Below are 57,671 nucleotides of genomic sequence, written 5' to 3'. Positions count from 1 at the left end.
TCTGTTGGCTACATCTAGTCCTGTAGTAGGTTCGTCAAATATTGTTATTTCTGCATTTGATGCAAGAGCTGCTGTAACTGTTACAGCCGATTTTTGTCCTCTTGAAAGCTTTCCGTATGCTTTTTTAGTATTTATGCCAAATCTTTTAACTAGTCTTTCTTCAGTTTCTTTGTCGTAATTTTCAAAGAAATAGCTATATGTTTTGAATATATCTTTGACCTTAGTATCTGCAGAAAAAACATCGGCTTCTTTTACATGGCATATTCTTTTTAACTGCTCTGGATTCCCTGATATTTTTTCTCCATCCAATGTAACCTCTCCATTATCTGCAAATAGTTTATCTGTTATTATATTGCAAATAGTTGTTTTTCCTGTGCCATTTCTACCAAGTATTCCATATATATGTCCAGGCTCTATTTCTAAATTTATGTTATCTAGTACTACTTGTTTGCCGAATTTCTTGCTCAATCCCTGTATTTTAAGAGTTGCACTCATAATGATTCCTCCTTTTCATTTATATTGTTTACAATTTTTCTTTATTTACACTCTCTTATTTATGTTTTTTATTTTCTACTCTTTTATTTATATTTATTGTATATACCTCATTATTTTCTGTATCTAATTTTTTCTAAATATTGTTCTTTTCTATTCTACATATTATTCTTTTCTAATTATGTCTATTAATTCTTCTCTGCTTATTCCTAATTTTTTAGCTTCTTCCATAAAAGATACTAGCGATTCATTTATAAACTTTTCTTTTCTAGCTTTTTTTATTATTTCTTTTGCTCCTTCTGCCACGAACATTCCCCTACCTCTTTTTTTGTATAGTATTTCTTGATCTACCAATATATTCATTCCCTTTAATACTGTAGCTGGATTTATCTCATACGTCTTTGAAATCTCGGTTGTAGAGGGTACTTGTTCATTTTCTCCTATTCCGTCTATGAGTATTTCATCCTCTATCGCCCTAGCTATCTGTATAAATATAGGTTCTTCTCCGTTTAAAACAAATTTCATAGGAGCCTCCTTTCTCAAATAATTATTTTTATTTGATTGAATTCAATTCTTTGTTTATTAGTTAGTTAGTTAAGTAACTAACTCCTTAACTAGAATATATACTATATTCCTATCTGTGTCAATAAATTTAAAAAAATTATTTTTTGTTTTTATATATATTTACTAGTTATCCCTTTTGTACTAATATTAAAGTATAAGGTGAATTTTTTAACACCTATATAATATGTTTATTCTATGATATTTAAATTAATATTTATTGTAGATATAATACGGAGGCGATTTTTTTGAAAAATTTAATATCAGCAACTGATTTAATAAAAAAATTAGAAAATAATGAGGATATGGTTCTTATCGACTGTAGATTTAATCTACTTGATAGAGAATACGGCGCTAGAGCTTACAAAGAAGGTCATATTAAAGGAGCTTATATATTAGATGTGGATAAAGATTTATCCGCTCCAATAACTGAACATGGTGGGTTCAACCCACTTGCAGACCCAAAAGAACTTGCTGCTAAATTAGAAAAAATGGGAATAGATAACAATACATACATCGTTACTTATGATGAAGGTGATTTAAATGGGCCTTCAAAACTTATGTATCAGCTTATGTATATGGGAATTAAAAACGTAGATGTTTTAGATGGAGGTATTCCATCATTTTTACATGCAGGAGGAAAATTAGAATCTGAAATACCTGAGGCTAATCATACAGATAAGAAAATAACTTTAGATTTAGATGAAAATATGATAGTAGATATGGAATATGTTAAGGCGAGATTATACGATCCTAATACTATAATAATAGATTCTCGTTCAAATGAGAGATACCAAGGAATAGTTGAACCTGCTTATTCTAAAGCTGGACATATTCCAAGTGCTAAGAACTATTTCTTCAATGATATTTTAAACGATAATTTTGAAAATGGTTCATATAAAGATTGTGAATTTTTAAAGGAACATTTTAAAGATTTAATCGGTACTGATAAGGAGATAATTTTATCTTGTGGTTCTGGCATAGCTGCTTGTGTCAACAGTTTAGCACTAAGACAGTTTGATGTACCACATAAAATATATCCGGGAAGTTTTTCTGACTGGATTACTTATGAAGGAAATGAAATAAAAACAGGAAACGAATAAAATAACTTTACAATTAAAAAGGACAAGAGTTATATTGCTATTTGCTCCAGGCTTCAGCGCCCCATCCTATTTTTTAACACATTTATAGGTATGGGGCGCTTGCAGTATTGTCGCTTTATAGCAATTATAACTCTTGTCCATATTTTTTATTTTGATATAAGTTATTTTTCTCGTTTCCTGTTATTTTATTTCATTTACTTCATTGCATTGAGATAGAAAATTTATTTATATCTTCCACATTTCTCCGTTTGGCATTCTAAAAATACTTCCCTTCTCTACTCTCTTAATCTCTCCACTTTCATAATCTCTAACAACTATAAAATCTTCATATTCTGGATTTTCATCCCAACTAGCAAAATACATATCATCTCCATTTCTAAAATCAAACCCTTCTCTAGCTTCAATATTATATTTTTTCTTTTCAGGATAAATAATTTCAAAATATCCCTCATTTCCACATCGTGTAATCATAACTGGAGCAATTTTAAGCATTAAATTATAACAATCCTCTACCTCTGATAAACTAATTTCAGTTTCAACATGCTTTATATCTTCAATACTTATGTTACAAGATTTATCTTCATCATTTTCATTATAATCTTTAAAATTTTCCCTTAGCAGCTCTTCACTGTCTATATAAATTAATCTCATAATTTTTTTATCAAAATCAACTTCTAGGAAATAAATCTTCCCATCTAAAAAAACTGGCTTTTCTACATAAATATTCTCTCTAACCTCAAAAGGCCTAAATACTTTTCCATCTGGATAATGAATCAGAACACAACTCATCCCAACAAAAGTATATCCATCATTCACAATCTCCTCGGCCTCATATAAATCACAAAATGACTTACTTGAAACATGAGAATAATACCACTCAGAAGTACCCTCAATATTTTCAAAATATCCATTTTCCAAACCTTTAATCTCTCTAATAACCATAACCTACCTCCATAAAATACTTTTTAACAGTATAACCAAAACTAAAATATCTATCAACATACTTTTAAAATAATTCAATTAAAATTCTATTCCTTAACAAACAACATATTTTTAAATTAATAAAATCATATTAATAAAAATTCATTTAAAATGAGCATTATATCTCAATTATTCTATATCCCTCAAAACAGAAACTTTATAAAAATAAGCTGTTTCAAACTTTTGCCAAGTCTACTTACTTTTTGATTAAGCTCGCAAATAAATTTCCACCGACAATCTGCAAGCGACTCGCAACTTATAAATGTGTTACATAAAAGTGCGAGTCGCTGAAGCCTGGAGGGGAAATTATTTGCAAACTTAATCCCCAAAAGAAAAAGACTGTCACAAAGTTTGCAACAGCCTCTCATTTTTATAAAGTTTCTATCTCTTTAACTAACTCATCTATTAAATTTTCAGCAGGTATTTTTCTTATTATCTCACCTTTTTTAAATAATAGCCCTTCTCCTTTTCCACCAGCGATTCCAATATCGGCTTCTCTAGCTTCTCCAGGACCATTAACAACACAACCCATTATCGCAACAGTTATGTCCTTATCAAGATTTCCTATTCTTTCCTCAGCTTCATTAACCATATCAATTAAATTTATCTGAGTTCTACCGCAAGTTGGGCAAGAAATTATCTTTATTTTATCATTTAAAAGTCCAAGACTTCTAAGTATATCCTTACCTACTTTTACTTCTTCAACAGGATCTCCAGTTAAAGAAATTCTCATAGTATCTCCTATACCTTTCATTAAAAGACTTCCAACACCTATTGAAGATTTTATAGTTCCTCTTTTAATACTTCCAGACTCAGTTATACCTATGTGTAGTGGATAATCAACCTTTTCAGACATAAGCTCATAAGCTTCGACAGTTCTGAATATATCTGAATTTTTTAATGATATAACTATATCGTGGAAATCTAAATCTTCAAGAATTTTTATATGTCCCATTGCACTTTCAACCATAGCTTCTGCACATGGTTCACCGTATTTTTCTAAAAGATTTTTTTCAAGAGATCCTCCATTTACACCGATTCTTATTCCTATATTATTTGCTTTACAAGCTTCGACAACTTCTCTAACTCTTTCCTTATCTCCTATATTTCCTGGATTTATTCTAACTCCATCAATTCCTTGTTCTATAGCTTTAAGTGCAAGTCTGTAGTCAAAGTGAATATCTGCTATTAGAGGAATATTTATCCCAGCTTTTATTTCTGCTATTTTTTCTGCAGCTTCCATATCAGGGACAGCAACCCTTACTAATTCACAACCAGCTTCTTCTAATCTTTTTATCTGTGCTATTGTGGCTTTTGCATCTCTAGTATCAGTATTTGCCATAGACTGAACTGATATTGGATTATCTCCACCTATTTTTACATTTCCACAAGTAACGACTCTTGTTTTCTTTCTCTGATAACTCAAAATTATCCCTCCCAAATTATCTAATTAATTTTAAAATATCGTTGTAAGTGATAAATACGATAAACGCCATCAATGCAGCAAATCCTATCATATTCACAAATCCTTCTTTTTCTGGATCTAGCTTCTTTCCACCTCTCAAGAATTCTATAAGAAGCATTAATAATCTAAATCCGTCTAATGCTGGGAATGGAACAAGGTTAAGTATACCTAAGTTTAAACTTATTACAGCCATTACGTATATAAGATTTAAAACCCCTACTTTACTTGCTTCATTTACCACAGAAACAACTGCAACTGGTCCACCAACAGCATCAGTTAATTTCATAGGAAGATTTCCTGTAAATAACTGAACTACAAATGTAACCATCTGAACACTCATTTCCCAAGTAGATACTACAGCATTTTTAATTGCTACAAAAGGATTTCTGCTCATCTTAGCTTCTATTCCAAGTATATATCTATTGTCCTTTGATTTTTCTGGAGTTATTTCAAATGTTTTCTCTTTTCCATCTCTGTCTACTATTATCTCTGTTTTTTTATTTCCTGATTTATCTACAGCAGCTGAAACATCTGCCCAATTTTTTATTTCCATTCCACCTATTTCAACTATTTTATCCCCAGGTTCTATCCCTGCTTCATAGGCTGGTGTTCCTTTAACAACATTTGCAAGCTCTGTCTGAGGAGTTCCCATATATGTAAATACCCCAGATAAAAGTATTACTGTAAGTATTATGTTGAATATTGGCCCTGCTGCTATGGTCTGAACTCTCTGCCATATTGTTTTATCTCCAAATGAATCCATATTAGTTTCTTCTGGATCATTTTCTGCTCCGTCTTCTCCTGCCATAGCCACGAATCCTCCTATTGGTATAAGTCTTAAAGAATACTCTGTTTCACCTTTTTTAGTACTCCAAACTTTTGGTCCCATACCAACTGCAAATTCTAAAATACCTATTCCACTTCTTTTGGCAAATATAAAATGCCCTAATTCATGGAATAATACTATAAAGCTAAATAGCAATACTATAAAAACTATTTTTAAAATACTCATAGATTTCCCCCTTTATCTTTCTAGTTTAATTCTTTTATTTTATTATCTGTTGTACTTTTTATTATAAATTATATCTTTTGTTTTCTATTATACTTTTTTAATTTAATTATTATCTATTAAATTTTTTACATATTCTCTTGTATCTAAATCTATTTTTAATATCTGTTCAAGCGTTGCATTTTCTATGCTTTCATGTGCATCAAGCGCCATTTTTATGTATTTAGGTATATCGTAGAATCCTATTCTATCCTCTAAAAATTCATTTACAACTATTTCATTAGCCGCATTCAGCACAGCACAGTATGTTCCACCAGCTTTTAAACATTCATACGCAAGTTTTAAGCATGGGAATGTTTCTAAATCCGGTTCTTCAAAAGTAAGCTGTGATGCTTTTCTAAAATCTAGTCTTTCAAAGTCAGTTTCCATTCTATCCGGATAAGTAAGTGCATACTGAATAGGAAGTCTCATATCTGGGCAACCTAGCTGAGCTATTACAGAACTATCTCTATACTGAACCATTGAATGAACTATACTCTGTGGATGAACTACAACATCTATATCCTCAGCTTCTACTCCAAATAGCCATTTTGCTTCTATTACCTCAAGCCCTTTGTTCATTAAAGTAGATGAGTCTATACTTATCTTTCTACCCATATCCCAGTTAGGATGTTTTAAAGCTTCATTTTTAGTTATATTTATTAAATCTTCTTTTTTCTTACCTCTAAATGGACCTCCAGATGCAGTTAATATTATTTTTTCCACATCTCTATTATTTTCTCCATTTAAACTCTGAAATACCGCACTGTGTTCACTATCTACAGGAAGTATTTTTACACCATTTTCCTTAGCTGCCTTCATAACTAATTCTCCAGCAGTTACTAGTGTTTCCTTATTTGCAAGTGCTATATCTTTCTTGCTTTCTATTGCACACATTGTAGGAACAAGCCCTATCATACCTACAACAGCAGTAAGTACAACGTCTATCTCATCTAATGAAGATATTTTTTTAAGCCCTTCCATTCCTGATAATACCTCTGTTGTACATTCTTTTGGAAGTAAGTTTTTTAACTCTTCTGCTTTTGATTCTTCATACATTACAGCGTATTTAGGTTTAAATTCTTCTATCTGTTCAAGTATCTTTTTTACATTGCTATTTGCTGATATTGCAACTGTCTCAAAATCGCTTGGATTCTTTCTTATTACGTCTAATGTCTGTGTTCCTATCGAACCTGTTGATCCTAATATAGATATTTTTTTCAAAATAATATCTCCTTTCCAATTCATAACTTTATATATTATTCTTAATTTATAATATCTCAATTTTATAATATTATATTTACCTTTACTTTTGCTTTACTAAAAATTACAACATTTTATAGTCTCTTCAAAATATTATACCATTTTAAATTAGATTTTACCTAATTTTTTATGTTTTGTATTTTTTTAGTAAACAATTTAAGTATATTTATACTATTTTGTAGCCAAATTATATTTTATTGATATTTATTTTGCAAATAAAAAAGAGGTTATTGCATGATTACAACAACCTCTTGTGACTATATTCCAAATAATTTTATTATATTGTAAACAAATGGAGCAACTAGTATAACACTATCAAATCTATCTAGTATTCCTCCATGCCCTGGTATAAGCTTACCATAGTCTTTTATTCCAACATATCTCTTAATAGATGATGCAAAAAGATCACCAAACTGAGCTATTACACTACCGATAACCCCTATGATTACCATATGTAGCATTTCCATTCCAAAGAAATGTCCTAAAATCATACATCCAACTGTACTTCCTAGAATACCACCGATACTTCCCTCGATAGTTTTTTTAGGACTTACTGAAGGTATTAATTTATGTTTTCCAAAGAAATATCCTGAGAAATAAGCAAATACATCTGTACAGAATGATATTATAAATATCAACCATACATATATATTACCTTTTTCGAATCCATTTTTAGTTAATACTACAAAATCGAAAAATACAGCTACATAGAATATCCCAGAAAAAGTGATTGAAACATCTATTATATTTTTCTTTCCTCTAAGCATATATATGATACAAACTAAAAATAGTCCAAATATCATAGCATATGTATACATAAGAGGCAGACTAAACATATTCTTTATTGCTAAATAAGCAGCAAATATATACCCTACTACAAATACAGGTTCAATTTCTTTAGCTTCAAAAGCTTTATAGAATTCATGTAGTGCTATTCCAACAACTATGAATTCAGCAATATAAAGAGGAATCCCTCCATATACTATTAAAAGTAATAAAGGTAAAAGTATAAGTCCTGATATTATTCTTGTTTTCATCCTACTTTACTCCACCAAATCTTCTGTCCCTTTTCTGATATGCGTATATAGCTTTTTCAAGTGCTTCTCCATCAAAATCAGGCCAGTGTATATCAGTATAGTAAAATTCTGAATATGCAACATCCCAAAGTAGGAAATTACTTAATCTCTGTTCTCCGCTAGTTCTTATAACTAAATCAGGATCAGGTATTTCTCCAGTACTTAGATGTTTCTTTATATTCTCTTCAGTTATATCTTCTAAACTTATCTTTCCTTCTTTATATTCTTTAGCTAATTCTACTACTGCTTCTCTTATATCATTTCTTCCTCCATAGTTAAGAGCAAGATTTAGATGTACCCCAGTATTGTCTTTTGTTTTATCCATAGCAGAGTGTAGTTCTCTTACACATGCTTCTGGTAATTTTTCAAAATCCCCTACTGCTGTCAATTTAACATTATTTTTATGAAGTTCATCTATTTCATTTTTTAGATAAGTGACAAGTAGGTTCATAAGAGCATCTACCTCTAATTTAGGTCTTTTCCAGTTTTCAGTAGAAAAGGCATATAGAGTTAAATACTTTATTCCTAATCTGTCAGCTTCTTTTACTACTTTTCTAATTGTCTCTACTCCGGCTTTATGGCCAGCAGTTCTTGGAAGAAATCTTGATTTAGCCCATCTTCCGTTACCATCCATAATTATAGCGATGTGGGTAGGCATTTTCTCTAAATCTATATCATATTTTAGATTGTTCATAATTTCCCTCCATATTAATTCTGACTCCTTATAATAAGGAGTCAGAGAAGTATGTCGCTGTTATTTCTACACTATCAGCTATTTCAGATATTCTTATTGCTCTTGGATTAGTAAGTCTTTCCTTATCTTTTCCGCCTTCAATATATATTGTGTGGTGTTTTATATTTTTATCGTCAAAATATTTTTCAACTTCCTCCACACTCAATCCTAATAGATTATAATATTTATTCAATATTATACCTCCATTATATCTTTTTCTTTTTTAGCGTATAGTGAGTCTATTTCTTTTATGTATTTGTCAGTTATTTTCTGAACTTCTTCAGTTGCTTTCTTTAATTCGTCTTCTGTTATTTCTCCAGCTTTTTCGATTTTTTTAAGTTTATCGTTAGCATCTCTTCTTTCATTTCTTATTCTTACTTTGAAATCTTCTGATGCTTTGTGAGCTTTTTTAGCTAATTCTTTTCTTCTTTCTTCAGTTAATGCTGGTACTGATAATCTTATTACAGAACCGTCATTTGAAGGAGTTAATCCTACATCTGAGTTAGCTATAGCTTTTTCTATTTCATGCATAGCTGATTTATCCCATGGAGTTATCATAAGAGTTCTTGGTTCTGGAACTGATATAGCTGCCATCTGGTTGATTGGAGTTAATGTTCCGTAGTAGTCTACTCTTACTTTGTCAAGCATTGCTGCATTTGCTCTACCTGCTCTTATTGTTCCGAATTCAAATTTTAAAGCTTCGATAGTAGCATCCATTTTCTGTTCTAACTGTTCGTGTACTTCAAGTCTCATAAATTGCGCCTCCTTGCATCTTCATTTTTTAATATTACTTAACTATATTTTATCATTTTCTAAATTATTTTTATAGATATATTATTGTTTTTATAGATATATTTAAATATTATTCTACAGTTGTACCTATGTTAGCACCTTTTACAGCGTTTATTATGTTTTCTGTTGATAATTCGAAAACTTTTATAGGTATATTATTATCTTTACATAAAGATGTAGCTGTTGAGTCCATTACTTTTAACTCTTTCTGTATAACTTCCATATAGCTTAATTTTTCAAATTTCTGAGCATCTGGATATACTTTTGGATCTTTGTCGTATACAGCATCTACATTTTTAGCAAGTAGTATTACTTCCGCTTCCATTTCAAGAGCTCTAAGTGCTGCTGCTGTATCAGTTGAGAAATAAGGGTTTCCTGTTCCCGCACCAAATATTACAACTCTACCTTTTTCAAGGTGTCTAACAGCTCTTCTTCTTATATATGGTTCTGCAACCTGTCTCATTTCTATACCAGTCTGAACTCTTGTTGCAACATCTATATTTTCAAGAGCATCCTGAAGTGCCATAGCATTCATTACAGTAGCAAGCATTCCTATATAGTCAGCTGTAGTTCTGTCCATACCATCGCTTGTTCTACCTCTCCAGAAGTTTCCACCTCCAACAACAACGGCTACTTCTACACCTAATTCGTTAATTTCTTTTATAGCAACTGCTATCTGATTAACTATGTCGTTGTTTATTCCGCGTTTCTGTTCTCCTGCTAGTGCTTCTCCACTTAATTTTAATAATACTCTTTTGTAAACTGGTTTATCCATTTTCAATCCGCCCCCTAAAATTTCACTTTGTAAAAATTGTTATTTTTAAAAAAGAGAACACTGACGTGCTCTCTTCTTAGTCAACTATTTAAAAATTACTGCATCTGTTTTGCAACTTCTTCAGCAAAGTTTTCTTCTTTCTTTTCTATACCTTCTCCAACTTCGAATCTAACAACGTTTACAACTTTTATTTCAGTTCCAACTTCTTTAGCTACTGATTCAACTAATTTTTTAACAGTGAAGTCTGGATCTTTAACGAAAGGCTGTTCTAATAAGCAAACTTCTTTAAGTTCTTTTTCTAATCTACCTTTAACCATTTTTTCAACTATGTTAGCAGGTTTTCCTTCGTTTAATGCCTGCTGAGTTAATACTTCTGTTTCGTGAGCTATGTATTCAGCATCAACATCTTCTCTTGAAACGTATTTAGGGTTCATAGCTGCAACCTGCATAGCTACGTCTTTACCTAATGTAAGTATTCTTTCGTCTCTTCCTTCAGTTTCCATTTCAACTAAAACTGCTATTTTACCAGCTCCGTGGATGTATCCAGCTACCTGTCCGTTAGTAGATACTTTAGCGAATCTTCTGAAGTCAAGTTTTTCACCTATTTTAGCAACTTTGTTGTTTAATACAGTCTGTAAGTCGTTTCCTTCTTCAGCTTCTTCAGTTAATAATTCTTCAACTGTAGTTTTTTCTGTATTTAAAGCCATTTTAGATACTAATCTTACGAAATCTTTGAAGTCTTCGTTTTTAGCAACGAAGTCAGTTTCTGAGTTTACTTCTACAACAGAAGCAACTGTGTTGTCTTCGTTCATTTCTATAGCAACAAGCCCTTCAGCAGCTATTCTATCAGCTTTTTTAGCAGCTTTAGCTAGACCTTTTTCTCTTAATACGTCTACAGCTTTTTCCATATTTCCATCAGTTTCTGTTAAAGCTTTTTTGCAGTCCATCATACCTGCACCTGTAGCTTCTCTTAACTCTTTTACCATTGCAGCAGTTATAGCCATTTTGTGTTCCTCCTAAGTGTATAAATATTATTACTTTGATATTATAAATGGTAAGGGAATCCCTTACCATTTAATTTTCATATTAGTTTTCTTCTGATACTTCTACTTCTTCAGCTTCTTCTATTTCTTCTTCAGCACCCTGTCTTCCTTCTATAACAGCAGTAGCCATAGCACCAGTTATTAATTTAACGGCTCTTATAGCGTCGTCATTTCCTGGTATTGGGAAGTCTAATTCTTCTGGATCGCAGTTAGTATCAACTATACCAACAACTGGTATACCTAATCTGTGAGCTTCCTGTATAGCTATATTTTCTTTTCTTGGGTCAACTACGAACATAGCACCTGGTAATTCAGGCATTTCTTTTATTCCGCCTAAGTTCTTTTCTAGTTTTTCTTTTTCAGCTCTTAATTTTATAACTTCTTTTTTAGGAAGTACGTCGAAAGTACCGTCTTCTTCCATTCTTTCTAATTCTCTTAATTTGTTTATTCTAGTTTTTATAGTTTTGTAGTTAGTTAACATACCACCTAACCATCTTTCGTTAACGTAGAACATTCCGCATCTTTCAGCTTCTTCTTTTATAGCTTCCTGAGCCTGTTTTTTAGTACCTACGAATAATATTGGTTTTCCAGTTTCAGAAACTTCTTTAACGAATTTGTAAGCTTCTTCTACTTTTTTAACTGTTTTCTGTAGGTCTATTATATATATTCCATTTCTTTCTGTGAATATATATTTACCCATTTTAGGGTTCCATCTTCTTGTCTGATGTCCGAAATGTACACCAGCTTCTAATAACTGTTTCATTGATATTACTGACATTTTTTGTCCTCCTTGGTTTTTTCTTCCTCCAGATTGTTCATCTCCCTAAAAAACCTTATAGGCACCTTTTAAGGATCGCAATTCTGTGTGTGATTATTCATTTTTTCACCTATAAAAGTATAACATAGTAATTTTATGATTTCAATATATTTTTGTTTATTTTATATATTTTTTAATTCTGCTAAATTTTTGCTAAATATAATGTGCAACTAAACCTACTATAAACATTGATATTAGTACTATTACGATAAATTTTCTAAATAAAGAATTTTTCTTTCTACTATTTTCTCTTTCTATTTTTTCAAGATTTAGCTTTTGAGTTTGCATCAATTTTTCATCTATAGCATTTACTTCCTCTGTGGGATTTATTTTTACTTCGGCAGTATGATACATAATACCTGTCATAGCCATTATTACTTCATTAAAACTTTTAAACTTATCTTTTCTGCTTAATAATTTTTTATCTATTTTTACAAGATCCTCATATTCCTTACTTACAACAACATTATTGTAGTTTGGCCCTCTGTCAATTCTCTTTAACATATCACTTTCACAGTAGGCACTTCCAAAAGGTCTCTTTTTAAATATCATTTCATAAAGTATAATTCCAAATGCAAATAAATCGCTTTCGTAATCAGTATAATCTATACATAGCTGATACGGCGACATATACTGATAATTCCCTTTTGCCCTTATATTTGTCCCTCTATTTGCAGCAGTTATTCCAAAATCGGCTATTTTTATATTATAATCTTTATCTACTATAATATCCTGCATCTTTAATGAGCCATGGTAGTTTATATCGTGAATCCCATCGCTATAAACACCCTTATTTATTAAATTTACACTTTCTAATGCCTTTAAAATCTCAACAGATATATTTATCATAGCCTCTGGATGTAAATAATTTCCTTTGATAAGTTCTGAAAGCTCTACTCCTTCAATATATTCATAAGATATAAAGTAGAAATGCTTATCCTCATTATATCTCATACCTATATCTTTTATCTTTAATATATACTTAGAATTTATATCGTTTATAGCTGTTGAGACATCTATAAGATTCTGTATAAAATCTTTATTTATATATTTGTTATGATAAAATATCTTCAAAAGAACTTTTTCATCTGTAAACGTGTCCCTCGCAACGTATAATCTATTTTCCTCCATTACGCCATCTACTTCGACCGCGTATCTATTTCCTATCATTAAAACCCCACCTATTTAATTTATTATAATTTTTTTATTTTATTATTTATCACTCTTTTATTATATCAAAATCTTATCATAAAAAAATCCCTAGATTTAATTATCTAGAGATTTTATTTCATTAATGTTTAATTTTTCTATACACTCCACCAGAAATATACTCTTTCTTAGTTTGTTTTCCGCTAGAATCTTTGTATATTCTGTATGTTTTAAATTCTATTGCACCCTCTTCATCTTTTTTGGCTGTATTTTCAACATTTATATCTATATTCTTTTTATCTGAAGAGTTTCCATATATTGTACAAGTAAGTCTTTTATTATTTACTGTATTTTTTATATATACTGGATGGTCAAATGTATTTTTAAATTTAAAATCTAATCCGCTATCGTTTACAGTTGCATCTCTTCCTAAAGGAACATAAGTAAGCGATGCTGAGTGGTTAGTAACACTTACAATATCCATTCCAGATAATAATGCTGTATTGAATATTGTAGATGATGTCTGACAAACTCCTCCACCTGCTGATTTTTCCAATTTACCATTTATAATTATCGGAGCTTCTTGGTATCCATTTTTAGAGTTTGTTTTCCCTGTATGTGCGTTATAAGAGAATACCTCGCCAGGCATCAAAAGTATATCGCTTGTTATTTTAGCTGATTTTTCTACGTTATGAGATCTTTGGCTATCTGATTTTTCAAATGATGTTGTATAATCTGCTAATTTTGTATTTACAGATTCAACATCTTTAGTTTTTATTTTAGCTTCCTTCTTTTCCATTACTAGAGGTATAGTCTCTTTTTTCTTATTATCTATACTAGATGTTAAGTTTGAAAGTGTTTTTGAAATATTTAGCTTTACACCATCACTAGATTTAGTTGTTTTTATACTTCCGTCTATTTTTATAGTGGCATCTTTAGGGTCTTTGTCCAAAGTTTTAGCTATTTTTTCTATTTCTTTCTTCATCTTATCAGAATCATAAACAACCTCTATATTCTTTTTAAGGCTTTTATTTTTTAATGAAAAATAATTGTATAAATCTTTGTAATAACTTCCTTCTCTTGTATATCCGTAAGCCTCATCAACTATCTGATCAATATTATACTTTAATCCAACTGTTTCTGGCTTTATTACATATTCTTTGTCGTTATACTCAAATTTTATATTATCTACTTTATACTTTTTATTTAGCTCTTCCTTTACATCATCTGGTTTCATACCAGAAACACTCATACCTTCAATATATATGTTTCTAGCTATTCTCCCGTTATATACATAAGTAAAGTTAAATGCCATTATTGCAACTGTAACTACAACAAATATCGCTATAATACTAAATACAATCTTTTCTTTTTTCTTCTGTTTTTTCTTTTTCCGAGTAGTTCTCTTCTTTTTTCTTTTGTTTATATTTTTTGCTATATCATCAGAACTTTTTAAAGCTTTTTTTCTTTCTTCCAATTTCTTTTTTTCATTAGTTGCTTTTAATGATTTTTTTTCTGTGGTATTTTTTATTTCATTTTTATTTTTTTCAGCCATTTAGTTATCACCTCTTCTCCTTATGACTTCTAAGCTGATTTTTTTCACATCTCATTATTTTATCACAGATAGAATTATTCTTCCATATTTTTGTTTTTTTCTACATAAAAAATACATATTCATTGATTAAATTTTAAGTTTGCAATAATCAAATAATAAATTTATATTTTTATTCAAAAAAGCCCCCCACAGTATAACTGGTGAGGTTCTACATACAATAAAAAACTTCCGATATTTTATAAATACCGGAAGTCTATTAATCTTATTTATATACTTTTATGTTTAAATTATTTAGCGAAGTATCTGTTTAATAATCCTAAGAATGCTTTACCATGTCTAGCTTCATCTTTACACATTTCGTGAACTGTATCATGTATAGCATCTAATCCTAATTCTTTAGCTCTTTTAGCTATTTTTAATTTTCCTTCAGTTGCTCCGTATTCAGCGTCAACTCTTAATTCAAGATTTGTTTTAGTGCAAGGTTCAACAACTTCTCCTAATAATTCAGCGAATTTAGCAGCGTGTTCTGCTTCTTCGAAAGCTATTCTTTTGTAAGCTTCTGCTACTTCTGGATATCCTTCTCTATCAGCCTGTCTTGACATTGCTAAGTACATACCAACTTCTGTACATTCACCAGTGAAGTTAGCTCTTAATCCTTCTAATATTTCTTCGTCAACACCTTTAGCAACACCTATTCTATGTTCATCAGCCCAAACTCTTTCTCCGGCCATTTCTTCAAATTTATCTGCTCCTACTTTACATACTGGACATTCTGCTGGTGCAGTTTCTCCTTCGTGTATATATCCGCATACTGTACAAACCCATTTTTTCATTTTAAAGTTCCTCCCTAAAGTTAATTTTATTGTCTTTTACTTGATTATCAGTTGTTTCCAACTCTATGTCTATTATATACCCTGACTTAAATCTTTAAAACACTTTTTTTAGAATTTTTTGTTATTTTTCTTTTAAATTTACAATTTAGATTTTTCATATCTTATTTACATAAATTTAACTAAAGTATTATTTTTGTTAAGTCTACTAGGCTTTCTTGATTACGTTAGTAATTATACCCGTTCTCCATTATCTTAAACATCAAATTTATATTTTTTTATTTTATTGCTTATTTTTAAAGAACGGTAGGAAAGATAACTTAGTTTCGGCAGTTATTACAGAAGCAAATATAATTAAACTACCTATAATCATTCTAACTGTTACAGGTTCTCCAAGTATTATTATTGATAAAATTGTTCCAAATACAGCTTCAGTAGAAAGAATTATTGCAACTCTTGTTCCATCTACCATTTTTGAGCATATTGTCTGAAGTAAGAAACAAATTGTTGTACTGAAAACTGATAAGTATAAAATTCCCATATATCCAGAAGCATCAGCATTTAATTTTAATTCTCCCATAAATATCTGAGCTATTAATGATAAAATAAATGCTACAGTAAACTGAACTGCTGTTAATGCTATCGGATTATGGTTATGAACAAATTCACTTGTAAAGAAGATCTGGAATGCAAATCCAAAAGCACATAATAATGTAAGAACATCTCCTAAATTAACTGTAAAATCTGCACTTAGTGATAAAACTGCTATACCTATTATAGCCATAAAACTACTTGCCATTCCAAATTTATCTATTTTTCTCTTATAAAGTAATAATCCTATAAATGGAACTATAACAACATTTACTGATGTTATAAATGCATTTTTTGATGGAGTTGTGTAATTTAAACCTAAAGTCTGTAAAAAGAATCCAAGGAATAAGCAAACTCCCAAAATTGCGCCTACCTTTACTGTTCCCCACGATAAACTTTCTTTTATCTGTTTAAAGAATATTATAGTCATCAACACCGCTGATATAAAAAATCTCAGCGTCATTATCTGTGATGTTGTAAGTCCACCATCCAATGCTGCTTGAGTTGCGACAAATCCGCCCCCCCAAATGATAGCTACCACAAAAAGCCCTATTTCTCCTATGTATTTTTTCATAAATTCCCTCCCTTTTTCTTAGAACATTTTTTAATTGTATAGTATTTAATGCAAGCGGGTTGTAAGATTTTACAAATTCACTTGTAAAGAATATTTGAAATGCAAACGCAAATGCACACAGTATTGTCAGTAAATCTCCAAAATTAATTGTAAAATCTGCACTAAGCGATAATACCGCTATTCCCAATACAGCTATAAAACTACTGATTACTCCAAATTTATCAATCTTTCTTCTATAAAGCATAAACCCTATAAAAGGTACTATAACAACATTTATCGATGCAAGAAATGCATTCTTTGATGGTGTAGTGTATTCTAACCCTAATGTCTGTAAGAAAAATCCTAAAAATAGGCAAATACCTAAAACACTTCCTGCCTTTAATATACCTAGTGACAAATTATTTTTTATAGGTTTAAAAAATATTATTGTCATTAATACCGCTGATAAAAAAAATCTAATAGTCATTATTTGCGAAGTCAAAAGGCCACTATCTAATGCAACTTTGGCAGCAATTAATCCGCCTCCCCATATAATAGCTACGGCAAAAAGCCCTATTTCTCCGATGTATTTTTTCATAATATACCTCCACTTTCTAATATTTATTTTTTATAATTTGTTAGAAAGTGAAGCACAACCTTCTTTAAAAGAACTATAACAAAAAGACATATTCATTCGATATCTTCTTTTCATTAAATTTCCTCCTATTTCTATTTTTTATATATACATCCATTTTATAGCTTAATATAAAAAAAATATTTTGTAAATACATTTTATCATTTTGTTTTATCTATTTGCCTTTAAATTGATTTATATTTTCAAATCTTTAGATATTTGAAGTCACTGTTTTTTTATAATTTATTCTCTTTAATTTCACACCCTTTTGCTATAATTATATCAAAATTTAAAAGAAATGAGATTGAATTAATCTTTAGGAGGATTTTATGAACAGATATAAAAAAGGACTTAATACTTGTAATTACATAGTAGAAGAGTCAAAAAAGTTATTCTATACTAAAGGATACTCTAAAACAACTATACAGGAAATATGTGATAATACTAACATAACCCTAGGTAACTTCACATACTACTTCAAAACAAAACAGGATTTACTAAGAAGAGTATACTTTGATTATCTAAAAGATATAGAAAACTTCGTTGTTGAAAACTCAGAAGAATATCCCGATCTATTTGACAAATATCTAATGGTTTGCATGGTTTATAATTATAATTTATTTGCAGATAAAAATATATCTGACTTCAACTACAGCATAATAAAAAATAACTCTCTTTATAACGATGTGTTCCTTAATCTTCCTGTAGAAGAAATCAGATTTGCTTATGGTAACTTTAATGAAGATATAAGCAAAAAAGAATTAAAACTTCTTTACTTATCTGATTTAGGAACAAGAAAAGAACTTACTCAGTACTATGTTGAAAACGAAGAATTATTTGATTCCCCACTTGACTTTGCAGCTCATATGGCTGAAATCGTATCTAGAATATATAAAGCCAACGACGTTGATGTAAAAGAAAAGTTTTTAAATAACCCAGACTTCATAGAAAAAATAAAAAATAGCGGTGTTACTTTACTTACACCAACAGAAAAATAATAAAAAGGTTCTCAGTTTAACTGGTTACCTACATAAAAAAAGATGCCACAAAACGTGACATCTTTTTTTATTTATTTTACAACTATTTTTATGAATTTCTTTTTACCTATCTGTATAACTAGTTCACCTTCTGCTTCAACAGCATTTAAATCATTAACTTTTTCTCCGTTAACTTTTACTCCACCCTGTTTAGCAAGTCTTCTTATTTCACTCTTACTTGGAACTAATTTATTTTCAACAGCTATACCAGCTATATCTAAATCAGCCGCAGCAGCTTCAACAGTTAGTATATCATCTGGTATATTACCTTTCTGGAATACACTCTTGAATCTGTTTTCTGCTTCCTGAGCTTTTTCTTCTCCATGGTATAAAGTAACTATTTCTTTAGCTAGTCCCATTTTTATATCTCTTGGATTAGCTCCATCTTCTAATTTAGCTTCTATTTCAGCTACAGCATCTGGATGAACGTCTGTTACTAAGTTGTAGTATTTTATTATTAATTCATCTGGTACTTCCATAGCTTTCTGGTACATAAGTCCTGCTTCTTCATCTATTCCTATGTAGTTTCCTAATGATTTAGACATTTTGTTTACACCATCAAGACCTTCTAGTAAAGGCATCATTATAACTACCTGAGATTCTTTATCGAATTCTCTCTGAAGTGATCTACCCATTAAAAGGTTGAATCTCTGGTCAGTACCACCAAGTTCTATATCAGCATCTATTGCTATAGAATCGTATGCCTGCATTAAAGGATAGAAGAATTCGTGAACTGATATTGGCATCTGTCCTTCGTATCTTTTCTTGAAATCTTCTCTTTCAAGCATTCTTGCAACAGTTATTGTAGCTGCTAATTTTATAACTTCTTCAAAGTTTAATTTTCCTAACCATTCGCTGTTGTATCTTACTATAGTTTTATCTTTATCTAATACTTTGAATATCTGTTCCTGATAAGTTTTTGCATTTTCAAGAACCTGTTCAGTAGTTAATGCTTTTCTAGTTTTAGATTTTCCAGTTGGGTCACCTATTTTACCAGTGAAGTCACCTATTATTATTACTACCTGATGACCTAAGTCCTGAAGCTGTTTCATTTTTCTAAGAACAACTGTATGTCCTAAGTGGATGTCTGGAGCACTTGGGTCAAGACCTAATTTTATTACAAGTGGTTTGTCCTCTTTCTGTGCTTTAGTTAATTTTTCTTTAAGGTCTTTCTCATCTATAAGACTATCTACACCTTTCATTATGATCTTCATCTGTTCGTCCACAGATATTTTAGATATACTCATAATTTTTCCTCCTAAAAATTTTTTAAACAAAAAAACTCCCGCCCTAATAAAAAGGACGGGAGATACCTCTCGTGTTACCACCTTAATTCTCGGATACCTCACAATATCCGACTCAGTGTGTCAAAATAATAGACACTGCATTATAACGTATGCAAATCGTCAAACCCTACTACTATTTCAGGTAAGCGGCTCCAAAATGTACTTCAGATATACAAAACTACTCCATCACACCAACCTGGAGCTCTCTGAAAATCCTATAAATCCTACTCTTTTCTTCTAAGCCTTTGTTAATTAAATTAAAACATCAATTTTTTCGTATATATTTATAATATATGTCTTTTCGCTTAATTTGTCAATAGAGTACCCAATTTTTCACCATAAATCTCTCTAAGACCGTACTTCATATCTATTGTCATAAAGTATATTATAGCTACAATAGCTGCCACCCAGAAATAACTTATAAGCATAAATAGGTATAATAATGTAAATAATCTCACCTGTCCCATGCTCTTTCCTTTAGAAAGCATGTATCCCTGTATTCCTGCTACAGAATCTCTTATCAAGAAATAAAGTCCAGAATAGTAGAAACAGTTCATTATTGTGTCGATATAAGCCATGTTTGTCTTTATTCCGTATTTATTCATTAAACTAAACGACATTGTGTAAATAACTAGTAAATAAAATAAATTTCTAGAGCAGTAAGTCATTCTAGAAAAAGTCCCAAAATGTCTTATTATATTATATTTTTTCTTTGTTTCCCCTTTAAGAATGTTTAATCTCTTTCCTGCAAATAATCCTATTATATAAACTCCTACAACTGTTCCCAGTGGTATTAAAGTTATAGAAACATAGAACACAGTACTAAAGTAATTTTGTATAAATTCTGGTGGGAAATTATTAAAGGCTGGAACATTTTTAGTCATGTATTTTGCCATATAAGCTATAGTTTCCTTAAAATCCTGTATGAAGCTATATCCTATTAGTTTTGAGGCATATATATCTATAAATATCATTATTATAGAGCCTATAAGTGTTCCAAGAAGTAAATCGTCCATCAGACTAGTTTTCTTTTCAGAAAGTATACCACATAATATTCCTAAGATAATTCCTTGGCTTGCCCATATAGCAGTTCCAGGATTACCTAACACTACAAATACAATAGTAAGACCTGATACCGCCGATAAAACAGTATATTTTGATCCACATTTTAAATATATTATAAAGTAGAATAATGGAACAATATAATCTAAATATATCCCATATCCTATACCACTTCCTACAGATATAATCGTAACAACTACAAATATAGCAGTTAATAACGACGCTTCAGTAAGTTTTTTAGTTTTGTTCAAATTCTCTCCCCCTTTATTAGTAATTAAATTTATTTGTTATTCAAAGCATAGTAGATAGTATAACACCAATCCCAATAAATTTACAGACAAATTTTAGATAATCAAAAAAGGAGACTTTAAAAGCCTCCTCTATAAACTCTGATATTTGATAATATGTTATTAGATATTTAATAATCTATTCTAACTTTTTTTCTTTTAAGAATCTTCATTATTTCATTAAATCCTATTACAGTATCTGCTATTGTAGCTACTTTTTTACCACCTGAGTAGATTATTTTTTTAGATTCTTCACATTTCATGCTATCTATTTCACTATATGGAATAGATTTTTTACCAAAAAGATTTACTATTTCTATACCGTCTTTTTCTATTTCTATTCTCCATTTTTTCATCATTAAGAATTTAATAAAGATAACAGCTATTATACAACTTATAACTAATCTAGGTGTTGATGCTTTTTCCATACCAAATCTAGCAGTCATTATAACACCTGCAAGCCCAAAAGCTCCCATAGCTAATAGGAAAAACTTCTGATAGTGTACTCTATACTTTAAAGTATTATTAAATTTTTCCTGTTTAAGATTTTTTTTATTTGTTACCAATTCTATAAACTGGTACATAACTGGTAAGGCACAAATTATTGTAGTCAAAGTATTTAACATTTTTTCCCTCTCCTCTTCTGAATGTCATTTAATATAATAACATACTCTGCCATATTTTTTAATCCAATTTTTTAATTTAGTAATCTGATATTTCTGTATTTTTTATTAATATGGTATAATTTAGAAAAACTAATAAAATAGGAGTTGATATTTTTGTTTAAGATAAAGCATTTTAAAGAACTTAGCTTAGAAGAATTTTATGAAATAGCAAAAGCAAGATATGAGGTTTTTGCATGTGAGCAGCATGTATTTGAGGTAAACGACTTTGATGATACTGATAAGGTATCATATCATATGTTTTCATACGACAAAGATAAGATAATCGCTTATTTAAGAATAATTCCAAAAGAATTTAGCCACTATGAAAATACAGGTATTGGAAGGGTTTTAGTTTTAAAAGAATACAGAAGATCTGGTTTAGCAAAGAAAATGGTAGATAATGCTGTAAAATTTATAACTGATACTTTAAAAGAAGATAGTATATCACTTTCTGCTCAGGAGTATGTTTGCTCTCTTTATGCAAAATGTGGATTTAAACCTGTGTCTGATGTGTATATGGAAGCAGGAATACCGCATGTTGAGATGGAATACAATAAATTTAAAAATATAAAAGTATTAATGGGAAAAAATAACCCAACAGAATATCCTCACTTTGAATTGCCTGAAGGTTTTTCTGTAGTAAAATATAAAGACGGATACGAAAAAGATTGGGCAAAAATACAAACTGATTTAGAACAATTCGAAAATTTAGAGGCTGCTCTAAAATGTTTTAATGATACTTTTTTAGACGGAAGCGACGATGTTTATAAAAAATGTTTCTTTATTCAAAATGAAGAAGGCAAAAATATAGCAACTGCATCTATTTGGGACGGAAATCATTTTGGAAAAACACTTCAAAGAATACATTGGGTGGCTGTATCTAAAGAATATCAAGGTTTAGGCCTTGCAAAATGTCTAGTATCATTGGCTTTGGACACATTTAACGAGCTTGGATTTAAAGATTATATCTACCTAACATCTCAGGTATCAAGTTACAAAGCTTTAAATATATACTCAAAATTTGGATTTGAGCCATATTTCGGTGAAATGCCTAAAAATTGGGGTTCTTCTAAAGAAGATTTTGAAAAAGATACAAAATACGCTTGGAAACTTATACACAATCTTTCAAAAGATAATTAATTCTTTTTTAAATTAACCTTAGTAAAACTAAAGGTTTTCTATCTACAATTGTTTTCTACATACAATAAGGCTGTTGCAAAATTACAACAGCCTTTATCTATTTATAATACACTTATCTATTTTTTATATAATTATCTACTTTTGAACTTATTTATTTTTCGACTTGTCTATTTTTTAGATTAATATACTTTCATCATTTTATTAATATCTTTTCTTATATCCTCTACAAGATTCTCTGGGCTAAGAACAGTCACACTAGGCCCCATTCCAAGAATCCAGTTTTTTATCTGCTCATATCCCATCATTCTAGCTTTAAAATCTATACTTCCGTCTTCAAGTTCTTTAATAGTCTGCTTAGAACTCCATCTTTTTTCACTGACAACCGTTGCAAATGGCTCTCTTATAATAAGGTGAATGTCTATCTCATCGCCTTTAAAATTACCTATAGAATTTTTTGTATATTCTCCAATTTTAAAATCTTCGTCAATAACATATCTTTCATCTAAAATCTCTAAATTTTTTATTCTACATATTTTAAAATCTCTTATAGCCTTTCTTTTTTCACAATAGGCAATTAAATACGTATCTGACTGATAACTATAAAATCCATAAGGATGTACTATTCTTTCAGAAATTCCAGATTTTATAGACTTGTACTCTATTTTCATTTTTTTCTTTACAGCATAAGCATCTGATATTTGCCTGCTTATTTCTCTATCTTTTTCCTGAGTTAAACTACATCCAGGATATATATAGAAATATTTCATATTTTCGTCTTCACAGTTTTTTAACTTAAAATTAGACTTTATCCTATTTATAGAATTTTTGTATTCCTTAGAGTACATATTATTTGACTCTGTAAGAAAGTCCGCTACCCTATCTAATATTCCTAAATCCATTTCTCTTAGTGAAGCAGAAAAATATATACTTTCAGGAGCTATAGAATATCCCCCATATTTCCCACTCTGCGAATCAATAAATATACCTGCTTGTTCAAGCTCACTCTTATATTCTTGCACTTGCCTTTTACTAACTTCTAATTCCCTAGCTATTTCATCGAGTTTCATTTTTCCATTACTTTGAAGTAGCATTACCATATTAAGCGCTGTACCGATTTTTCCCATTACACTTGTTCCTCTCTTTAAAAAATAATTATTTATAATATATAACTATCTCTAATATACAATGTTTTTCAAGATTTATACAGAATAATTTTTTTGAAAAATTTTTAACCTTTTTTCTTTCGTAACATTATACTGCACCAATAGAAGTTATACTTTAAGTATAAAGTAAAACAAAAGAAGATACGGAGGCGATTTTTATGAAACACATAAATACATTGGACAACTCATCTTTAGAAGCTATGATGAGTGATTTTGAAATAAGAAAGGCAGTGGAACTTTTCTCTGACCTAGATTCTTTCTTAGAAAAATACAGACAGTGTTCGCTTTTAGTTGGAGACGAAGATTTCGTTTCATTCTTAGAATATCTTGAAATAGAAGAAAATCTAAGAATGGGTTATCTTATATAATTTTAATTTTTTCATTTTTTTTAAACCTTTTTATTTTGTTTGTATTAAGCGAAAAATGGGCTGTGCATTATTTGCAACAGCCCATTTTTCATTAATTTATTAAATTTTATTTTAATATTTCCTCTTTAATATTTTCAATATTTTATTTTTTAATGTTTCTTTTTTAATATTTTATTCTGGAACAATTATTCCATTGCTTACATATATGTATTTAGCAACCTCACCTTGAGTAGATGAATCTTCTATAAATGTTTTATCCATAAAGAATGGGCCATCATCTACAAATCCATTTGTTATTATGACATTATTCTCATCCAATACAGCATAGTATGTTTTGCTATTACCATCTATAGTAAACGCATCTCCTACATCTTTTCCTAGTCTGTACATACCAGATTTTAGATTATTTTCATCTGACATATCTAATTCTACTTGATCTGCCTTGTATAAAGTTCCTGCTCTTAATTCTACAGTATCTCCTTCTTCCAATTTAACATAGTAGTTTCTATGTACTGTTTCTAATAATTCAGGATTGCTTTTATCATTTTCTGTGAATATTTTTATACTTCCTAGGCTAGTCCCTTCATTTTTTACAAACATATACTCTCCTGCTGGTATTTCCTTGCCAACTTCGAATTTTTCTTTGTCTATTTTTAAAACATCCTTAGAGTTTACATTATATTTTAGCTTCAAAGGTTTTGAATACTCCGCATAATCTATATATGGCTCTTCACTTGATACTTCTTCATTTGAAATTTCCTCTTCATAAGATATATCTTCGTCACTATTAAAAATAAATGATGCAGCACCTATTACAATATTTATAACAACTACAATAATTATTAATTTAAATATTTTAGATATTATAAAACCTGCTGTTTCGTTTGTATTTTTCTCTTCACCACATCTAGGGCATACCTTTGAATCTTTGTACATCTGAGTTCCACATTTTTTACAAACTTTATACCCATTTGACTTAGTTTTTTTATTTGAATAACTTCCTTCTTCATCATAAAGCTCATTAGCTCTACTATTTTGAAGATTCTTTTGTGTGTTTTTATATTCTTTCTTTAAATTATTAAATATCTCTATTGACTCTTTACTTGCATTCTTTTCTACCCAAGACTTAGCCTTATTAAAAGTACTTGATTCATTCTTATCTTCATTGTAATCGTCCGTATCTTCATAATAATCACTTGTATTATTATTTGAATATGACTCTGAGCTATATCCAGAATAGTTATCTGTTTTATCTTTCACAGCTCCTAAATGACCTTCTTTATGCATCTTTTTTTCAGTTCTTTCTTTAGCTATTTTTCTAAAAATACTCCCTTTATTTTCATAACTATAATCTATTGCTGGATCTCTTTTTCTATCTAATTTTGATTGTTCTTCTGAATAATTTATTTCATCTTTATAATTTTCTTTTCTCATACAGATCCCCTCCGTACACATTATTTAGTTAATTTATTTTATCATATTAATATCAATATAAGTGGTAACAATTTTGAAATTTTTTAAAAATTCTTGAAGATTTCCACAAAAAAAGAAACCTCTTTTGAGGTCCCTTTTAAATACTTTAATTATTTTAATAGCGAAAAATCTTTTAATATATCTTCTAATCCAGATTCAAAATCTCCAAATTTAATTCCCATATCTTCAATCTTTTTATTGTCTAATCTATAATCACGGAATCTATCACTATATCTTTCTTTGTTAGGTAGGATATATTTTTCTATATTTTCCTCAGATATTCCCATCTTTCTGGCAGCCAAACATGCACATTCGTATGTAGTCATATCATTTGAAGATGATACATTGTATATTCCACAAGGAAGCTCTGTTATCTTATCAAACTGCTCTGCTAAATATTTTGCATATGTAATCCCTCTTTTTTCATTACAAGTAAATAAAGTTGGCTTCTGATATAATACAGCATTAAAAACAGTTTTAACTAAGCTTGGATTTGCTTTTACCCCTGCAAATGATAGACCTAGCATCCAAGAAAGTCTAAGGATAACCGCATCTACACCACTTTCCTCTATATATTTTTCACAGTCTATTTTATTCTGTCCATATACTGTTACAGCATTGTACTCTTCCTCTTCATTAAAAGGCCCATGATTTTCTTTCCCATTAAATATCTGCTCTGTTGAACAGAAAACTAATTTAGCATTTTTCTTTTTACAAGCATCTACTATTCTCTTTGTAGATTCAACATTTATCTTATTTGCAAGCTCTGGATTTTCCTCACATGCAACTGTTGCTGCAATCGCTGCTGTATGGAAACATATATCAAAATCCTGAGCTTCAACAAATTTTTGTACATCATCTGGATTTGAAAAATCTGCTTCCTCTCTAGTCATTCTTATCCAGTTAAATTTTTCTTTATTAAGATTTTGAACATAACTAGCTATATATCCTCTAGCCCCTGTTACAAGTATTGTTTTTTTCATAAAATTATATCTCCTTTCCTGGTTGACTAATAAGTACGTGTGCTCCCTTTTCTATGCATATTTTTTTAGATGCATATGGAACAAATACACTATCATATTTTGGAAGAACTATTTTTTCTCCACACCATTCTATTATACAATCTTCTCCTATATTAGACACTACACAAAAATGCTTATCTAATATTATTTCCTTATTTTCTTCTAAGTATAACTCATCTATTACATATTCCTCAGAATCTATAAGCCTTCTACTCTTTTCCTCACATTTAATAAATTCTGGTTGTTTAGAAAAATCTACAACATCAAATGATTCTTTTACATGCAGTTCTCTTTTTTTGCCATTTTTATCCGTTCTATTATAGTCATAAAATCTATAGGTAGTATCTGAGTTTGTTCCTATTTCAAGGGCAAGTATATCCCGTCCTAAGGCATGTATCATCCCTGCTGGAATAGTTATAAAGTCGCCTTTTGAAACTTCCCATTTTTTTAGATATTTTTCAAGAGTTCCATTTTCAAAAGCTTCTTTTATAATCTTTACATCATCTGTAGTATTACCTGCAACTAATTCCGCACCTGGCTTGGAATCTATTATATACCAACTTTCCTTTTTCCCAAAGTCGTCTGAATTTTTCATTGCATATTCATCCTCTGGATGAACTTGTATGCTTAAAGAATCTATTGTATCTAAATATCCTAGTCTTAACATTTCATGGAGAGTATATCCCTCTCCTAGTATTGAATTTTCATCTTCTTTTATAAATTCATAAAAATTTTTATCCGTGTCATAGTTTTTTATTGTATTTGCACTCTTCTTATTTGCCGATATTTCCCACCAAGTTCCGTAATTTTTATCATATCCTCTTGATTTGCTTATATTGCCATTTCCCCATATAGTATCTACTTTTATACTTTCTAAAAATATAGGTCTTTTAGGCTCTCCATTATACATTACTTTTCATTCTCCTTTTCAAATTCTTCAATTATTTTAAGAGAAGAACTTGTTCCTATTCTTTTAACACCTAAGTCTATCATTTTTTTTGCAGTTTCATAATCCCTTATTCCACCAGCAGCTTTGACAGATACCTCTCCGTCAACAGTATCAATCATAAGCTTAACATCTTCTAATGTAGCTCCTCCTGTTCCAAATCCCGTACTAGTTTTAATAAAGTCTGGTTTAACTTCCTTAGCTATCTCAGCTAATTTTTTTATCTCATCTTTTTCTAGGTAGCAGTTTTCAAATATTACCTTAGATATTCTATTATTTCTTCTACATATATCTACTATAAGCTCCATCTCTTTTTTTATAAAATCCCAGTCGTGCATCTTTGCTTTACTTATATTTATAACATAGTCTATCTCATCAGCACCTTGACTTATAGCATACTCTGTTTCAAATAGTTTTGTCCCAAGTCCACACTGACCTAGAGGAAATCCTATTGCTGCTCCAACGTGTATATCCGTACCTTCTAGCTCTTTTTTACAAAACTCTACCCATTCAGTATTAATTGCCACCATAGCAGCCCCTATAGATTTTGCTTCTTCACACAAATTTCGAAGATCATTATTTGTTGCATATGCCTTTAAAAAAGTGTGATCAAAGTATTTTGCTAGCTTACTTTTAGTTAATTTCATATTAAAACATCTCCTTTTTAAAATTTATTGGTGTTATTTTTTAACTTTTTGATTTATTTGTCTATAATATAACATTATGTAAATAATATGTCAATATATTTTATCTGTTATGTAATGTATAATTTTTAATATGTAATTATATTGTATATATTTTTTTTGAATGTTATAATATAATCATTAAAGATTAAGGAGATATTCTAATGGCAGCAATGTATTTAAAAATAAAATGCGATTTACTCGAAAAGATAAATAACGGAACATACAAGGAAGGAGATTTAATTCCTACCGAAATAGAACTATCAGAAATTTACGATGTAAGTAGACCTACAGTTAGACAGGCAATTCAACTTCTTGTAGATGATGGTTATCTTGAAAAGAGAAGAAAAAGGGGAACAATGGTCTGCCAAAGAAAAATTGAGCAGGAATTTACACAAAAGATTTTAAGTTTTGATAAAGAAATGAATGAAAAAGGATTAACTACAAGTACAAAGGTTATATCTTTAAAAATAGAAAAAGCATCTGAAGAAGTTTCAAAAGCTCTTGGTGTTTCTTTATCAGAAAAAGTATGTAAACTTATAAGACTTAGATATATTAACTCTAAGCCAAATGTTATCGTAACAACATATATACCATACAAATTATTTCCAGATATAGAGAATGTAGATTTTGTTAATTCTCGTCTTTATGATTATTTTTCTGATAAAGGCAATCCAGTAGTTAAGATAAGAAGAAAGCTAGAAACTGTAAAAGCAGACGAGACTACATCTGATTTATTGGATATAAAGGAAAATGATCCTATTTTTTATTTCCATTCTTATGGGTATGGAAACGGAAACAAGGTTATTGAGTACTCTATTTCTAAGTATAGAGGCGATATAAACTATTTTGTGTTTGATTTGTATAGATAAAGTAAAGAATAAAAAAATCCCTCAGTTTTTAACTGAGGGAATATTTTTTAGTATAAAATTATTGGTGTTCCTTTTTCTATTGTTTTGTATATAGTAGCTGCTCCACTATATGGACAGTTTACACATCCATGAGAACCATTACTTCTATATATTCCTCCACCGAAAGAACCTCTCCATGTAGCATCATGAAGACCTATATTTCCGTTAAATGGCATCCAATAGTTTACGTGAGAACTATAGTTCCGTCCATTTAAGTATGTATCTCTTTCTTTGTAGTTTAGAGGATATATACCGCCTGGTGTTCCATGTCCTTTGCTTACATTTCCAGTAACTACAGGGAAACTAGTAACAAGTTTTCCATCTCTATAGTACCATAAATACTGACCACCTAAGCTTATTTCAACATAAGTATTTCCTATATCATCTTTTGTACGATGAAGTGCTGTCTGAGAATAAACTGGCTCTCTTGTAACACTTTTTCCTGCTTCAAGAACTTTTGTAAGCTCATCAGCTTCTTTTTCTTTATCGATTAACCAACCGTAAGAACCACCGTATATAGTTATTTCTTTGCCTGAAGATGCTTTAAACTTTCTTGGATCTCCATAAGTACTGTACTGTTTACTTAATCCTCTTAAAAGCTCTATCATTCTATCTCTGTTGATAGTTATACCGTAGTTTCCTTCTGAGTCACAGTTTAAAAGCTGTGCTATTTCATATCCAGAGAATACTTCTTTTCTATCTTCAAAATCATAAGTAACTTTCATCTTAACTTTTTTGTTAAGTTTTTCTACAGCCTTTGCAAGCTTAGAGTTATCTTCCTTATTTTTTGGCTGTACATATAGGCCTGCTTCATCTATATTTATTGCTTTATTTCCTGATAATATTGATTTCTGTATTTCTTTGTAAAGTGCTTCTTTATTAACTTTATTTCCGTATATTTCAGGTCTTATTTCATAAGAGTTTGTTTTTCTGCTGTATTCAGGATACGCACTCTTAGGTTCTATAACATAGTTTTTATCAAATAATTCAAATCCATTGTATAATTTTTCTAACTTAGCATTGTCATATCTAACTACATCTGCTTTATAGTCTTTATCCTTGAATATTCCAACTATCCATCCAAAAGAACTCTGACTATCTTTTATTTTCTGTATCTGACCTTCATCGTGGAAAGTAAGATTTATGTCTTTTGCAGTTATTTTAAATTCTTTGTTTCTTTTGTCTGTCAATGTAAGGCTATAATCACCTGAAACCTGACCAAACATTTCCTCAACTTCTGCTACAGTTTTACCAGAACAACTTTCTCCATTTATTTTAGTTCCAAAGTAAAAATGGCTTGTGAAAAAAACTGATAAACCTATATATATTATAGCTAATACGCCAACTATTATTGCTGCTACCTTTTTCTTTGGGACATTTTTTGCTCCCTTTCTTGCCAATACACCCACTCCCTTTCATTAAATTTTACAGACTTTAGATATAACTCAGTAAAGTTGGAAGTCATTTGAAATAATTTCACTTTATCATTATAACGCAAATTTTTAACATATTCTATATATACAGATAGAATAATGTTTACAATTCCGTAAATTTTGTGAAATCGAATCAAATTAATATTTTATTTTCAACTAAATGATTCACTAGCATATTCTATAATAACATACTTTTAAAAATACAACTACCTTATACATAAATAACTAAAAAGACTGCTACAAATTTTGTAACAGCCTTCTTAATTTTATCTATCCTCTTAAATTTTTATAAATTTATTTTCCTTCTTTCATAGCTCTAATTTTTAGAGGTAGTGTAAATAAGTTGATGAATCCTTCTGCGTCGTGGTGGTCGTAGTATTCACTATTTCCGAATGAAGATATACTTTCATCGTATAATGGAGAATCTGCAAATATTCCAGCAGGTTTTATGTTACCTTTGTATAATTTAACTTTTACTGTACCTGTTACATTTTCCTGTGTGCAGTCCATAAAAGCTTCTATTGCTTCTCTTAATTTTGAATACCATAATCCATCGTATATAAGTTCACCGAATTTTATAGCTACTCTCTGTTTGAAATGAAGAGTTTCTTTATCTATACAAGCACTTTCTAATATGTTATGAGCTTCGTAAAGAATTGTTCCTCCTGGAGTTTCATATATTCCTCTTGATTTCATACCAACTAATCTGTTTTCTACTATGTCTATTATTCCTATACCATGTTTTTTACCAAGAGCATTTACTGCCTGAATTAATTCTACTGGAGCCATTTCAACACCATTTAATTTTTTAGGAACACCTTTTTCAAAGTATATTTCTGCGTATTCTGGTGTATCACAAGCCTGTTCTGGAGTAACACATTCTTTGTATATATCTTCTTTGTGTTCGTTTTCAAGGTGTTCTATATCTCCACCTTCAGTTGATACATGCCAAAGGTTAGCATCTTCTGAGTATATTTTTTCTTTTGTAGCTTTAACTTTTATTCCATGTTCATTTGCGTAATCTATAGCATCTTCTCTAGATTTTATATCCCATATTCTCCAAGGTGCTATAACTTTTATAGTTGGATCTAATGCTGCTATTGTAGCTTCGAATCTAACCTGGTCATTTCCTTTTCCTGTACATCCATGGCAGATATATTTTGCTCCTTCTTTATGAGCTACTTCAACTAATTTTTTAGCTATTATTGGTCTAGCAAGTGAAGTTCCTAATAAGTATTTTCCTTCGTATTTAGCTTCAGCTTTTATAGCTGCATATATTGTAGTTGTTACAAATTCTTCTGATATATCATCAACGTAAGCTTTTGATGCTCCACTTTCTAATGCTTTTTTGTAAACATCTTCCATATTATCGTCCTGTCCAACATTTCCACAGCAAGCGATAACTTCTATATCATCGTAGTTTTCTTTTAACCAAGGTATAGTTATTGATGTGTCTAATCCTCCTGAGTATGCTAATACAACTTTTTCTTTCATTTTAAATTCCTCCCTTTGTTCTCTTCCTTTTTTTAATTTTTTAATCTTATATTTTACTTTTTTAATTTGTGATATTGGGTAATAAAAAAGTCCCTCAGTGAAAATTTCACTGAGAGACGAATATTTCCGTGGTACCACTCTCTTTGATAGATTAAAATTCAATTAGTTTGGTTTGAGTATAAAAAAATCGCCTCTTGGAAAACCAAGAGACGAAATATAATCCGCGTTACCACTCTAATTGATAGTAATACTATCCACTCTTTCCTTTAAGGCAGGATTACCTGTTGCTTATATCTTTAAGAATTTCACAACAATCTCTAAAGCTCTATTCACTTCAGACTTCAATGCAAGGCTTCCACCATCCCCTGCTCTCTATAAAATAATTCTGAGCTACTTCCTTTTTCAACGATTACTCATTTATTTTTAACATATTTATATAATAAATCATATTTTCTTCTGTGTCAATACAAATTATCAGAAATTTTTAAAATATCGTTATATTTATTAAATATTATTTATTAATTTATTTTTAAGGGTAAATGTTATAGATGTTCCGACATTTTTCTTACTTTCTACGCTCATTTCTCCATTATGTAGTTTTACTATTTCATTACTTATAGCAAGACCTAATCCACTTCCTGATTTATTGTAATCTTCTTGGAAGAATTTATCAAATACCCTTTCAAGATTTTCTTTATCTATTCCTGATCCATTATCAGTAACAGATATAGTCGTCATTTCACTATCTTGATTTACTGTTATTTTTATAAATCCTCCAACTGCTGTGAATTTAAGTGAGTTTTGAACTAAGTTAATAAGAACCTGTCTCAATCTATTTTTATCACCCTGTATATTCTTCACTTCTCCACATTCAAATTCGAATAATAATCTTATATCTTTTTCAGCAGCTTTTACCTTTAACTGATTTATTACCCCAACAACCAGTCCTTCAACATCTACTGAGTCTATAACAAGTTTTATTCTCTGTGATGAAAGTCTTGAAAAATCAAGTAATTCCTCAACTAGCTTGATAAGTCTTTCTGTCTCGTCCTGAATTATTCCAAGACCCATATCTAGCTCTTCTTTATTAATTCCTTCGTAACCAAGAGTTTCACTCCAACCTTTTATAGACGTTAGAGGAGTTCTAAGTTCATGAGATATTGAAGAAATAAACTCATTCTTTAATTTCTCATTCTTATCGATTTCTACAGCCATTTTTTCAAATGTTTCGGCAAGCTCACCAATTTCATCATCTACAATCTTATTGCTCTTTAGCTTAACATTGTAATTACCGCAAGATAATTCATTGGCAAATTTTTTCAGTTCTGTAAGAGGTGTTATTAAACTTTCGGCAAATTTTAAACTAATTGCAATAGCTATTATAAGTATTACAACACCTATCATAATTAGCCATGCCATAAGCTTTATAATTTCTCTATCTATCGCATCTAGAGAAACTGTGTATCTAACAGCTCCCTCTACAACATTATTTACCTTTAATGGTACAGCTATACTCATAACATGTTCATCTGTAGAAGCAATTTTGTATGTGTATGGAACTAAGTTTTTACCATTTTTTAATGCTCTATTTACATCTATAAAGTTTACTTTTTCATGTGTCTTAAATCCATACTGGTCTAATATCATATTTCTATTTTTATCTATTATAGAAATACCATATTTTGTATTTTTATCATTCATCTGCTTTTCGTAAATACTATTGACCTTATCTTCAAAACTAACTGTTTCCATCGATACAGTATTGTATGAACCATTTATATACTCTACTCTAGACTCTAAAGTTTGTCTTACTGAATTGTAGTAGTAATTTTGCACATAAAACATAAACAACCCCTCAAAAAGTGCTACTACAATTATAATTATTACAAAATAATTTTTAATTATTTTTTTTCTTAAACCTTCAAAGTGTAACATTTAGTCTTCCTTTCTAAAACAATAACCATAGCCCCATATAGTCTGTATATATTTTGGTTTTGAAGGATCGTCCTCTATTTTATTTCTTATTCTTCTTATGTTTACGTCTACTATTTTGAAGTCATATAAGTAGTTTGTTCCCCAAACTTCTTCAAGTATTTTTTCTCTACTTAAAGACTGTTTTGCATTAGACATAAGATATTTAACTATAGAGAACTCTGTTGGTGTTAATTCTATTTCTTCGCCATTTTTATATAGTTTTCTCTTATCGACATCTAATCTAAATGGCCGTAAATCTATTTCACTATTTTTTGCAGGTGCACTTTCTTTATTAACTCTTCTTATAAGTGCTGATACCCTTACCATTAATTCTTTTATACTGAATGGTTTTACCATATAATCATCTGCTCCAGACATAAATCCTTCTATTTTGTCTTCTTCCTGAGATTTAGCTGTAAGCATTATTATACCAACCTGGTCGTATTTAGCTCTTATATATTTACAAACTTCTATACCGCTCATATCAGGTAGCATAACATCTAATAATGCTATTGATATTCCATCTTCAGAATCTATTTTTTCTATTGCTTCCTGACCTGTTCCAGCTTCTATTATATCGTAACCTTCTCTTTTTAGGTTTATACTAACAAAACTTCTTATACCTATCTCATCTTCAAGAATTAAAATTTTTTCTTTCATCCTACTATTCCCCTTTCGTTATATTTAATATTTATTCATATACATTAGAAAAACTTTTTTTCAATTCATCTTCTTTTACGCTGTAATCTTTTAGTATTCTTTTACTATTTATTATTAAATCGTAAGAATAATCTTCATTATCTAAAATCCGAACAGCATCTTTTGTATTACCTAGGCTCTGTTTATCATCTATACTTCCATTTTTAGGCTTAACAACTACAGTAAAAGCAGTTTCCAGTGTCCCCGTTCTAATATTTGTAGCTTTAAACTCTATCTGAATTTTTTCTCCTTCATACTTCTGTTCTGTATAAAGAGAATTGTACATTGATTTAGGTAAATCAAATCTGAAGTTGTACTGATAATTATAGTAACTTTGACCTTTTATATGCATAAAGTTAGTATCCGAATTACCGCTCCATTGATAATACGTAATATATGCATAAGATTTATCTATAAACGAAGAGCTATTTGCCGAAATAGAAGGTATATCTATTATGTTGTCCTTATTTATATCTCCAACTGGGACATAATAAGCTTTTTTCATCTGCTCATCTTTGCAGCTTGCAACATTTACAAACTTTCCATCTTTAATATACATAACCTCTGTCCCAACAACCCCATCTTTTCCAATAGGTAAATCTAGAAGTATTCCTTTTTCATTTTTAGAAATATTTCCAATTGTAATGTATGCCTCTGATATTCCATTTATATCATCTATAGTTTTTACATCCTTTACAACCGCATTTTCTGATGTAAACTGAACTAGACTCACTTTTAATTTTCTATTACTAGAATTATATCCTAGTACTATCATATCGATATTATTATCATCGTCTATATAGCTTATTTTTATCTTTTTACTGTCTATTTCTCCAATTGATGACGAATCAGAGGTATTATTTAAGTTTGATGCACTTTTAAAAATTACATTTCCTTCTGTAAATATATCATCTAACCGGTATATTTCACTTACTTTATTATCTTTAAATGAATAAACCTTTAATCTAGATACATCATTTTGATCTTTATACTGCATTATTATCTCTTTGCTTCCATCACCGTCTAAATCGTAGAATCCTCCGTACTCTATTTTATCTCCTTTTTCGAGTACAACCCCTTCTTCTAAGAACGAATAGCTTTCCTTATCTTCTCTTAAAATTAAAAATCCTACTTTACTATCAGAGTTTATCTTCTCTTTTTTCTGGAATGCCACAATTTCATTTTTTCCATCCTCATCTAAGTCGACGTAATTTATTTTACCGCTTTCTTTTAGATTTTCTGGGAATATTAAATTTACATTCTGATAAAGAACTTTTGATATTCCAGAATTTAAAAGAGCTTTTTCTTCATCATAGTTAGGCTTTGTCAGCAATTTTTCTGGAGATTTTGTGCTAGTGCTACACCCCGTTGTTGTCATTAGTATAACAACTGCAAGTAGCATAAGCTTAATTAGTTTTTTCATCTAATTCCCCCTTATTTTAGTCATTTTTTTCTTTTCTAGGTGGTTTTGGACCTGGGTACTGATAAAGATATGTTTTTAGCATACCGTTGTAAAGTTTTCTCTTTTTAGTCGCCTGCTGTCCAAATTCATACTCAAATTCTTCAAAAGAAGTTATTAGATAATATGACCAATTTTTTAGTCTTCTAAACGCATATCCCAATTCTTTATAAAGTAATTTTACAGATTCTTCACTTTCAAGTCTTTCCCCATAAGGTGGGTTTGTAACTATAAATCCGTATTCTTCATCGCTTTTAAATTCAGTCGCATCTGCAACATTAAATTCTATATAATCAGCAACCCCTGCAATTTCTGCATTTTCTTTTGCTATTTCTATAGTTTCAGGGTCTATATCATATCCGTATATTTTAAAATCTAAATCTTCATTCATCTGGTCGAATGCATCTCTTCTAGTATCCCACCATATTTTTTTGTCTATTGTTCTCCATTTTTCTGATATAAATTCTCTATTAAGTCCTGGAGCCATATTTAATCCCATCATAGCAGCTTCTATAAGTATAGTTCCTGAACCACACATAGGGTCTACTAAAGTTCTTCCTGGTCTCCATGGAGTTAGATACATTATCCCTGCTGCTAAAGTCTCTCTTATTGGAGCTTTATTTGCCTTTTCTCTGTATCCTCTTTTGTGAAGAGCATCTCCTGTAGTATCTATTGATAATGTAACCTTATCTTTGTGGATAAATACGTATATAGGATATTTTTCTTTATCTTCTTTTAATCTACCACTTTCTAGGTAAGATTTTTTTAAATTATCAACTATAGCTTTTTTTACTATAGACTGAACATCAGTTGTACTGAACAGTTTAGATTTTATAGATGATGCTTTTGATATTGGGAACTGTGCACCATAAGGTATATATTTTGCCCAATTTATTCTCTTAGTATTTTCATAAAGCTCATCAAATGTTCTAGCTTCAAATTCTGCAACCTTTAGATTTACTCTTTCTGCACATCTAAGCCACATATTTGCCTTAGCTATACCATCTTCACCTGTTTTGTAAGTTACCCTTCCGTCTTCAGTTTTTTCTATCTCAAATCCTAAATTTTTTATTTCTGTAGCCAACATTTTTTCCATTCCAAAAAAACATGGCGATATAAGTGTATATTTCTTCATAGTACCTCCAATTGTATCATTTAATATATATTATTATATCACTAATCGCTTGATTTAATAAGAGTATATTGTAACTGCTTTAATTTTATATATTTTTAAATATCCTAATCTCTATATATTTTTATTTATTATATGAATTTTTCTTCAACTAGAATACGTTTTTTACAATAATTTGTAATAATTAACTTTTAATAATTTTTTAGTTTCTCATCAATAATTTTTATGATATTATTTAATAATGAATATTATAAATAAATATTAAAAATATTATAGATTAAACTTGAAAAGGAGATATTGGTAATTAATGGAAAATCTTAAATTAAACGAAAACATGGTCTATAGACTTACTTCATCAGAAGATTCTTTGGTTCCTGTTATAGAATCAAAGCTTAAAAATAAAATAGTTTGTGTTCCAAAAGAAATAGATATGGCTAGTGGAATAATTATATTTGGCAAGAGGATAAAATCCCTTATTTTTTCAACGGACATATCGATAATAAAAAACAATAACGCAGATGCTGTTTTAGCTGTCTATCCATTCACCCCACAACAATCTATAAATGAAGCTGTAATGGATGTATCTCCTTCTCCGGTATTTTGTGGTGTTGGTGGTGGAATCACTTCTGGAAATAGATCTATTGCAATTGCTTTAGATGCAGAATTACATGGAGCTTTTGGAGTAGTGCTTAACTCTCCAGCAAAAAACACTTTAATAAGTGAAATGAAAGATACTATAAGCATACCTATAGTTGTTACTGTATGTCATGATCAAGATGACATAGATGCAAGAATAGCTGCAGGTGCAACTATTTTAAACGTTTCTGCAGGAAAAGAAACTGCAAATCTTGTAAGAAAAATAAGAAAAGACCATCCATTTATCCCTATCATAGCAACTGGTGGGAATACTTCAGAATCAATAATAGAAACAATAGAAGCTGGTGCAAACGCAATAACATATACACCACCTTCTGCATCTGAAATATTTGGACAGATAATGGAAAAATATAGAACTGAAAATCTTTAAAATGAATGTTATAAGAATTAAAAAGCCCTTCTTTTTCTTGATTGAAATTATGAATATTCTCATCTCCAGGCTTCGGCGACCCACCCATTAAACTAACACATTTAAATGTTGTGGGTCGCCTCCAGATTGTCGATATCGAATAATTCATAATCACAATCAAAAAGAATGGGCTTTTTTAATTCCTTATAACATATTTTTATATCTTTTCAGCTCTTAAACACAAAAGTAAAATACTACAAAGTATTTTTATATTTATATTATTATTTTGGCAATTCTGTAGTCAAGGACTTTTCTAAAATAAAATTGATAATTTTTAAGTAAAAAAAGCTATTATAAAAATTTATTTAGAAAATCATCTTTTTGCTTGGAATCACAAATAAATCGAATTCGACAATCTGCAAATGCGTGGCATCGTTGTTTTTTCAACGATTTAATGCCACGCATTGAAGCCTGGAGAAGAGATTATTTGTGATTTTGAGCATTAAAAAGTGATTTTCTTTAAATTTTATAATAGCTTTTTATATGTTAAAATTCCCAATTTTATTTTATGTTTAGTCTGAGACCCCTTGTTTTTCATTGTGTATATTCATTATTAGAGATATTACTATTGTAGAATATGCGACGAAACTTCTGAAGTATTCCCCAATTGCAACATTACTAAATAGTACTTTCCCTGCCATAGGAGATACTATGAACATAGTATGGAAAAGAACTACCCCTAAAAATACATTTTTTAAACTAGCTTTATTAAGTGTAGCTCCACCTGCAAGTATTGATGCACATGCAAATACGTCTACATTTAAATGTCCTGTATATACGTTTATACTACCTATATTAAGCACAAACATTATCTGTCCTGCTGAAGCAAGCATTGTAGAGACTACTATCGCATATCTTCTCATTTTGTCTACATTTATTCCAAGTGCATAGGCATTATTCATATTATCACCTATTACCTTTAATTTTGCACCAAATTGAGTTCCCATAAGGTATTTTGTTATTATAGTAGCGACTGCTATAAATAATATCGGTATATATGGATGTTCAACTATTACCTGTTTTAAAGGCATAAGGTCTATCATAGTCTGTATACCAATTCCTGTGGATAACATTATATTAGGATTGTGTGGTTTTATTATTGTTCCATATCCAGCTAAGAATATAAGAGTATATATACTTGTTCCAAGTAGACCGATTACTAAACTAGTTATCATCTCTCTACCCTTAGATTTATTTAATATATGTCCTATAATATTTCCACATATAAGTGCAAGTACCTGAGCAAGTACAAATACTGCTACTATCCCCATAGCACCTTCAATCTGTCTATCTACTATTATAATTGCTGCAAAATGAGTACATAAAGCACCTATTACAACAGAGAAGTTAATCCCCATACCTGCCATTATAGGTATTAAAAGAGCTATTATCATAATAGTATTTCTTACAATTCTTCTATATAATTCATTAGCTAAGAAGCTTAGTCCTACATTAGAAATTAGGATCATGGATACACACATAACTATGAATATTATAGGAACTATATTTCTTCTTATAAATAATTTTATTTTTTCTTTTTCCATAATCCTTTTTCCCCTCCTTCGCATATGAATGCATAAAGTATAATTCCATTACTTACTATCATTCTTAATGTTTCTGCAAGCTCTGGCATAAGTAATGCATTTGCTATTGGTATAGATAATAAATACGTTGTCTGGAATAGGTAAGTACCTATTACCGCGTGAACTACCTTTGTTTCTTTTCTTGAAGCTCCACCAATCAATATAGCAGAAACTGCTGGGAACGAGAAGTTTAGCGGTACATCGTATAACTGTACAAAACCGTAGCTCTGAGTATATACGCATATACCTATCCCAGCTATTACTGTTGAAAGAATTATAGCTATCGTTCTATATTTATTTATACTTACACCTGAAAGTTCTGCAAATTTTTCATTTTCTGCAATTACTTCCATTGTTTTACCAGCTCTTGTTTTGAAATATAACATTATTAAAAGAGTTATAAAACCGACAAATAGAAGTAATCCAAGTGGAATTACTATCTTTCCAATTTTTATACTTAAAAAGTTATCTAATATTTTATTGTAGAAAAGTTCAAGAGATATCTTAGGTCTAAGTCCCTGTCCTCCTATTGGATAAAGCATCATTCTATTTTTAAATGGTGCAACTGTCCAGAATATATTCATTATAAATACAAATGAATATCCACAGAACATCCCTATTACATCTTCTTTTCCTTTTAATCTATTAAGTATTTTAGAATACAAGAACCCAAATATAGCTCCAACTACCACTGTTATAGCTAGTGCTAATGTGAATCCTGCTACTCCTCCCATTTTTAATTCAATAGATATACACATTCCTATAAGTCCTGCTATTATACCTATTGCCATACCAAAGTTCATTCCAACTCCACATTTTAGCATAGGTATTAAAGATAGAACTAACACAAAGTTCATTGCAAATTTAATAAGAGAGTCGTTGAATATAGAATAAAGAGAGATATCTATTTTAGATATAAATGAAAGCATTATAAGAAGATAAACTGTTATTATTATCTGAGGTGCTTTCATTTTAGGAAACTTTATGTTTTTCAATTTATTCATGCTCTACCCTCCTTTTACCCGAAATTGCAAGGCTGTATACCTCATCATCTTCTTCTGGAGATAATATATCAAATATTTTTCCTTCGTACATTACTATTACTCTGTCACATATTCTTTTTAATTCATCTATCTCACTTGAAGCCATTACTATTGTAGTACCTTTTTCTTTGTTTAGATTTACTAAAGTATCTAGTATTATTTCCTTAGAGAATATATCTATCCCCCTTGTAGGCTCACTTACAAAAAGAACTTCTGGCTCTGTTATTACAGCTCTAGCTATACAAATCTTCTGCTGATTTCCTCCACTAAGCTCTCTAGCTTTTTGCTGTGGCGAACTACATTTTATATTATATTCTTTTATAGATTCGTCTACTGTTTCTTTTATCCGCTTTTTATCTAATAAAGATAATCCTTTTAACTTAGGATATTTCAAGAATTTTCCTTTACTATAGCAAGCAGTGTATATAATATTATCTGTTACATCACTTTCTAGTAAAAGTCCCCTTTCTTTTCTTTCATCAGGAACCATAACTATTCCACTTTCTATAGTTTTGTCTGTTTTAGAAGTATTTAGCTTTTCTCCTTTGTATACTATATCTCCCTCTACATTATGAATTCCCATAATAGCATACGAAATATCAGTATGTCCATGTCCTGCAAGACTTGTTATTCCTAGAATCTCGCCTTTTTTTATTTCCATGTTTATATCAGAAATAACTTTATTGTTTTTTTCTATTATAGAAACATTTTTTAATTCTAATATATTTTCTTTTTTCTGAGTATTGTCTCTATGCTCATTAACAGCTTTAGATACTTTTTTCCCAATCATATCTATAGCTATTTTTTCTATATCAAATTCATCCTTTTGGTAGTTAGCAACCACTTCTCCATCTCTGAATACAGTTACCTCATCACAAAGCTCTGTTATTTCATCAAGTCTATGAGATATAAATATTATAGAAATCCCCTTTTCTTTAAGTGATTTTACTATCTTCATGAATATATCTGTATCTTCTTTATTTAGAGATGCAGTCGGCTCATCCAAAAATAGAACTTTTAAATTTCTATTACTTATTTCCCTAGCAATTTCGATAAACTGCTTTACACTTACATTTAGATTTTCAAGAGATGATTTTACATCTACTTTTATGCCCATTTCTCTCAAAACTTCTTCAGCATCTTTTTCATTTTTTTTCTTATCTATGTATAGAAAATCTTTATTTGTTTTATCACTTGATGAACCTAAAAAATTATTGCTATTTATCTTTATATTTGAAGCTATATCCATACTATTTACAAGTGCAAATTCCTGATATACCTTTCCAATACCTAATTCAATTGCTTCTCTGGTAGTGTTTATTTTCATTTTCTCGCCATCAAATATTATCTTTCCTTCATATCCTCCAGTAAGGTGAATATTTCTATCTTGGAATAATACATTTAAAAAAGTACTTTTCCCCGATCCATTTGCTCCTACTATTCCATGTATTTCACCTTTTTTTAAATGAAAGTTAACATTTTTGAATGCGTATATTCCAGAGAATTGCTTACTAAGATTAATTGTCTTTATCATAAATTCTCCTTTTATATTATAATTTAAAACCCCAGAAAAGATACTTCCTGGGGTTTTCTTTAACTAATTAATTTTAAATTAATATACTATCTGATCCATTACCATTAACTGGTAGTTGTCAGTATTGTCTTTAAGTTTTTCGAACTGAGTATCTATGCCGAATTTGTCTTTAGCAAATTTCTGTAAGTATTCTGAGCTAGAAACATCTTCTTTAGTTAATCCATTAGATACCATTTCCATAGCTAATTCAACAGCATATTCAGGTAAGAATACTGTCATTGGCATTGGCCATCCACCTAATCTACCTTTCATTCCCTGAGCATCTACTTTTTCAGATATCATCTGGTTCATTTTTTCGTAGTTCTGAGAATCTTCTTCAGCTATTTCAAGATTTAAAACTGTTGGGTAAGCCTGAGTTGGAGTTGGGCAGCACTGTTCAGCTACACAGAATTTTAACTCTAAAGCTTTAGCTAATATTACATCGTACATTGGGCAATTAGATCCGAATATGTTAGTATCTTTACCATATTTTTCTATCTGTCTTGGAATATCTTCGTTTAAGAACTGCTGCATAGCTGCAACACCCTGACCAGTCTGTGGGTCTGGAGTCATAACTTCTACGAATTCCATACCTTCTTTTTCACAAGTTTCTTTCATTTTATCTCTTCTAGTTGCTACAGATTCTTTTGAAAGATGTGTTGGGAAAGAGTAATGTATGAATGTTTTACATCCCATTTTTTTAGCTAGAGTAACTATAGTTTCACCTCTTTTTGCCCAGTTAGCATCAAGGTTAACGTCAACATACTGGCTCATCATATCTGGGTCATCCCATATTGGAGCTGTTATAGTTACTATGTCAGGTCTTTTTTCTTTAACCTGCTGTAATGCTGGAAGAAGTCCAGACTGTCCTGAAACTACTACTATAGCTTTCATCTGTTCATCATCAGCTAAGCTTACTATCTGGCTTATAGCAGTTTCTATTTCAGTATTGAAGTTTTCTGGAAGAGTAACGTGTTCTACCTGACCAGGGTATTTTTCAACCATAGCCTCTGCTCCTCTGTATTCATCTTCACTTACTGATAATGTAGGAGTTACTATACCTACTTTGAAGTCTTTGTTGTCAGATGATTCTCCGCCACCGCTAGAGCATCCGACAGCACCGATTGCTAAACATAAAGATAATGTTAGCGCTAATAATTTTTTTACCATTACTAAAATCCTCCTAAAACATTTTATTCTCTAAAACGTTCATATTTTTTTCATATTAAATATTATCATATGATATACTAAGTTGAATACAATAAAAAAACTATAGCACTATAGATAAAAACTATATTAAAGTTTATACACTAAATCTTTTTATTTACTTTTAAATATTATATATAAGATATATTTTTTAAAGTTATCTCGTTGTATTTTTACATATTATATTTCTGTTTTATTAAACCTTTCTGGTAAGCCTTTAATAACATTTTCAATTCATCTATTTCATTTTGCATTCTCTTACCTTCATCTGTATCCCTCACCATTTTTCTTTCTGCCTTGTGCTCAACGACAACAGTTGTAGATATTATGTCATTTTCATCACAAATAGCTTCCTCCATTGAGCTAAATGGCTGATGTGATACTAACTGCATAGTTTTTGAATTATATATTAATGTATATCCAGCAATACCAGTTTTGTCTTGATATGCCTTTGAAAATCCACCATCTATTACAAGAATCTTTCCATTTGCCTTTATTGGACTTTCTCCACTCTTAGATTTTACAGGAACATGTCCATTTATTATATGTGAATCATTTATATCAAGTTCAAACTCATCAAATAGTTTTTTACAAATATCCTCGTCTTCTCTAAGTGTGTAGTATGGGTTTTTATTTTCTACATGAGTTTCTTTTTCTGCTATAAAATATCTTTCAAATGTAGTCATATCATCTTTTCCAAATAAAGATGAGCATTTTCCTGTCCACATGTACCACATTATATCCTGTCCATACTGTTTATCTGGATCTGAATCTCTAGATATAAATCCTTCTCGAGCTATATTTTCCATCTGTATCATAAGCTCTCTTCCAGAGTACTCTTTTCCTTTTAATTTCATAGACATAAAGCTTCCATCCGCATTAAGAGGTATACATGCATGTATAAGTAAATTTGAATTTACTTTTAAGAATATACTTCCTTTAGAGAATAGAAATTCTACATGTCTCTGTAACTTATCGCTAGTTCTAAAAGATCTTGTAACCTTTTCTATAACATCTCTTTCTTCAGGAGTAAGCTTATACGGATCTTTAGGGTCTATAGTTGGGAAATTAGTATCTTTTAAATTATATTCTTTTCCTTTTAAATTTATAGTTCCTCTTTCGTAATCTATCTTATTAAGTAATAATCTATGACTCATCTCAAATTCAGGTCTTCTGTTTATTACTTCTCCCTCTAATTTAAACTGTATTATACTTATAGCCTTATGCATTTTAGCCATTAGAGTTTTTTCTGTAGTAGATACTTCTTCATCTCCTATTTTAGGCATAAATTCTAGGCAAGGGTCATCTCCATATGTAGATATTGCAAAAGTTGCTAAAGGAAGTAAATTTATTCCGTATATATCTTCAACAACATCTAAGTTTGCATATCTAGCTGATATTCTAAGTGCATTTGCAACACAAGTCTTTTCTCCTGAAGCCGCACCCATCCATAAAATATCGTGATTTCCCCACTGTATATCTACACAGTGATGCTGCATAAGTTTGTCTACTATAATATCTGGTCTAGGTCCTCTATCAAATATATCACCTATTACATGAAGTCTATCAACTACTAACTTTTGTATTAATTCAGAAATAGCTATTATAAAATCTTTTGCTCTATCTGTTTCTATTATTGTTTCAATTATACTTTTATAGTATTTTTCTTTATGTTCGCTATTCATATGCTCATGAAGTAACTCTTCTATTATATATTTAAAATCATCAGGTAATAATTTTCTTACCTTAGATCTTGTATACTTACTAGATGCATATTTACATAATTTTATTAATCTATACATATTTATTCTATAAAAATCATCTATATTTTCTGCTTCTTTTTCTATATATTCAAGTTTTTGCTCTGGATAATATACTAATGTAGCTAATCTTTTCTTTTCTTCCTCCATTAGCTCACCGTCAAATAACTCATCAATCTTTCTTTTTATAACACCAGATCCATTTTTTAGTACATGGACAAAAGGTTCATACTCACCATGTATATCTGTTATAAAGTGTTCTGTCCCCTTTGGAAGGTTTAATATGGCCTCTAGGTTTATTATTTCTGTACTGGCCTTAGATATATTTGGATAAAGCTTTGAAAGCAACTTTAAGTAATCCATTTTTTCATATAGCTCTCTATCAGATATATTGTTTATTTTTTTCATTGGTCCCCCTCCATTTTTCAACTTTATTATATATTATAGCATACTTTATTCTCTAAAATAACTCTATTAGTATATCTTTTTTATCTATTTAATATTATTTCTGTAAAAACTCTAAAAAATAGATATTTTTACAAGTTTTTATATTTGAACAAAAAAATAGAGCTTAAAAAAGCTCCATTTTTATTTATATTTTATTTATATTTCTTCAATCTCATGATTTTTTATATCTCTATTAAAGAAATACTCTATAATATCTCTTCTTTTTACTATTCCTATAAATATATCGTCATCATCGACAACAGGTATAAAGTTTTGATCCATCAATTTAAGAACAAGTTCTTCAATATTTTTATTGATGTTTACAGTTATGTTTTCTACTCTTCTGTCTATACTCATGACAGATATATCTTCCATCTCCTTAATATCAAACTTGCCATCCTGTTTTATCTTCCATAACAAGTCTCCCTCTGTTATAGTTCCTTTGTATTTACCATCTTCACCTAATATGGGAACAGCAGAGTATTTATAATAATCCATCTTTTCCATAACCTGTCTCAATGAATCATCCTCATATACATATGCTACATCAGTTTTTGGAGTTAAAAAGAACAATACGTTCATAATACCCTCTCCTTCCAATCTTTTCACAACTTAAACTTTTAAATTTTACAACTGATAATATTACTTTATTTTATTAACAAAAATCGTTTTTTTCAGTCTGTATAGTCATATATATTCTATCATATTCTCTATAATTTTTGTATTAATTTATTGTCATTTAATTTTAATTATTAAAATATTTTAGAAATCTAATTATGATTTTTTACAATAAAAAAAGAAACTACACAGTAGTTTCTTTTTTTAGAATATCGAACCAATCTATATGAATTTATTCATAATCCAAATTATTATTATAATTTAACTACATTAGCAGCCTGAGGTCCTTTTGCTCCGTCTACTACTTCAAATTCAACTTTCTGTCCTTCTTCTAATGATTTGTATCCTTCAGTCTGTATAGCTGAGAAATGTACGAATACATCGTCTTCTCCTTCTACAGATATAAATCCAAATCCTTTTTCGTTGTTAAACCATTTTACTACACCAGTTTTCATAATTAGTAAATCCTCCTAGAACTAAAACACTTAAGCTATTTAATTATATTTATTCAATAATTTTATAAAATAAGCATTAAATAAATATCAACTAAATAAGCCTATATCTAATATTAACATACAACTTGCTTTTATGTCAAATATTATTTATTTTCTGATTTTTAATGTATTTAACTTTTTTTAATGTATTTGCAATGTATTCATACATTTATAGTTTTATAATAAATTTTCAACATATATTTTAATTTTATGTTATTATATCATCGTCATACAATATTTTTTTATTTTACATAATCAAATCGTCTTTAAAATTGAATTTAAGAGGCTTATATAGTATGATAATATTATTGTTAAGAAAAATATTTAGGAGGATAAAATGCAGAAAAAAATTGCAGCAATCAACGATCTTTCAGGAATTGGCAAATGTTCACTTACAGTTGCTATACCTATAATTTCAGCGTTAGGAGTACAATGCTGCCCTCTTCCAACAGCTATTCTTTCATCTCAGACTGGTTATCCACACTTTACATTTTTGGATTTCACATCTGAAATGAAAAATTATACAGATACATGGAAAAAATTAAATCTTTCTTTTGATACAATTTACAGTGGATTTTTAGGTTCTATAGAGCAGATAGACCTTGTTATAGAATTTATATCTAAAAATCCAAACGCTTTTATTGTTGTAGACCCTGTTATGGGAGATGAAGGGCAAATATATTCTGTTTTCTCAGAAAAAATAATTCATGAGATAAAAGAATTGGTTAAGCTTGCTGATTTAACAACACCTAATATAACAGAGGCATGTCTCCTTACTGGTAGATCAAATGAGTACGATAATCTAAGTAGAGCCGATATTGAAGATATAGCTAAACAAATATCTGATATGGGGCCTTCAAAGGTCGTAATAACAGGAATACATGAAGATAATAAAAAAACAATAACAAATTTTGTATACGACAAAGATACAGATAAAAAGACATTTATATCAAAGGACTACCTAAAATCATCTTATAGTGGAACTGGCGATATTTTCGCATCTATTGTGAGTGGAATGATTACAGGTGGATTTGATTTTGAGTTTGCTGTAAATACTGCGGTAGATTTCGTTACAAATGCAATAGAATATACTTCTAATTTCGATATAAGTAGAAATGACGGGGTTATGTTTGAATATTATTTACAGGATTTAACAAAGTTAGGTGCAGAAGTTTTTGAAAGAGAAAAAATGACTAAATAATAAATTTTATGAGTTAGGGGTGATAAATTGTCTATTCTTTCAGGTAAAACAATACTTATTCTTACTGCTGGGTTTGGTGCTGGACATGTAAGTGCTGCCAATGCTATAAGAGATGCTATTTTAAAAGATGATGAAAATGTAAATATAGTAATAAGAAACTTCATAGATGCAAGTGTTCCAAAGCTAAATAAGCCTATGGTAAAATTCTATGAAAATAATACAAAATATACACCAGAATTATATAACTGTTACTATTATTTAAAAAAATCCTTCTCTTCAAAGTACGATATAGCTCATAAAGTTTATACACCAAAGTTATCTAAATTTATAGAGGATTTAAATCCAGACCTTATAATTTCAACATTTCCTCTAGCAGCTGCATGTGTAAATAACTTCAGAAATTCTGATGAAGGTTATTTTATACCCGCTGCAACAGTAATTACAGATGTTGTCGATAGTATGGAGTGGATTTTTGAAAATACAGAGCTGTATTTTGTTCCATCTATTGAAATAAAAAATAGATTTATGCAGAGGGGAATTTCTCCAGACAAGGTTGAAGTTGTTGGAGTGCCTATAAGTAGTAAATTCAGAGTTGAAGAAAAAGAACATTTCCCAGGAAAATATAGAATAATTATCCTAGGTGGAGGTCGTGGACTGTTTGATATATCAGAAGATTTTATGAGATGGATTGATGAGTTTATATCTGAGGATTCAAAAAATAAAATCGAGGTTACTATAGTTACAGGAACTAACAAAAAATTATACGATAATCTTATAGAAAAGAAACCGCTTAAAAATATAAATGTTTTAGGATATGTAAATAACATGGATGAGTTATTAAAAAATCATGATTTAATGATGACAAAACCTGGTGGAGCAACTCTTTTTGAAGCTATATATACAAAAACTCCTCTTATGGTTAAAATACCTAAGCTAGGTCAAGAAATAGAAAACGGAAAATTCATTATAGATAAAGGTATAGGTATTATGTATAGCGATGAAAAAGATTTAAAAGATACGCTTAAAAATATCGCATCTGGTGATTTTGATTCTATACTATCTTTTATGAACAACAACATAGAACAGTTCAGAAAAACAATATATCCAGAAAACATCGCCCTATATTTAGAACAACTATTAGAAAAATATAATAAATAAACAAAAAAGACTGTTTTTAGCAGTCTTTTTTTATACTCACTAATTTTTATCTTAAATATTATTTAATATAAAAGAGATGCCCTCAAAAATTTAGACATCTCTTAACTATACTAATTATTAACTATATTAATATATATTCTTTTTATATTTAAGATATAGTTGCTCTATATCGTTCATCTTACGTTTCATTTCTAACTGAAGTCTTGATGCTTCTGCATATTCTTTATTATCAACAGCATTTCTAACTCTAGTAAATAAAGACTCTTTTGTAAGAGTATCCTTCATTAAATCATATTTCATATCTGATATTGATTTCCATATAACTTCATCTATTGCATCCATATTTTCTGGTGTATGAAGCTTTTTAAGAGCTCTTATTCTAGTTATATTCTGCTCTATTAATCTTGTTTTTAATTTTTTCTGCCATTTATCCACAGCTCCAACCTTGAATGACTGTATAACAGCATCAGTAAATACATTACCCTGTTTTAAACATTTTAACTTATATGAGAATTTTTCTATATTTTTCATATTTTCAAATACTGTAGCAGGAGGATTTCCGAATCTTTTTCTTCTTTCTTCTTCACTATAGTATTCAAATATATCGTGTTCATCTCTATACGCTCTATCTTTTTCTAAGTAAAATCCTTCTTCACCTGGCTGTTTAGATAATTCTTTTTCTAATTCTTTTGGGCCAAATCCACTTTCAGCAGCTGCTCTTATACCTTCTATCATTGCCTGGTATCCTGCTGCTATAACAAGGTATTTATTTGATAATGGGTTTGGAGATCTAAGCTCAAATCTCAATGTTTTAGGGTTTCTCATATCTCTTATTAAACCTACTAAAACAGATCTGTTTCTTGAAGGCTGTTCATAACTATGTCCTAAAGAAGTAACTATACATATAGGAGCTTCAAATCCAGGTACTAATCTGTTGAATCCGTCTATTGATGATGTAACAAATGGATTTATAATTTCATAATTGTAAAGCATACCCATAAGTGCTCCATATCCAGCTATACTTAGATAGTCGCTTTTCATATCTACTGGAGCAAATACGTTCTGTCTTTTTCCGTTCTTTAGCAATACACTTACTCCAAAGTGAGTGTGTCCACCATTTCCAGCAACACCATCTATTGGTTTAGCTTTAAATGTAACTTCTAGCCCATGTGCAGTAAATACATCTTCTACTACATCTCTAACTAGTAGCTCGTTGTCTGCAGCCTGTAGTGGTGTAGAGAACTTCCAAGATATTTCTAGCTGCTCCATGGCGTGGTTAGTCTTACCTTCTATACTTATAGAGCTTGGTATACCACCAACTTCTTTATGAGCCATTTCAGGTTCTATTCCCATTTTTCCAAGTATTATTAATGATTCCTCTAGGCAAGTTCTTATTACACCGTGAGTTCTCTTCCAATACTGCTCTTTTAAACTCTGAGAAGTGTATAATTTTTCAAGGTCTGCCTTATCCTCTGGAGTATTTACCCAGAATTCAAGCTCAGTTGCTGCAGTAAGTCCAACTTCTTCTATCTCATCTGCTGATTCTATTCCTAAGTTTTCTAATACTTTTGGATATGTTCTAAATACATCCATTAAAGATTCTTTAAAATATTTGTCTGCTTTCTGAAGTATACCTCTTGAGCATACTTTTTTATTATCGTGTATTAAAAATGCAGGTATTTTTAATGTACCTACAGGTAATCCTGTTTCATCATCTATAAATTCCATATTGTAGTCTACATACCATCTACAGTTTCTGTCTGGCATAAGGTCTACTTTTGCATTATTTAATGTTGCTATATTGTAAAGCTCAACACTTGAACCATCAGTCTGTACTGCTGATGCTAAGAAATCATCTATATCATCAAGTAAAAATTTAACTGGTATTTTTTCATCAGTTGCATTTCCCCCAAGGTCAACCCCCATTAATGATACAAATTTTATATTAGGATTTTCTTCAAGTATTCTTTTAATATCTTCCTTTGTGTGTTCATTTTTTTCTATTGTGTATAGTAGTTCTTTTCCCATATCATGACCCTCTTTTCCTTAAAGTGTTTTTTATTTATGGTTTTTCTGTACTTTTTTTTATATCACCAAAAAAATATTCGTGTTTTTTATTTTCTTATTATATAACATATAGAGATTATCTGCAATATTTTTTGATAATTCAACGTTTTCACATAATAGATTCTCTTTTGATAAATGTATTCTATTTTTATATTTCTAATACAATTATTTTATTGATTTACTGATTTCATTTTTTGTATTATACTAATTATATTAATTTCATTATTTTATGGAGGTTATGATGGAGTACATAGTATTTGACCTAGAGTTTAATCAGGGATTCAATAAAAAGACTAATAAGACTTATTCTGACAATGCCTGTCCCTTTGAAATTATCCAACTAGGTGCTGTTAAATTAGATAGTAATTTCAATATAATTGCAGCCTTTGATACTTTTATAAAGCCTTGTCTTTATACATCTATGCATCCTTATGTGGCAAAAATTACAGGAATTAAGATTGAAGATTTAGAGAATGCTCCAACTTTTAAAGAAGCATTCAAAAAATTTACAGAGTTTGTATCAAGTGATGACCCAATATTTTGTGTATGGGGAAAAAGTGATTTAAGGGAGCTTTATAGAAATATAAAATACCATAATCTACCTGATTCAACCCTTCCAAAATCGTACATAGATGTTCAGTACTATGCATCTGATTTTATAAATCACACCACTGCCCAATCTATCGGACTTGAAAATGCTGTAATAGCCCTTAATCTTGAGGATTCCGTTGCATATCATAATGCTTTAAATGATGCATATTATACTGCCAAAGTTTTTGCATCTATAAATCCTAAATCTATCAAACCTAATATATATTTATATACAAATTTGTCAGATAGCTCATCTTTTGGCCTAGATCCACTAGATGAGGATGCTTTTTTAGATGAATGCAATGATTTTTGTAAAATATTAAACAGAAATCTATCTAAAGATGAGAAAAAAATTCTCAGCATGGTGCAATATATAAAAGGTAATGTCAACAATGAAGAAATTCTTAGACGACATAATTTAAAGAAAAGATTAAAAAGACGTAAAAAAAGAGACAGGTAATCAAGACCTATCTCTTTTTTATTTTATTTTGCTTAATAGTTCGTTATATGACGTACTTTCTATTCTATAACCAATTCTACAGGACAATGATCTGAACCCAGAACTTCATTGTGTATTTTTGCACTTACTAGTCTATCTTTCATGCTTTCAGATGTACAGAAATAGTCTATACGCCATCCAGCATTGTTCTTTCTAGCATTAAATCTATATGACCACCAAGAGTACATTCCTTCAGCATCTGGGTAGAAATATCTAAAAGTATCTATAAATCCACTTTCTAAGAACTCAGTAAATTTATTTCTTTCTTCATCTGTAAATCCTGCATTTTTTCTATTAGTTTTAGGATTTTTTAAATCTATTTCTTTATGTGCAACATTTAAATCTCCACACATAACTACTGGCTTTTTAGAATCCAGATTTTTTAGATAATCTCTAAAATCATCTTCCCATTTCATTCTATATTCTAGTCTTTTAAGCTCTGTCTGAGAATTAGGAGTGTACACTGTTACAAAGTAGAAGTCTTCAAATTCTAATGTTATTACTCTACCCTCATGGTCGTGTTCATCTATTCCCATTCCATAGGCTACTGATAAAGGCTTTTTCTTTGTAAATATAGCTGTACCAGAATATCCTTTTTTATCGGCATAATTCCAATAAGATTCGTATCCTTCTGGATTTAAATCTATTTGCCCTTCCTGTAATTTTGTCTCCTGTAGGCAGAATATATCTGCATCTACTTCATTGAAAAAGTCCATAAATCCTTTTGTTACACAGGCTCTAAGACCATTAACATTCCACGATATAAATTTCATTATTTCTCTCCAATCTATTTTTATTCTTCTATCCTCAACTGTTTTGCTATATCTTCTGGCGGATAAGAGCTAACATACATTCCTGTACTTAATTCAAAACCACCGTAGTTGAATTTTCTAGGGAATATGTGTATATGCAGGTTAAAATATTCCTTAGTTTCTATTCCATTAGGATGTGAATGAACCCATATGTTAAAAGGTATTACTCCAAACATCTTTTTATAATTTGCAAAAATACCCTTAAAAGCATAAGCTAATTCATCTATATCTACTGAATCTAAATTTTCAAATTTTACACCTTTGTTAAAAATTATTCTAACTTCAGTCGGATTTTTACTAGCAGAAGGTATTATAGCAATGAATCTTGTCCCAGAATAAACAAGTCTTTTTTTGTATTCTTTCTCATCATTTATAATATCTTCATATAGATTAGTATTTTCCCATCCATAATAATCATGTGCTACTAATAGCTCCTTATGTATCTCTGGCGGTATAACTGATAAAGCTGTTATCTGGGCATGAGGATGCATTAGCGATGCCCCAGATTTTCTCAAAAAGTTTTTAAATAGATTTACATATTCTATTCCTTTTTGATTTATTAAATATTTATACCTATTTACATATAATTTAAACATTGTTTTAAATTCTTCTTCACTCATATTGAAGAAATTAGCATTATGTCTATAACTTTCTATTATTACTTCATGAACTCCAAACACTTCATCAGAATCCATATCAACTATAGGATATTTATTTTTTACAGACTTTGCTGCCCATTTTCCATCTACGTATATTTCTTCAGTAGGCTCATCTGTCTGATGTTCATTTCCCCTACAGAAAGGACAATTCTCTTCATATTCTTTTATTATGTCATCCTCATCTATAGGATTATTTTTTTTAACATTATCCAAAGGTCTAGATGCTCTTTCTCTTGCAAATATTATAATATCATTATTCGTAGGATCAACTCTTAGCTCTTTCTTCAAGTCGGCACCTCCTAGCACAATTCTTTTAAAAATAAAATTTATAAATTCAATTTTTATTCCATGAAATTTATTAGTTTAATTATATCAGATTTTCATAAAAAATTCTCTCATCTGACAGAAAAAGTACTATAAAAAAACTCATTATCTGAAAATTAGTTATTTTTTGTTAATTATATATTTGTCAATAAATTTTAGATAAATAGGATGTTTTTTTTAATCTTATATGTTATTATGTAAGAGGAAAAGCTTTTTTAAAGCTACACAATATTTAATATATGTTTAAATATTACACATTATTAATTCAAACTTAAATAGTGTGTTTTTGAGATTATTTTAGGGGGTACTTATAAATGAATAATTTTTCAAACAGAGTTACTGCTATGCAGTCATCACCAATAAGAAAGCTAGTTCCTTTTGCAACTGCTGCAAAAGCTGAAGGTGTTAAAGTTTATCACCTTAATATAGGACAGCCAGATATAAAAACTCCAAGAGGATTCTTTGAAGCAGTTAAAAACTTCGATAACGAAGTATTAGAATATGCTGTTTCTCAGGGTATACCAGAACTTATAGAAGCTCTTCAGGATTACTACAAAACTTATGATATGCACTTTGATAAGGACGAACTTCTTATAACTAATGGTGGTTCTGAAGCATTATTATTCGCTATGATGGCTACTTGCGATCCAGGAGACAAACTTTTAATACCAGAACCATTCTACACTAACTACAATGGTTTCGGACAGTGCGTAAACGTTGGAGTTGCTCCAATAACTACTAAAGCAGAAAATGGTTTCCATTTACCATCTAAAGAAGAAATACTTTCTAAAATAGATGATAAAGTAAAAGCTATACTTCTTTCGAATCCAGGTAACCCAACTGGTGCTATATACAGCAAAGAAGAATTAGAAATGATAGCTGAAATAGCTATAGAAAAAGACTTATGGATAATATCTGATGAAGTTTACAGAGAATTCGTATATGATGGATTAGAATATACAAGCTTCGGTAACTTAAAACAGGTTGAAGACAGAGTTATAATAATAGACTCAGTTTCTAAGAGATACAGTGCTTGTGGTGCAAGAATAGGATCTATAGCATCTAAAAACAAAGAACTTATAGCTCAGATAATGAAACTTTGCCAGGGAAGACTTTGTGTTCCAACATTAGAACAGGTTGGTGCTGTTGAACTTTACAAAACTCCAGTATCTTACTTCAAAGAAGTTAATGATGAATACAGAAAAAGAAGAGATGTTCTTTATTCTGAATTAATGAAAGTTGATGGAGTTATATGTGAAAAACCAACAGGTGCTTTCTATATAGTTGCTAAACTTCCAGTAGACAATGCAGAAGAATTCGTTAAATGGATGCTTACTGAATTCAGAGTTGATAATGAAACAGTAATGGCTACTCCAGCTGAAGGATTCTACGCTACTCCAGGACTAGGAAGAGATGAAATAAGACTTGCTTACATATTAAAAGAAGAAGATTTAAGAAAAGCAGCTAAAATACTTAAAGAAGGTCTTGAAGCTTACGTTAAATTAAACAAATAATAAAATTTAATATATTTAAAAGAAGGATAATTATTATCCTTCTTTTTTTATGATTTCTTTAGATTTTATTTATTCTGTCTTACTTGTTAAGTTTGTTTGGTTGTGATATTATATTTTAGGTATGGCATTGTTTAAAACTATGTTGTAAATACAATTAAATTTGAATTTTAGGAGGTAACACTTTGATAGAAATACTTAAAGCCGTCCTACTTGGGATTGTTCAGGGTATAACTGAATGGCTTCCTGTAAGTAGTACTGGACATATGATACTTGTCGATGAATTTGTAAAACTTAATTTCTCGCCAACATTTATAAGTACATTCCTTGTAGTTATACAGTTTGGTTCGATTTTAGCAGTTTTACTTATATTCTTCAAAAAACTAAATCCTTTTGACTCTAGTAAGAGCAAGGTTGAAAAGAAAGAAACTTTAAGCCTATGGGCAAAGGTAATAGTAGCTGTTATACCATCAGGTATAATAGGTATTTTATTTGAAGAGGATATAGACCGTTTATTCTTCAATTCAACTACTGTTGCACTAGCTCTTATAATATATGGGGTTATAATGATAGTTATAGAAAATAGAAATAAAAAGCCTGCTGTTTCAGACTTTTCTCAGGTTTCTTATAAGTTAGCTTTAGGAATAGGTCTATTCCAGTGTCTAGCACTTATACCAGGTACATCAAGATCTGGTTCAACAATAATAGGTGCTACTCTACTTGGAGCTTCTAGATATGTTGCTGCAGAATTCTCATTCTTCCTAGCAATACCTACTATGCTTGGTGCTAGTTTACTAAAATTAGTTAAAACTGGATTTGCATTCTCAGGATTTGAATGGTTAGTATTAGGAGTTGGATCTGTTGTAGCATTTGTAGTTTCTGTTATAGTTATAAAATTCTTTATGGACTACATCAAAAAGCACGACTTCAAAGCTTTCGGATATTATAGAATTGTACTTGGTATAATAGTACTTCTATACTTCGGATTTATTAAATAATAAAAAATAAAGGGACTTTTATTTTGACATATCGTCATTATAAAGTCCCTTTTCTTTTACATATTTATTATCTTTTCACTCTCTACAGTGTCGTTTATCACTTTGATAATATCGCTTGTATCCTCGCTAAATGTAGTTACAAAACTTACATAGTCAGTTGCTCTATTTACAGCATGATAAACCTTATTTATATCTCCTGCAAAGTCATTTACCTGATAATCTTGAGTAGTATCCGCTATTTTCTGATTGTATAACATCTCTAACTCGCAGATTATAACAGCCTTAAATTCTAAACTCTTAACTGTATATATATTGGATATAGTAACACCATTTTTTCTACTTAAACTAGTCAGATTTTCATCAGAT

54 protein-coding genes and 2 other annotated features (2 of these 56 running past the window's edge) are annotated in these 57,671 nt (G+C 29.9%); of the genes, 11 read left to right on the top strand and 43 right to left on the bottom strand.

What is annotated here, in order from left to right; translation table 11 throughout:
• Both ACK2WO_RS06485 and ACK2WO_RS06480 read right to left on the bottom strand, forming a co-directional pair.
• Positions 1-495, bottom strand: the 5' portion of a protein-coding gene (locus tag ACK2WO_RS06485) for an ATP-binding cassette domain-containing protein (protein ID WP_414697122.1). It extends 378 nt beyond the left edge of the window; the window shows 495 of its 873 coding nt (coding positions 1-495); the start codon lies at positions 493-495; its stop codon lies beyond the left edge, outside the window.
• A gap of 162 nt (positions 496-657) precedes the next feature.
• Positions 658-1,017: a GntR family transcriptional regulator gene (locus ACK2WO_RS06480; protein ID WP_040410443.1), complete on the bottom strand. Its 360-nt coding sequence runs from the start codon at positions 1,015-1,017 to the stop codon at positions 658-660.
• Positions 1,018-1,301: 284 nt separating this feature from the next.
• Between ACK2WO_RS06480 and ACK2WO_RS06475 the strand changes: the two genes are divergently transcribed.
• Positions 1,302-2,156: a sulfurtransferase gene (locus ACK2WO_RS06475; RefSeq protein WP_414697121.1), complete on the top strand. Its 855-nt coding sequence runs from the start codon at positions 1,302-1,304 to the stop codon at positions 2,154-2,156.
• 225 nt (positions 2,157-2,381) lie between these two features.
• On the opposite strand, the gene ACK2WO_RS06470 is transcribed toward ACK2WO_RS06475, so the two are convergent.
• The 16 genes from ACK2WO_RS06470 to ACK2WO_RS06395 all read right to left on the bottom strand — a co-directional run bounded on the left by ACK2WO_RS06470 (position 2,382) and on the right by ACK2WO_RS06395 (position 17,425).
• On the bottom strand, positions 2,382-3,098 hold the full coding sequence (locus tag ACK2WO_RS06470) for a hypothetical protein (RefSeq protein WP_414697120.1): 717 nt from the start codon (positions 3,096-3,098) through the stop codon (positions 2,382-2,384).
• A gap of 409 nt (positions 3,099-3,507) precedes the next feature.
• Positions 3,508-4,563, bottom strand: a complete 1,056-nt coding sequence (gene ispG, locus ACK2WO_RS06465; protein ID WP_414697119.1) for a flavodoxin-dependent (E)-4-hydroxy-3-methylbut-2-enyl-diphosphate synthase — start codon at positions 4,561-4,563, stop codon at positions 3,508-3,510.
• Positions 4,564-4,579: 16 nt separating this feature from the next.
• Entirely contained in the window at positions 4,580-5,614 is a 1,035-nt protein-coding gene (gene rseP, locus ACK2WO_RS06460; RefSeq protein ID WP_414697118.1) for an RIP metalloprotease RseP, read from the bottom strand.
• A 102-nt stretch (positions 5,615-5,716) separates the two neighbouring features.
• Positions 5,717-6,874, bottom strand: a complete 1,158-nt coding sequence (locus ACK2WO_RS06455; RefSeq protein WP_414697117.1) for a 1-deoxy-D-xylulose-5-phosphate reductoisomerase — start codon at positions 6,872-6,874, stop codon at positions 5,717-5,719.
• Positions 6,875-7,170: 296 nt separating this feature from the next.
• Positions 7,171-7,950, bottom strand: a complete 780-nt coding sequence (locus tag ACK2WO_RS06450) for a phosphatidate cytidylyltransferase (RefSeq protein ID WP_414697116.1) — start codon at positions 7,948-7,950, stop codon at positions 7,171-7,173.
• Between the two features lies 1 nt (position 7,951).
• Positions 7,952-8,683, bottom strand: a complete 732-nt coding sequence (locus ACK2WO_RS06445) for an isoprenyl transferase (RefSeq protein WP_178412241.1) — start codon at positions 8,681-8,683, stop codon at positions 7,952-7,954.
• A gap of 28 nt (positions 8,684-8,711) precedes the next feature.
• A complete protein-coding gene (locus ACK2WO_RS06440) occupies positions 8,712-8,915 on the bottom strand; it encodes a hypothetical protein (protein ID WP_178412242.1) in 204 nt (67 codons plus the stop codon).
• A 2-nt stretch (positions 8,916-8,917) separates the two neighbouring features.
• Positions 8,918-9,475 (bottom strand): ribosome recycling factor, encoded by a 558-nt coding sequence (gene frr, locus ACK2WO_RS06435; RefSeq protein WP_178412243.1) that lies wholly within the window; start codon positions 9,473-9,475, stop codon positions 8,918-8,920.
• A 109-nt stretch (positions 9,476-9,584) separates the two neighbouring features.
• On the bottom strand, positions 9,585-10,289 hold the full coding sequence (gene pyrH, locus ACK2WO_RS06430; protein WP_006440197.1) for a UMP kinase: 705 nt from the start codon (positions 10,287-10,289) through the stop codon (positions 9,585-9,587).
• Positions 10,290-10,384: 95 nt separating this feature from the next.
• Entirely contained in the window at positions 10,385-11,293 is a 909-nt protein-coding gene (tsf, locus tag ACK2WO_RS06425; protein ID WP_414697115.1) for a translation elongation factor Ts, read from the bottom strand.
• Between the two features lie 82 nt (positions 11,294-11,375).
• Positions 11,376-12,110 (bottom strand): 30S ribosomal protein S2, encoded by a 735-nt coding sequence (gene rpsB / locus ACK2WO_RS06420; protein WP_414697114.1) that lies wholly within the window; start codon positions 12,108-12,110, stop codon positions 11,376-11,378.
• A 192-nt stretch (positions 12,111-12,302) separates the two neighbouring features.
• The gene (locus ACK2WO_RS06415; RefSeq protein ID WP_414697113.1) at positions 12,303-13,319 is read right to left on the bottom strand and encodes a protein kinase domain-containing protein; all 1,017 of its coding nucleotides are present in this window, start codon (positions 13,317-13,319) and stop codon (positions 12,303-12,305) included.
• A 121-nt stretch (positions 13,320-13,440) separates the two neighbouring features.
• On the bottom strand, positions 13,441-14,853 hold the full coding sequence (locus ACK2WO_RS06410; RefSeq protein WP_414697112.1) for a VanW family protein: 1,413 nt from the start codon (positions 14,851-14,853) through the stop codon (positions 13,441-13,443).
• A gap of 287 nt (positions 14,854-15,140) precedes the next feature.
• Complete coding sequence (locus tag ACK2WO_RS06405) at positions 15,141-15,686, bottom strand: NADH peroxidase (protein ID WP_414697111.1); 546 nt, start codon at positions 15,684-15,686, stop codon at positions 15,141-15,143.
• Between the two features lie 280 nt (positions 15,687-15,966).
• Positions 15,967-16,803 (bottom strand): DMT family transporter, encoded by an 837-nt coding sequence (locus tag ACK2WO_RS06400; RefSeq protein ID WP_414698740.1) that lies wholly within the window; start codon positions 16,801-16,803, stop codon positions 15,967-15,969.
• Positions 16,685-17,425 carry a DMT family transporter gene (locus tag ACK2WO_RS06395; RefSeq protein ID WP_414697110.1) on the bottom strand — a complete coding sequence of 247 codons (741 nt, stop codon included), beginning with the start codon at positions 17,423-17,425 and terminating at the stop codon, positions 16,685-16,687. Before ACK2WO_RS06395 ends, ACK2WO_RS06400 begins: the two co-directional genes overlap by 119 nt.
• 365 nt (positions 17,426-17,790) lie before the next feature.
• On the opposite strand from ACK2WO_RS06395, the gene ACK2WO_RS06390 reads away from it, so the two are divergent.
• On the top strand, positions 17,791-18,459 hold the full coding sequence (locus tag ACK2WO_RS06390; protein WP_414697109.1) for a TetR/AcrR family transcriptional regulator: 669 nt from the start codon (positions 17,791-17,793) through the stop codon (positions 18,457-18,459).
• A gap of 71 nt (positions 18,460-18,530) precedes the next feature.
• On the opposite strand, the gene tyrS is transcribed toward ACK2WO_RS06390, so the two are convergent.
• From tyrS to ACK2WO_RS06375, 3 genes are all read right to left on the bottom strand, one after another.
• Positions 18,531-19,745 carry a tyrosine--tRNA ligase gene (tyrS, locus tag ACK2WO_RS06385; protein ID WP_414697108.1) on the bottom strand — a complete coding sequence of 405 codons (1,215 nt, stop codon included), beginning with the start codon at positions 19,743-19,745 and terminating at the stop codon, positions 18,531-18,533.
• Positions 19,746-19,793: 48 nt separating this feature from the next.
• Positions 19,794-20,033, bottom strand: a binding site (T-box leader).
• Positions 20,034-20,089: 56 nt separating this feature from the next.
• Entirely contained in the window at positions 20,090-21,097 is a 1,008-nt protein-coding gene (locus ACK2WO_RS06380; protein WP_414697107.1) for a DUF2232 domain-containing protein, read from the bottom strand.
• Positions 21,098-21,264: 167 nt separating this feature from the next.
• Positions 21,265-21,759 carry a DUF6560 family protein gene (locus tag ACK2WO_RS06375; protein WP_414697106.1) on the bottom strand — a complete coding sequence of 165 codons (495 nt, stop codon included), beginning with the start codon at positions 21,757-21,759 and terminating at the stop codon, positions 21,265-21,267.
• A gap of 153 nt (positions 21,760-21,912) precedes the next feature.
• Here ACK2WO_RS06375 and ACK2WO_RS06370 point away from each other — a divergent pair, with 153 nt between their 5' ends.
• The gene (locus ACK2WO_RS06370) at positions 21,913-22,938 is read left to right on the top strand and encodes a GNAT family N-acetyltransferase (protein ID WP_414697105.1); all 1,026 of its coding nucleotides are present in this window, start codon (positions 21,913-21,915) and stop codon (positions 22,936-22,938) included.
• A 179-nt stretch (positions 22,939-23,117) separates the two neighbouring features.
• Here the strand turns inward: ACK2WO_RS06370 and ACK2WO_RS06365 are convergent, their stop codons facing one another.
• Positions 23,118-24,062, bottom strand: coding sequence for a helix-turn-helix transcriptional regulator (locus ACK2WO_RS06365; protein ID WP_414697104.1), 945 nt, complete (start codon positions 24,060-24,062; stop codon positions 23,118-23,120).
• Positions 24,063-24,259: 197 nt separating this feature from the next.
• Here ACK2WO_RS06365 and ACK2WO_RS06360 point away from each other — a divergent pair, with 197 nt between their 5' ends.
• Positions 24,260-24,469, top strand: coding sequence for a hypothetical protein (locus ACK2WO_RS06360; protein ID WP_414697103.1), 210 nt, complete (start codon positions 24,260-24,262; stop codon positions 24,467-24,469).
• 171 nt (positions 24,470-24,640) lie between these two features.
• On the opposite strand, the gene ACK2WO_RS06355 is transcribed toward ACK2WO_RS06360, so the two are convergent.
• The 4 genes from ACK2WO_RS06355 to deoC all read right to left on the bottom strand — a co-directional run bounded on the left by ACK2WO_RS06355 (position 24,641) and on the right by deoC (position 28,557).
• The gene (locus ACK2WO_RS06355; RefSeq protein WP_414697102.1) at positions 24,641-25,903 is read right to left on the bottom strand and encodes a hypothetical protein; all 1,263 of its coding nucleotides are present in this window, start codon (positions 25,901-25,903) and stop codon (positions 24,641-24,643) included.
• A gap of 149 nt (positions 25,904-26,052) precedes the next feature.
• A complete protein-coding gene (locus ACK2WO_RS06350) occupies positions 26,053-26,925 on the bottom strand; it encodes an SDR family oxidoreductase (protein WP_414697101.1) in 873 nt (290 codons plus the stop codon).
• A 4-nt stretch (positions 26,926-26,929) separates the two neighbouring features.
• Positions 26,930-27,874 carry a class I mannose-6-phosphate isomerase gene (locus ACK2WO_RS06345; protein ID WP_414697100.1) on the bottom strand — a complete coding sequence of 315 codons (945 nt, stop codon included), beginning with the start codon at positions 27,872-27,874 and terminating at the stop codon, positions 26,930-26,932.
• Positions 27,874-28,557, bottom strand: a complete 684-nt coding sequence (gene deoC / locus ACK2WO_RS06340; protein ID WP_414697099.1) for a deoxyribose-phosphate aldolase — start codon at positions 28,555-28,557, stop codon at positions 27,874-27,876. Before deoC ends, ACK2WO_RS06345 begins: the two co-directional genes overlap by 1 nt.
• Before the next feature lie 200 nt (positions 28,558-28,757).
• On the opposite strand from deoC, the gene ACK2WO_RS06335 reads away from it, so the two are divergent.
• A complete protein-coding gene (locus tag ACK2WO_RS06335; protein WP_414697098.1) occupies positions 28,758-29,465 on the top strand; it encodes a GntR family transcriptional regulator in 708 nt (235 codons plus the stop codon).
• A 47-nt stretch (positions 29,466-29,512) separates the two neighbouring features.
• Here ACK2WO_RS06335 and ACK2WO_RS06330 read toward each other — a convergent pair whose 3' ends face one another.
• The 6 genes from ACK2WO_RS06330 to ACK2WO_RS06305 form a co-directional block, all read right to left on the bottom strand.
• The gene (locus ACK2WO_RS06330) at positions 29,513-30,913 is read right to left on the bottom strand and encodes a L,D-transpeptidase family protein (protein ID WP_414697097.1); all 1,401 of its coding nucleotides are present in this window, start codon (positions 30,911-30,913) and stop codon (positions 29,513-29,515) included.
• A gap of 318 nt (positions 30,914-31,231) precedes the next feature.
• Positions 31,232-32,431 carry an argininosuccinate synthase gene (locus ACK2WO_RS06325; RefSeq protein WP_006440177.1) on the bottom strand — a complete coding sequence of 400 codons (1,200 nt, stop codon included), beginning with the start codon at positions 32,429-32,431 and terminating at the stop codon, positions 31,232-31,234.
• Between the two features lie 202 nt (positions 32,432-32,633).
• Positions 32,634-32,846: a binding site (T-box leader), on the bottom strand.
• 89 nt (positions 32,847-32,935) lie between these two features.
• Positions 32,936-34,366 carry an ATP-binding protein gene (locus ACK2WO_RS06320; RefSeq protein ID WP_178412105.1) on the bottom strand — a complete coding sequence of 477 codons (1,431 nt, stop codon included), beginning with the start codon at positions 34,364-34,366 and terminating at the stop codon, positions 32,936-32,938.
• Positions 34,367-35,065: a cell wall metabolism DNA-binding response regulator WalR gene (gene walR / locus ACK2WO_RS06315; RefSeq protein ID WP_178412104.1), complete on the bottom strand. Its 699-nt coding sequence runs from the start codon at positions 35,063-35,065 to the stop codon at positions 34,367-34,369.
• A gap of 31 nt (positions 35,066-35,096) precedes the next feature.
• The gene (locus ACK2WO_RS06310; RefSeq protein WP_414697096.1) at positions 35,097-36,527 is read right to left on the bottom strand and encodes a hypothetical protein; all 1,431 of its coding nucleotides are present in this window, start codon (positions 36,525-36,527) and stop codon (positions 35,097-35,099) included.
• Positions 36,528-36,543: 16 nt separating this feature from the next.
• Positions 36,544-37,698, bottom strand: a complete 1,155-nt coding sequence (locus ACK2WO_RS06305) for a THUMP domain-containing protein (RefSeq protein WP_178412102.1) — start codon at positions 37,696-37,698, stop codon at positions 36,544-36,546.
• 304 nt (positions 37,699-38,002) lie between these two features.
• On the opposite strand from ACK2WO_RS06305, the gene ACK2WO_RS06300 reads away from it, so the two are divergent.
• Positions 38,003-38,722, top strand: a complete 720-nt coding sequence (locus ACK2WO_RS06300) for a hydrolase (protein WP_414697095.1) — start codon at positions 38,003-38,005, stop codon at positions 38,720-38,722.
• Between the two features lie 551 nt (positions 38,723-39,273).
• On the opposite strand, the gene ACK2WO_RS06295 is transcribed toward ACK2WO_RS06300, so the two are convergent.
• The 7 genes from ACK2WO_RS06295 to ACK2WO_RS06265 all read right to left on the bottom strand — a co-directional run bounded on the left by ACK2WO_RS06295 (position 39,274) and on the right by ACK2WO_RS06265 (position 47,446).
• Complete coding sequence (locus tag ACK2WO_RS06295; protein ID WP_414697094.1) at positions 39,274-40,305, bottom strand: ABC transporter permease subunit; 1,032 nt, start codon at positions 40,303-40,305, stop codon at positions 39,274-39,276.
• Positions 40,287-41,348 (bottom strand): ABC transporter permease subunit, encoded by a 1,062-nt coding sequence (locus tag ACK2WO_RS06290; RefSeq protein WP_414697093.1) that lies wholly within the window; start codon positions 41,346-41,348, stop codon positions 40,287-40,289. Before ACK2WO_RS06290 ends, ACK2WO_RS06295 begins: the two co-directional genes overlap by 19 nt.
• Complete coding sequence (locus ACK2WO_RS06285; protein ID WP_414697092.1) at positions 41,341-42,921, bottom strand: sugar ABC transporter ATP-binding protein; 1,581 nt, start codon at positions 42,919-42,921, stop codon at positions 41,341-41,343. The genes ACK2WO_RS06290 and ACK2WO_RS06285 overlap by 8 nt, the downstream gene beginning before the upstream one ends.
• 78 nt (positions 42,922-42,999) lie before the next feature.
• On the bottom strand, positions 43,000-44,130 hold the full coding sequence (locus tag ACK2WO_RS06280) for a DUF3798 domain-containing protein (RefSeq protein ID WP_178411717.1): 1,131 nt from the start codon (positions 44,128-44,130) through the stop codon (positions 43,000-43,002).
• 209 nt (positions 44,131-44,339) lie between these two features.
• Positions 44,340-46,334 carry a fructose-1,6-bisphosphatase gene (locus ACK2WO_RS06275; protein ID WP_414697091.1) on the bottom strand — a complete coding sequence of 665 codons (1,995 nt, stop codon included), beginning with the start codon at positions 46,332-46,334 and terminating at the stop codon, positions 44,340-44,342.
• A 195-nt stretch (positions 46,335-46,529) separates the two neighbouring features.
• Positions 46,530-46,955: a CBS domain-containing protein gene (locus ACK2WO_RS06270; RefSeq protein ID WP_414697090.1), complete on the bottom strand. Its 426-nt coding sequence runs from the start codon at positions 46,953-46,955 to the stop codon at positions 46,530-46,532.
• 290 nt (positions 46,956-47,245) lie between these two features.
• On the bottom strand, positions 47,246-47,446 hold the full coding sequence (locus ACK2WO_RS06265) for a cold-shock protein (RefSeq protein WP_006440166.1): 201 nt from the start codon (positions 47,444-47,446) through the stop codon (positions 47,246-47,248).
• A 376-nt stretch (positions 47,447-47,822) separates the two neighbouring features.
• On the opposite strand from ACK2WO_RS06265, the gene ACK2WO_RS06260 reads away from it, so the two are divergent.
• Positions 47,823-48,686, top strand: a complete 864-nt coding sequence (locus ACK2WO_RS06260) for a pyridoxamine kinase (protein ID WP_414697089.1) — start codon at positions 47,823-47,825, stop codon at positions 48,684-48,686.
• Between the two features lie 27 nt (positions 48,687-48,713).
• Positions 48,714-49,844, top strand: coding sequence for an MGDG synthase family glycosyltransferase (locus ACK2WO_RS06255; RefSeq protein ID WP_414697088.1), 1,131 nt, complete (start codon positions 48,714-48,716; stop codon positions 49,842-49,844).
• Positions 49,845-49,970: 126 nt separating this feature from the next.
• Here the strand turns inward: ACK2WO_RS06255 and ACK2WO_RS06250 are convergent, their stop codons facing one another.
• Positions 49,971-51,872, bottom strand: a complete 1,902-nt coding sequence (locus ACK2WO_RS06250; protein WP_414697087.1) for a glutamine synthetase — start codon at positions 51,870-51,872, stop codon at positions 49,971-49,973.
• 280 nt (positions 51,873-52,152) lie between these two features.
• On the opposite strand from ACK2WO_RS06250, the gene ACK2WO_RS06245 reads away from it, so the two are divergent.
• Positions 52,153-52,962, top strand: a complete 810-nt coding sequence (locus ACK2WO_RS06245; protein WP_414697086.1) for an exonuclease domain-containing protein — start codon at positions 52,153-52,155, stop codon at positions 52,960-52,962.
• A gap of 59 nt (positions 52,963-53,021) precedes the next feature.
• Here the strand turns inward: ACK2WO_RS06245 and ACK2WO_RS06240 are convergent, their stop codons facing one another.
• Complete coding sequence (locus ACK2WO_RS06240; RefSeq protein WP_178411394.1) at positions 53,022-53,774, bottom strand: exodeoxyribonuclease III; 753 nt, start codon at positions 53,772-53,774, stop codon at positions 53,022-53,024.
• Positions 53,775-53,794: 20 nt separating this feature from the next.
• Positions 53,795-54,760, bottom strand: coding sequence for a DUF4931 domain-containing protein (locus ACK2WO_RS06235; RefSeq protein ID WP_414697085.1), 966 nt, complete (start codon positions 54,758-54,760; stop codon positions 53,795-53,797).
• Positions 54,761-55,110: 350 nt separating this feature from the next.
• Between ACK2WO_RS06235 and ACK2WO_RS06230 the strand changes: the two genes are divergently transcribed.
• Together ACK2WO_RS06230 and ACK2WO_RS06225 are read left to right on the top strand one after the other, a co-directional pair.
• A complete protein-coding gene (locus ACK2WO_RS06230) occupies positions 55,111-56,310 on the top strand; it encodes a pyridoxal phosphate-dependent aminotransferase (protein WP_414697084.1) in 1,200 nt (399 codons plus the stop codon).
• Between the two features lie 182 nt (positions 56,311-56,492).
• Positions 56,493-57,305: an undecaprenyl-diphosphate phosphatase gene (locus ACK2WO_RS06225; RefSeq protein WP_414697083.1), complete on the top strand. Its 813-nt coding sequence runs from the start codon at positions 56,493-56,495 to the stop codon at positions 57,303-57,305.
• Between the two features lie 56 nt (positions 57,306-57,361).
• On the opposite strand, the gene ACK2WO_RS06220 is transcribed toward ACK2WO_RS06225, so the two are convergent.
• Positions 57,362-57,671 carry the 3' portion of a DNA helicase gene (locus ACK2WO_RS06220; RefSeq protein ID WP_414697082.1) on the bottom strand. Its footprint extends 1,496 nt past the window's final position, so 310 of the gene's 1,806 nt are visible here — the last part of the coding sequence; the start codon falls outside the window, past its right edge; it ends in the stop codon at positions 57,362-57,364.

The organism is Peptacetobacter sp. AB845 (genome assembly GCF_047528295.1).
GTDB lineage: Bacteria > Bacillota > Clostridia > Peptostreptococcales > Peptostreptococcaceae > Peptacetobacter.
This window is presented reverse-complemented; position numbering and strand designations above follow the sequence as displayed.

Bases quoted from the DNA above. Each gene is read 5' to 3' on its own strand.
- ACK2WO_RS06480 (WP_040410443.1), bottom strand. From the start codon at position 1,017: ATGAAATTTGTTTTAAACGGAGAAGAACCTATATTTATACAGATAGCT.
- ACK2WO_RS06470 (WP_414697120.1), bottom strand. From the start codon at position 3,098: ATGGTTATTAGAGAGATTAAAGGTTTGGAAAATGGATATTTTGAAAAT.
- rseP (WP_414697118.1), bottom strand. From the start codon at position 5,614: ATGAGTATTTTAAAAATAGTTTTTATAGTATTGCTATTTAGCTTTATA.
- ACK2WO_RS06450 (WP_414697116.1), bottom strand. From the start codon at position 7,950: ATGAAAACAAGAATAATATCAGGACTTATACTTTTACCTTTATTACTT.
- ACK2WO_RS06445 (WP_178412241.1), bottom strand. From the start codon at position 8,683: ATGAACAATCTAAAATATGATATAGATTTAGAGAAAATGCCTACCCAC.
- frr (WP_178412243.1), bottom strand. From the start codon at position 9,475: ATGAGACTTGAAGTACACGAACAGTTAGAACAGAAAATGGATGCTACT.
- pyrH (WP_006440197.1), bottom strand. From the start codon at position 10,289: ATGGATAAACCAGTTTACAAAAGAGTATTATTAAAATTAAGTGGAGAA.
- tsf (WP_414697115.1), bottom strand. From the start codon at position 11,293: ATGGCTATAACTGCTGCAATGGTAAAAGAGTTAAGAGAAGCTACAGGT.
- rpsB (WP_414697114.1), bottom strand. From the start codon at position 12,110: ATGTCAGTAATATCAATGAAACAGTTATTAGAAGCTGGTGTACATTTC.
- ACK2WO_RS06415 (WP_414697113.1), bottom strand. From the start codon at position 13,319: ATGATAGGAAATAGATACGCGGTCGAAGTAGATGGCGTAATGGAGGAA.
- ACK2WO_RS06410 (WP_414697112.1), bottom strand. From the start codon at position 14,853: ATGGCTGAAAAAAATAAAAATGAAATAAAAAATACCACAGAAAAAAAA.
- ACK2WO_RS06405 (WP_414697111.1), bottom strand. From the start codon at position 15,686: ATGAAAAAATGGGTTTGTACAGTATGCGGATATATACACGAAGGAGAA.
- ACK2WO_RS06395 (WP_414697110.1), bottom strand. From the start codon at position 17,425: ATGAAAAAATACATCGGAGAAATAGGGCTTTTTGCCGTAGCTATTATA.
- ACK2WO_RS06390 (WP_414697109.1), top strand. From the start codon at position 17,791: ATGAACAGATATAAAAAAGGACTTAATACTTGTAATTACATAGTAGAA.
- tyrS (WP_414697108.1), bottom strand. From the start codon at position 19,745: ATGAGTATATCTAAAATATCTGTGGACGAACAGATGAAGATCATAATG.
- ACK2WO_RS06375 (WP_414697106.1), bottom strand. From the start codon at position 21,759: ATGTTAAATACTTTGACTACAATAATTTGTGCCTTACCAGTTATGTAC.
- ACK2WO_RS06365 (WP_414697104.1), bottom strand. From the start codon at position 24,062: ATGGGAAAAATCGGTACAGCGCTTAATATGGTAATGCTACTTCAAAGT.
- ACK2WO_RS06360 (WP_414697103.1), top strand. From the start codon at position 24,260: ATGAAACACATAAATACATTGGACAACTCATCTTTAGAAGCTATGATG.
- ACK2WO_RS06355 (WP_414697102.1), bottom strand. From the start codon at position 25,903: ATGAGAAAAGAAAATTATAAAGATGAAATAAATTATTCAGAAGAACAA.
- ACK2WO_RS06350 (WP_414697101.1), bottom strand. From the start codon at position 26,925: ATGAAAAAAACAATACTTGTAACAGGGGCTAGAGGATATATAGCTAGT.
- ACK2WO_RS06345 (WP_414697100.1), bottom strand. From the start codon at position 27,874: ATGTATAATGGAGAGCCTAAAAGACCTATATTTTTAGAAAGTATAAAA.
- deoC (WP_414697099.1), bottom strand. From the start codon at position 28,557: ATGAAATTAACTAAAAGTAAGCTAGCAAAATACTTTGATCACACTTTT.
- ACK2WO_RS06335 (WP_414697098.1), top strand. From the start codon at position 28,758: ATGGCAGCAATGTATTTAAAAATAAAATGCGATTTACTCGAAAAGATA.
- ACK2WO_RS06325 (WP_006440177.1), bottom strand. From the start codon at position 32,431: ATGAAAGAAAAAGTTGTATTAGCATACTCAGGAGGATTAGACACATCA.
- ACK2WO_RS06320 (WP_178412105.1), bottom strand. From the start codon at position 34,366: ATGTTACACTTTGAAGGTTTAAGAAAAAAAATAATTAAAAATTATTTT.
- walR (WP_178412104.1), bottom strand. From the start codon at position 35,065: ATGAAAGAAAAAATTTTAATTCTTGAAGATGAGATAGGTATAAGAAGT.
- ACK2WO_RS06310 (WP_414697096.1), bottom strand. From the start codon at position 36,527: ATGAAAAAACTAATTAAGCTTATGCTACTTGCAGTTGTTATACTAATG.
- ACK2WO_RS06305 (WP_178412102.1), bottom strand. From the start codon at position 37,698: ATGAAGAAATATACACTTATATCGCCATGTTTTTTTGGAATGGAAAAA.
- ACK2WO_RS06300 (WP_414697095.1), top strand. From the start codon at position 38,003: ATGGAAAATCTTAAATTAAACGAAAACATGGTCTATAGACTTACTTCA.
- ACK2WO_RS06295 (WP_414697094.1), bottom strand. From the start codon at position 40,305: ATGGAAAAAGAAAAAATAAAATTATTTATAAGAAGAAATATAGTTCCT.
- ACK2WO_RS06290 (WP_414697093.1), bottom strand. From the start codon at position 41,348: ATGAATAAATTGAAAAACATAAAGTTTCCTAAAATGAAAGCACCTCAG.
- ACK2WO_RS06285 (WP_414697092.1), bottom strand. From the start codon at position 42,921: ATGATAAAGACAATTAATCTTAGTAAGCAATTCTCTGGAATATACGCA.
- ACK2WO_RS06280 (WP_178411717.1), bottom strand. From the start codon at position 44,130: ATGGTAAAAAAATTATTAGCGCTAACATTATCTTTATGTTTAGCAATC.
- ACK2WO_RS06275 (WP_414697091.1), bottom strand. From the start codon at position 46,334: ATGAAAAAAATAAACAATATATCTGATAGAGAGCTATATGAAAAAATG.
- ACK2WO_RS06270 (WP_414697090.1), bottom strand. From the start codon at position 46,955: ATGAACGTATTGTTCTTTTTAACTCCAAAAACTGATGTAGCATATGTA.
- ACK2WO_RS06265 (WP_006440166.1), bottom strand. From the start codon at position 47,446: ATGAAAACTGGTGTAGTAAAATGGTTTAACAACGAAAAAGGATTTGGA.
- ACK2WO_RS06260 (WP_414697089.1), top strand. From the start codon at position 47,823: ATGCAGAAAAAAATTGCAGCAATCAACGATCTTTCAGGAATTGGCAAA.
- ACK2WO_RS06250 (WP_414697087.1), bottom strand. From the start codon at position 51,872: ATGGGAAAAGAACTACTATACACAATAGAAAAAAATGAACACACAAAG.
- ACK2WO_RS06245 (WP_414697086.1), top strand. From the start codon at position 52,153: ATGGAGTACATAGTATTTGACCTAGAGTTTAATCAGGGATTCAATAAA.
- ACK2WO_RS06240 (WP_178411394.1), bottom strand. From the start codon at position 53,774: ATGAAATTTATATCGTGGAATGTTAATGGTCTTAGAGCCTGTGTAACA.
- ACK2WO_RS06230 (WP_414697084.1), top strand. From the start codon at position 55,111: ATGAATAATTTTTCAAACAGAGTTACTGCTATGCAGTCATCACCAATA.